Genomic DNA, 57,671 nt, shown 5'->3' with positions numbered 1-57,671 from the left:
AATACCGTTAAATGCACCTGCAAGCTGAGTTAAGTTTTCTTTGAATGAACCGTTCGGGTCAGTTGCACCATCAGAAAATAAACTGTTCAGTTTTGCATATCGAGCAGCTTCTTTAAAACTTTCAAGGTCGATTTTATCAATCTGAATTCCAAGACCGTATCTATCATTTGTTAGATAATCAACAATCTGACTCGGACCGTTGTTCGAGGAAACGCGTTCTCCTGTGTTCAGATCTGTAATCAAACGTCCTCTAACGTCAACAGATACTTGACTGTTAGGTTGCAGGATATCAGCTTGGTTTTGAAGGTCTGAGTTACGTTTGCGCATAACAACACAACAAGCAGCGATGTTATTACCAGTAGCAGAATCAGGCCAGCCAGCATCTGAATTTCCTAGATATTTCTGAGCAAGAGTAAAAACGTGACCGTATGGCTTACCAGTTGAGAATTCAACTTCAACATATTGCTGATATTCAGCAGCGATTGAACCTTTCGGAAGAACACCGTCTTTATAAACGCCATCAAGTAAGATTTTCTGATTATCCATATAAAGGTTTTTGAAGCTATCAACTTCACCTTCACAGATTGCAAAGATCTGAACCAAATATGTCGTATCAACGCCAACAGCTTTCCAAACGTTAATCGTACCTGTACGCTGTTCACCATAGATAATAGGAATAACACTTGATGGATCTGACGTTGTTCCTAATGTCGTTGCTGTGTCTGTGCTGTTAAATCGGGGAACGTTCTGCGCCATCTGAGTTGACATCAAAGCAGAAACAGCAGCAACAGCGACACCAATACCAATTGCCAAAGCAAGAGCAGCACCCGCAGCGTAAGCAGCAGCAGCCGCGGAAGCACCTGCGATAATTGCACCAATAGCTACAATAGCCATTATTTTCTCCTGTTAAAAATTAATTCAAAATTAAAATCGTTGACGTTTATCAGTTGATATTTATTTTCATGTTCAACTAATGCTCTATTATTAAAAACGATAGACGCAACGTAATAGATTCGGTTTTTATGCTTTTTCTTAATTAAGATAACCGAGCCTGTTTCTATAGTTTCTGATTTCTCAAGATGCGTTTCACACGCTTCGAGAACGTTATTAAATCCTGTTAGGTCTTTACAGATCTTCAGTCCTTCAGGAATACTCGTGTATTTGTCTTTTAATTTGTCTGTGTATTCAGTAGCACAAACAAGGTCGATATATTCAGCAACAAGGATATTACAGTCGTTTTGACCGAAAACGTGTTGCTGATTGATATAGCGATTAAGTAATTTTGATAAGTCAGCCTGAAATTTAAACATGTTTCACCTCTGACTTTATTTAGAGCCAAAAAAAGACCCCTTGCGGAGTCTTTTTAATTAATCACTTGATGTCAAATCAACAACACCAGAAACAACAGGACCACCATCAACACTCAGTGTCATTGTCAGACCTTGAACTTCTGATTCACCGCCATTATGAACAGCGCTTGACAAGAAGCCGTTATAAACTTTTGCAACACCCAGTTTTTTAGTAGCATCAATCCAATAAACGATTTTAAACTGACCACGTTTACCATCTTCCGCAAGCTTAATCAGAACATCATGAACGCTTTCTGGAATATAGTTAACGGTCAAGTCGATATCAGGAACAGAGCCACGACCAACCAGTTTACGGGAGTATTTGTGAGAGAAGTTAGGAGCTGTAATAACTTCGCGTTCAATACCCGTAGAAGGGAATGCACCAGTTTCAGGAATTTCAACAAACTTTTCTGAATTCAGATCGGTGTTTGCAATTTCTGAGTTATAGAACACACTGACGTAAGAGCCAGCAAAAATATCAAATTTGTCTGCCATTTTTAATTTCCTATTTGAGTTAATATAGTTTATTTAGCAAAGGGGATTTCTCCCCTTTTTGTTATTTAGCTTCAAGTTCTTTAACGCGAGCACTTAATTCCTTGATAGCATTAACCAGCAACGCGTTTACAGCAGCAGAGTTAACACCAAGAATTTCGTCAGGTCCGAAAGAACTAACAGCTTCTGGTAATACTTCTTTCAGTTCTTGAGCAATAATACCTGCTTCACGAACTTCGAATGAATATTCAGTTTCGACTAAATCAGATTTCTTATCGTATACGTAACCAGTAAGTTTCTCGACTTTATCAACCGCGTTTTCAATTTCTTCAAAATTTGATTTCAGACGTTTATCAGAAGTGCTAACCCAAGAAATGGCGTTTGCTGTTCCGTTACCGCTGAAATGATAGTTTGCACCACCAACGTGTAATTGGGTTTCAGGACCTGCACCGTCGGGATTATAAACGTCCATTGCAGCACTATATTCTGTGCCCCAGTGAACATGTTTCCAGATATTAATGCATTTCGAACGAGCAGAAGCTTCAACAATCATTCCCGCAGGACGTTCACGCCATGAACCCCAATCAGCCCATCCTTCGACTTGACCTTGAATCATCGAATTGCTGGCACCTTCTCGATTACCGTTGACATAAACACCACGACCGTGGTTAGGAGCAGAAATATTCAAATGTCTGTTTAACCAAACTTGAGCAGAATCGATAGACATCGAATGAAATCCATTAGCATGAAATTCAAGAATACCGTCAACCTGCTGACGAATACCAGTATCGTGATCACCGAAGGCAATTGAATTACCGCCTAGACCGTTATTCGTATTACCTACAGCAAAACTTGTAATTCTAGAAGTTTCTAGATAAGGAGTATTAATTTTGCCAGGAACTGCGAATCTTCCGTCAATACTGAACTCGTAATTCGCCATCGTTTTCGACGCACCTTCTTCATATGTTCCCACACGAAGAATACCTCTACCGAATTGATCAGCAGGAGCACGAATCATACCGAGTTCGAATCGAGTTGAATAACCAAAACCAACAGAGCTACTTTGTAATGCATATCCAGGATAATAATCACTTCCAGAAGGAACAGCACCAAATTCTATAGCAACAGGAGGAAGTTGATTCCATTGGTCTGCCCAAGCGTGACTATTGTCAGCAGCCCACTTTCTTCCGTCGATAATAATATTTTTTTCATGAAATCTTGCAATTCTATTCCCACCAACATTAACACCGAAGTATTTGCTTCCTGAATCCATCTCCAAGTCAACAGTAGAACTTCCGTCTTGGTCGATAGTAGAACGAGCAATTAACCTGTTATCACCGGGATTCAAACGACCAAATAACCATGAAGTTTTGTCACCGTCTGTGCCTCTAATATAAGCAGCTTCGCGATTTTTCGTTTTGATGTTAATCGCTTCATATTCAGCAGACGTATTAAAACGAGTTGCGTTAATTGTTCCGTCAATCTGCATCGATGCGATGAAGTTTTCAGGACCATTACCGTGATACCAGCTTATAGACTGACTAGCTCTAGAATCACCGTGTTCGGCAACAACAGCTTCATGAAAAATTGCTCCGCCGTTTTTAGCTCTTACTTTTCTTAAATGATTCGATTGATACGCAGCATCTGTCCAAGTTGGCAATGATTCACTATCGTAACTTCCGTATCCTTTGTTGTTAAAAATCGTCTGATAGAAACTTGCAGGACCAGCAACGCCGAGACCTTCATGAGTATCAATATACGTTCTGCCTTTACCTCTCAGATAATGATTGTATTTTCCACCATTAACTAATCCGAAATAAGTCGTGGAATCACCAACGTTATTCCCATCTGTTGTCGTATCGATTTGAATTAATGCCTGACCTTCAGGAGCCAACAGATTCGAATCGCCATCATCACTTCTGAAACGGAAATAAGTTTTTCTATTAAAGTAGTTTTCAGATCCTGCGATAGAAGCTGTTACAACGTTATTAGAATAGAAGTTTAACCAACCGTCTTGTCTCCATTTAAAACCAGTGTCGGAATCACCAATAGCGATAGAGTTTAAACCCAGTGAATTTCCAACGGCAAAGTTGCTTGCAACGGACATTAAAGGAGTTGTTACTGTATCAGTGATTCTAGCTTGACCTGAAATATCAATTGACATTCCTCTGCCTGTCTTTCCCCAAGCCATGGTCATTAGATCTAATGCGTCGGTTCCTTCGTTAGCATCACGACGAAATAACAGTCGATCATCCGTATCCGTTGCGTATGCAATTTGATGAATAGTCTTTGAAGTTCTGCCGTGGTTTTCAATACTCAGAACACCACCGTTATTACCAGCAGATGTAACTTTCAAAGTTCCAGCGTATACATCACCAGCAGCATGAACAGAAGGAACTGTCAAATTGCCTGTCATAGTATCACCAGACTTACTAACTTTTTCGTTAATCATATTAGTCAGAGTCTGATTATCAACAGTCAGACGGTCGTTAACAGCTTTAATCTTTTCGTCAGCATCAGCTTTATTCGCATCAACTTTCGTATTAATAGCAGCGTCGTTCTGATCAACTTTTGAATTCAGATTATCAACGCGAGTGTTAATAGCAGCGTCGTTAGCATCAACTTTCTGTTCGAGTTTCGTCAGGTCAGCACTTGAGCCTGTTTGGACTTTACTGATTTCAGAATCAACGTAATCTTTACGCGTAGCGCTTTCAGGAGCAACAGGAGCAGCAGGTAAAGATAACTGACCATTACCGTTAAGCACAAAGTCAGAACTCTCTCCTGTAGCTTTTCCTTTCGCTACCGTAACACGAAGTTCACCTTTAGCGTCTGCTTGAGCAGGAGAACTAATACGCGCTTTTGCTTTGTCGTGTTCATCAGCAAAAACAATATCGCTTTTATCAAGATTTTTTAAAGTCAGATTAGAATCGGATTCAATATCACTTGCTTTAATTTTACCAGTAAAGGTCTGACCGCCTTCAACAACAGCGTCAGCACCATTACCGATGTTAATAACAGCGTCACCGAATTTAGTGAAAATCTTTTTATCGGCTAAGTTAATAGCGATTTCACCATCAAGCATGTTTTTCGCTTCTGGCTTTCTTCCGGCGACGTCTGTTCTATAATGTTTAACTTTATTATTTGCCATTTTCTTTATCCGTTAAAATACTCCTGCGTCTAAGGTTTCTCCTAACGCTACACAATTAATCTCTAATGGCGTTGGTTTATTACTTGGAGAATAGACTTCTTTGCCTTTGACCTTGACAGAAGTTGAGTTAATTTCATTACTATTTAGAGCCAAGATTTCACCTTGTGGCGCAGAAATCTTTTTACGAACGTTCAGATATTCCTGAATAGTCAAAGATCCTTTGAGTTCTCCACCAGTAATAGGCAAAGCATTAATATCTTCAGGAGTTGGACGTTCAAGTTCTGTATAGACTTTGACCCACGGAGATTCAGTAACAGTTTCACCGCTTTGTTGTTTGTTTCTGATTCTGATGCTTGGATTACCGACTGACGAACCAATAAGCTCCCAACCTTGACCATCAGGATGCTGAATAGCCATAGCAGACGTGCCAGAGTTATAAGGGTTATCGCTGTTTGTTGCATCGACTGTTACACATCTGTTACCAGTTAATAATCCTAAGTCTTTAACACCTGCGATTTCTTCTGTACCAGCACCAATACCATAATCGCCAACGTTTAACGGAACCGAGAATTCAGCAAAACCTGTAAACAACTGACCATCAGGAGAAAGATTAAAAGTTGTTGTAACGACTGAGTTTTCGGAGCCTGTTGTTTCTTTCTTAGTTACATAAGCATTAAAAATATGATAAAGACCAGCATCATTATCTTTCTTTGTTTCTCCATCGATAACATAAAGACTTCTGAATCTAAGGAGTTTCTTTTCCATAAGAGCTTCATCAAGCAACTGATAAACTGGGTCAGAACTGTCTTCAAATAAGCTTATTGAAGTGTCATTAATTGTTACGTCACCTGAAAGTTTCGTTGTAAAATCGGTTCTGTAATCTTCTAGTGTCTGAACTTCTTTTCTAAATCCGATAACAGGGAATGCAGCCAGTTTATCAGTGCTTACATAACCTGGGTCGTTATATCCTGGGATTTCAACGATTAGCGGATTAACTGAAACTCTGACGTTATTTCCTACAAAAATATCGTTTGTCATTTTAGTCTCACATTAAGTATTCGAAAGTTAAAATTATTTGTGCGCTAACATGACCATTTGATGCTTCACTATCATAATCAGTGAAACTTGAACTTGGATAAATCTTATCGATTTTAAATGGGATAAGTTTTTCATGATTAGCATTAATAGAAATTAAGTCGTAAACGGCTTTGTGAACGCCGGTTTCGCTTTTCTCTGAGAAAATATCAATCGTGATACTAAGAACACTTGCAAGTTTCGATTGCAAACCGATTCGCGTATATTCTTCTGTCATTCCTGGAATCATTACTTGAACAGGTTCTTTAACACCAGTTGTGAAAGCGTTTTTGACGTATTTCAGATTAAGTTCTTTAACGATTATTTCTTCCAGAGCGCGTTTAATTCCTAAACGTGGCAGATTAGTCATAGAATGATGTCTCCTGTTCGCCTTTAAATGCCAGATAGCAATTAGCAAGTCCTGAACCATCATTAACAAGATACGCAATGGTATACAGAATCTCGTTTAATAGAACTTCATCTTCTTGCTTAACTTTATTGATATCAGCGGTTATATAGATTGTCTCGCTTACTTGTCCGTTATCGTTGTTAATCTCAATTTCAACAATACCGAGTTCATCAGAATCGTTAATTTTGATTTTCTGTCCGAAACGAGTTAAGAAAGACTGTTTTTGTTTTTCTGAATATGGAAAAATCATGTTGTCTCCTTTTTATTATATTTAGTCCAGAAACGAAAAAAGGACTCCCGAAGGAGTCCTCTGATTATTCAGCAGTTTCAGCTTTCGCTTTTGCTTTTCTTAGGCTTTTTTTTCGTGCAGGAACAGACGATCATCAGCACAAACTTTCCAATCGATATCAGCCCAAACGCGAGGAACGATAGCGCCTTTGTTACGGTAAGTTGTGTCGTCTAGGTCAAGAGCAAGACCTTCCCACTCAGCTACGGTTACAGCAGAGAAGTCACCAGAGATAACCTGACCTTCTTTAACAAGACCGGAACCGATAACATCATGTCCGCCCAGTTTGTTCAGGTCGTCGATGATATAACCAGCAACACCAGCGTCACGCAGAGTGGTTTTCAAATCACCTTCAAGAGCAGCAGCCATCAAATATTTGAACTTGTCCATTGCTACGCCGTCGCCTTTAGCTTTAGCAGCTTCAACAACGAATTCTTTGTAGGTCATTCCCATCTGTTTTGCTACTAACTGAGCAACGATAGACTGAGGAGCTTTTGCGTCGGTAATAGAACCGAACATCAGACCTTCCAGTTTAGCGCGTGAGAAATTCACGATATGGTCAGAAATGAACGCACCCAGATTAGGCAGAGTCAACAGAGCTTGACGAGAAATCGGGTTACCACCAGTAAATGTCTTAGGCATAAACTGAATGTTTTCGAATTTGCTTTCGCCTTCTGGAGATTCACCGTTTTCATCAACGAAACCGAATGCATCAACACTTGATTTTGTCTGCTTAGGAACAGAAATCGGAGTAGTCAGACCAGTCAGGAAGTTAACTCCCAGCTTATCAGCAACAGTGTCTTTCAACAGCATTTCAACGAATGAATCATAACGCTGAACAGTTTCTTGTACTGCGGAAACAGTTGATACAGTGTTAATAGCGCGTTTGCCTTGCAGAGCACTAACTGGCATATAGATACCTTGAGAAACGTTAGCACCGCGCATCAGACGCTTACGGGACATTTCTTGAGTATATTCAGCAGCAGCACCGCGAACAGCTTTACCATTCATCATAGAGCGAACAGCATCGCCAAGGTCGAATTTATTTTCCAGAGTTTGTTTAGTATCTTTAGTCATGTTGCGAATCACCGTTGCAGATTTATTAGGTTTAATAGAGCGTTTGAATTGACGTGCGGTCATGCCTTTAGCGATAGCGCTTGCAACGTCTTTCTGTGCTACTTTGTAGCGTTGTGCGATTTCAAGAATTTCTTCCGCTTCTTCTTCGCGTTCTTCTTCTGTCAGTTCGTCACCAGCAGGAACAGCAGCAGGAGCGTCATCAGTTTTTTCAACAGCAGAATCACCAGCGTTTTCATTTTCAACGACTACTTCTTCCAGAATTTCTTCACGCTTTGCACGATCTTCATCGGACAGCATTTCAATTTCATCGATAGTCATTTCTGCCAGTTCATCTTTAGTCATTTCATCAATACGTTTCATTCGAGTACCTTTGTTAAGTTTGTTTGTTGTATCTGTATTTAGTAGTCTTCCCAAACCGACTTTATCGTCAGCAGGAACAGTGACGAAAGAAATTTCATATGGTGCCCATTTCGTAACAATAAGATTGTCGCCTTCTAAGTGATATTCATTAATGTCATATCCGAAAGAGATTTTACTAATTGTTCCTTCTTGAACTTTTGCACCGATTTCTTTAGCTAATTCACCGTGTTGACTGAATTGGACTTTTGCTCGTCCTATTTTGTCTTCATCGATTCGAACAGAATCAGGAATAACGATTCCCAAGTGTTTATCAAAATCATGGTTAAACAGCAAAGCAGCACCGTTATTAATTCGGGTCAAGTCAGCGTTATGTGAGCCGTCATGAACGAGAATTTCATTAACAGTAATGTTTTGACCGTATTCATCCTGAATCTGTCTTTCAACAGGAGTTTCAGAACTGAACGCAATTTCAAAAACACCATCAACAGAATCAATACCCTGAACTGTGTAATCGCGCTTAAGTTTTAGCATTACCAGTCCTCTGTTGGAGCGTCTTTCGACGCTCTTTGTTTTTCTGAATGTATTTAGTGTTATTCCACCGAGTTATCCGAATTAATTTCAGCAACTTCCACTTGAGCATCAGCCGTTAATGCAGCAGGTGCAGCAGCAACTTTAATTTGATTATCGTATTTCGGAACATAACGAGTTCTTTCTTGTTCAACCTGAGCAAATACAATATCCGGGTCTTCACCGCGAGCAATAATAATATCAGAAGCAGATTTGAATCCGTTTTCAACATCAAAAATATCCTTCTGAGTATCTTTAATTGGGTCGATACTTTGCCATTGAGGATATGTCCAAACAGTCTGACGAAGAACTGAAGGAATAGTTGTCATTTTCAAATTAACGGTTTCTCTGATAATTGACCATTGTAACCAACGTTCAAAAATAACATCAAAAACCTGTTCTTTAATATTACGCTGAACTGATTTAAACATTACGCGTTGTGCAAGATCACCGAAGCGGGCAGCAGAATAGTTAATATTTGCTGTGTCACCTTTCCAACCTTGTTTGTAAAAACCGTAACCCATAGCAAGCAGGTCTTCCAGACGATTCGTGAAGTTCATAAAGTCGTCACCGCCCTGAGTAGAGCTAAACTGCTTTATATCGTAACCAGCAGGAAGTTTATGAATTGTCCCTGATTCAAAGTTTTGAATAACATCAGGAGATTCTTCAATGCCTTCGTTATCGCTATCAATTTCGATATTATCTTGACCGTCTTTGTCTTGAGTGATGAAACCCATAGAGCTTGCTGCGGCGCGTTTCTGAATCAACGTTGCTTTTGTGAAAGCATCATATTGGTTCATAACATCAATATTCGCTACACATTCAGGAATGCCTCTGCGTTGATCAGGGAACAATTCTCTGTAATAGTGAATAATATTTTCAGCGTCGATACCTTCAGATTTACCAGATGAAGTCTGTGTTGCTTTGCTTATTGTGTTAAACCAGTAACGAACTGGAACATCATCGTTATTATATTCGATACCATCAAGAACATAACCGTTGTCGGAGGTTTCTCTGTCGCCAAATTTACAGCGTGAAGCTTCGATAATTTCAAGCTTAAATTCAGTATCAGATTCGTGAATACGAATAAAAACCTCGCCGTCAACAAATCTTGAACGTTCAACGAGTTCTTGAAATCTGCGCCAGTTCATTCTTTCATTTTTACTGAAACGTTTTGCTGAACTTGACCAATAGCTGAACTGGTCCATAATCATAGAGTTCAGTTTCTTGCTTGGCTTTCCGTTTGTTCCCAGAATACGCAATTGTGGGTTAATACCTTCACCGATAACGTTATCAACTTGATATTGAACAGCACGTTTACCAACTGGTGTATTAATCGAAAGAGTTCGAGACATATTACGAATGCCATCGGCATAAGTTCGAATCTCGTTATTAATCGTTGCAGTCGTAATCAGGTTCTCTTGAAAGTCGCCATCTAAACGGTCAGTTCGAGGACCAAGAATACGCTGTAACTGTGAGCCATATGCTTGCTCGTTATCAATTACCAGTTTCTGTTTCTGTTTACGTGTTTTCGGTTCTGCTTTTTTAAATGTGAAAAAATCTCTAATACTCATGATGGATTCGTGAACCTCGCTTTAATAGTAACAATCGGAGATTTACCGTTTGCCATTTGTTCTGACTTAATCAGATTTGCTAAGTTAGCTAAAAGTCGTTTTCGAGCCATAAGCAGCGAATCAAGCGTTTCATAAACGAATGATTTACCGTTAATACTCATTTGTTGAATAGCTTCTTCGTTACTTGTCAGACGATACTGAATAACTGTATCGATATCGTTAATCATTTCTCTGAGTTGTTCTCTTTTCGTTTTTGAAACGAATGGTGATTTCACTTTGATAATGCTGTTACTGATAAGCGCACCTTCATAGAGAACAACAACAGAAAAAGTTCCTTCGATAAAATCTGATGTGTCCACCGAGATATTCGCTGGACAATCAGTTTGAGAAAACAATTTAGTTTCAGTTGAGCCTATGGAGACTGTTGCACCTTCAGGATTATAAACAGCGAGTTTTTCACCGATGTAAATTTCTGAATTTGATTTTTGCATTGAGTTCTCCTTTCTTATATTTATAATCCGAAACCACGAGGCTTATTAACTGGTCTGTTTCGTTTGATAATGTTTCGACGAGGTTCATGAGTTTGAATAACAGGAGAATTTGTTTCGTTTTGTTCTTCTGGCATTTCAATATCAGATTTAGCAGCGAGTTTCCTCCACTCGTGAAATTTGATTTTCTCTAGAACTTGCAGACGCGCGCAATAACCGTAGTTAAAGCAGTCAAGACCTTCGTTACGAACACCGCCTTGTTTAATAACCCATCTAACAGTATTACCAGAGCGTTTTAATTCTTCGGACATAAGCTGTTCGCAGTAATCATCTGGAACATCATCAGAGATTTCGACTCTGACTGGTGTATTTCCAGATTTCACGCTTCTGTTTAGCAGTTCACGAACTAAGTTTTTTCCTTGGTTTACACCAATCATATAAAGTTCATAACCACCGGTTTTCGTGATTTTCGTTGGAACATAAGGGGCATCAACAGAGCTGGCACCTTTAATTGCTTTCAGGTTTGTCCACTGAGAGCAGAAACGATAGATTGTTTTAGTTGCTCGACCGTTTGAGCTATCGACGTTCACCCACGCTAAAGGAACCTTTCTTCCCAAAGCTGTTCTGAACGGTGCTTTAACGTATGCAAGAAGTTCTTTATAAGCAGGGGAATCGATAACCTCAGCGTTCATTGTCATAAAGCTACGATGTGCAAGAATATAAACGGTTCGTTCGTTGTGACCCATCAAGGTTACTTCTAAACGGTCTTGCTGTTGGTCAACCCCAGCGGTTAAAAACAACGTGTCTTCTGGTATATTGCTGATGCCGATATTCGTCTTGAGTGTTTCTAATTTACTAACCTCAATGTCTTCGTTTAAATCATCAAACGGTAGACCAAGAACAGTGTTATAAAACGTTGACAAGCTGAACGTTTGCCATGCTTGCTTATAGTCTTCAACAACTGATTTGATAGAACTCATTGGGCTGTATAAACGACTTACGTGGAATCCAGCAATTCGACTTTCAGGTTGATGAATAATCCATTCACCTTGTTTAATTGCTCGTGCTCGGTCGCCTTCAGAGAAAGCGTGATGACATTCAGGACATTCAATTCTGGCAGAGTTAGGATCAGGTAATGATTTACCATCGATTTTTACCCAGTCGAATTTGATATTCTCCCACGTCAGTTCGTGCTTATGACCACATGTAGGACAGGGAACATGATACTTGCGCTTGTCGGATGCTTCATACTGCGTGTGGATAGCACCGTATTTACTTGTAGGCGTCGAGCTAATGAAAACACGAGCGTCTTCACCGAACGTCGTAGCACGTTGTTCCGCGATGATAATCGGGTTGCCTTCTTCTGTGTCTGTTTCAACTGCGTCAACTTCATCAAGCAACATCAGCGGAAGAGTTTTACCGCGTAAGTGAGAAGGGCTATTGAGCGACATGAAATACCAAAAGCCTCCAGCACGTAGCTGAATTTGACTGGTGTTATTCACTGCGTTTCTGTCGTTCTTGTCGGTGACGATTCGTTGCATTTCTTCCGATTCGTCAATCATTGGGCGAATCTTGCCTGATAGCCATTGAGTCGTCTCTTTACCGGTTGACTGCAAGACACCAGCGTTACCGGGATCAGTAGCAGACTTATAGAACAGAATTCCGTTCAAGATGGTTGTCTTGCCAATCTGGGCAGAAGTCTCGAAGACGATTTTCTTCTTACGTTCTTTAATGACGTCAATCATGCCTTTCTGAAACTCAAACAGTTTCATCGGCTGCCCTGTATAAGGACCATCAGGGAATTTCAGGTACTGTTCGACCCACTCGGACGGAGTGTAGTCAGGAGGTGGCATTAAAAAGCGCTTTGCATTCTGTAAGATACTTTTCAGTTTATTTGAGTTTTTCATAATCAGCCCTAAGTGGATGAACCCAAAATGGATTTCATTTCTCTGTCTGTATTTATGAAAACCTCCATAAAATTATTTCTAAGAGTTCTTGCACCTGGATATCCGCCTGTTAAAGTCTGTTCCAACAAAACACAGGAGAACGACAATGAAAACTGAACTGACTGTTGAAAACCGAATTGCTTCTGAATTAAACGCTGGTACTGATATGTCAGAGAGTAAGCTTGCTGAAAAATACGATGTTCCTCGTTCTGTTGTTCGTCGTGTTAAAGCTAACATCGAGGAATATACAGTTGTTGAAGAAGTTAAAGCTGAAAATACGGTTGAAGTTGTCGATGCTGTTGAAGCACAACGAATCGTGAATCAGGCTTTCGGATTCGATAACATCGAAAAACTTCTTGCTAGCAAATCGGCTAATAAAAAACCATCTGCGATTAGCATGATTATTTTTAAACGTACAGAGGGGGATTTTGAGTTATTCAAAAAACAGATGTCAGACAAAACTGCCGCGTATCAGAGGGATCAGTTTCTTCGCTGTGTGAATAGCACTAAAGGAGAAATGAGTGAAACTGAGAATGCCTAACGAATGGAGGCGATTTTTTAAATGTATAATAAATGCAAGTTTGTAGCTAAATTATTTACACTAGATTTAAAATTGCAATATTAAATAGGAAGCAAAGTGAGGAAGTTCAGAATTAAGGAACTATTTCATACCTGCTAGTTTAGAGAGCCGACTATTCATCGGATACTTATTTGATTGAAAGAAAAATTGAATAAGTGATATCATTCGGTTATTATTTTTTAGCAACAAAGGAGAAAGCATGATTGCTAATGTGGTTTATAAAAACGGTGATGTTAAGACCGAAGAGTTAACAGTTGACGATGCCGCTGTTCGCTTAAAAACAGACTCAGACGTTCAAGCGATTGAATTTTTCGAAAGTGGATTAAACACTCTGCTTGAGAAAAAACTTGAACAAGCATTAGTGCTTGGTCTGAAATGACAAAAGGGAGCTTAGTGCTCCCTTTTTTATTGAATTTCAAATGAGTAGATTGTAAACCACAGATACTGGAGGCATCTTTGGGGCGCAAGGAATCAAATAGTTGAGAACTTGATTACTCAGTTCTTTAGAACGATCTGCAAACAGCAGGGCGTACTTCCTGCGAAGCTGAAAGCGTAGAGTCAAAAGCAATAAGGTCGATAACGAAGCAGGAAGCATCAGGTGAACTTGATAACAGGGAATTGACTTGGAGTATCATTAGGTCAGTAGAAGCAGGGAGAAGCGAGGAGGGATGATGTAGCAGTCAATCATTACTATCATCAAAGATAGGGCTTGCCCGTTCGACGTAGCGATAGCGAAGGAGAACTCATTAACGTTATTTCAATTAATTATCGATCGTTATGTTTATTGATTGTCAGACGAACAGTATAATGCAGTTATCCAGTAATCATTATTATCCAGATCTGAAAAATAATATTGTGAGCGTAGCGAACGCGCGAAGCGCTAATAATCTTTATCTAGAAACATCTAATCAGTAGCTAGTAATCAAGTTCGATAGTGTTATCTGTCGCGCTTCGCGCTAATGTTTATCAATTAGGGCTTCGCCCGCGCTTCGCGCAATCTGCTCGCTTCGCTATGTTTTCCAGGTTTTGTACTGCTTCTATATCCTTCCAGTTCATCTTTATCCAATTGTTCTTATAGGGCGATTTTTTCTAGGGTCCATGCACTTCTCCGAGTCGCATCGATGCGTTATCGATGCGTTTTGATGTGCATCAATGCACCTGCTTTTCACTAAATTATTTTTCGGACTTTGTTTACACTTTCGGTGAACTATATAAATATTAGTATGAACACAGAGAGTTTCTTCTTCCTCGTTATTTTCTCTCGTTTGTTTACTACTGACTTTATCCGTCATAAAATAAGATATAAGCAATTAGCTTAGTTCATTTAAAAATTCCTTAAGTTTAAAGCACTCTTCGGAGTGCTTATTTTTCAATTCAATAAAAAAGGCAACCCCATGAAATTTATACCTAACAAATTCGAAATTGAATCTCGCTTAGACTCTGGTGAGACATTTCAGCAAATTGCAGAATCTAAACAAATGAATAAAGCAACGATGTATAATGCTTGCAAAAAACGTAATATCAGAACTCAACCAATCAATAAAGGCAAATAAATTGAATTTCAAATTTGCAGTCTTCGAAAATCTAGACAGAACAGTTAAAGCAAGCCTGAACAGAAATATTATCAAAGTTAATAGAATGACCAATAACAAAAACAGCCTGAAAGCTCTTGTTAAAGCTATAGATATTCATCGTAATGTTCGAGCTAAGATGTTACAGAAGATTGAAAATGCTGTGACTGTAAAAAATATGCATAGCTTCGAAATCGGTACGACCGAAGTTAATAATCTGCCTGCAATCGTTGCTTATACAACCGATAATGCTGTTATCGTTGCTTGTGAAATTAACGGTAAAAAGAACTCGTGGAAAGCTTTCTGTTCAGATCTAAGAATGCAGAAGATCAAAGACACCGAGCAGTTTGTTCAGATGTATACTGGTGAATTTATTGAAATCATCGAAAGTATTGAATTTCCGACTGAGCAGAGACTAGATGTTGTGAATTCCAAAATGGAAGATTTGATGAAAAGAGTCGCAGAGTTAGAAAGGAAAAACGCTGAACTCAGCAAAGAGAACAGCGTTTTACGTAAAGAAAGAAGGGGTGAAAAACTATCTTTTGATGACGAGATTGTAATTGTGAAAATTGATATTTCTGAGCCGACCAAAACAATGGACAAATCAACTATCGAAGATGAAGCAATTGAACTCGTCGAATCAACTTTATTTAGCTCAAATGCCCTCTGACAAATCATCAAGAGAACCTACAGATGTAATTACTAGTTATCAATCGACTTAATGGTAAGTTTTATGAACCATCTTAACGACGAAAAAGAAAAAGTGATACATGATAACATTGCATTCAACTTGCTCCATGACTGAATCTGACAGTCTGTTAAGTGCTCGTAAAGATCTCAAATTCTAACAATCTTCACGAGGAATGTTCGGCTTTGACCATGATTAGTTAATCAATAAGATACAGCCATTTTCAAAAGTGCTTGTTTTGATTGTTAACTATGATAAATTAGCAAGGCACATGCAGGTAGATTTGTTGGTTGTGGTATCGCAATCAGTGATTAAAAGGTCGGCAGTATTCGCCTCTGACGGACGTCGGATCTTCTTGGGCGTCACTTTGAAATGCGTAAGAGTGCCTGCATGTGCAATAACATAATTAATAATGGAATTTACTATTATGTTCACTCCCTCCTACTTAGAAAGACTCAAGTCATGCAAGACCAAATTTGAGTTTGCACGCTTACTTCAAATTAAAGTTTCTTTTCTTACTAATGTCCTGTACAGAATACGACCTGAGCATCAATATGAAAGATTTATTATAAAAAAGAAGTCTGGAGGTGACAGAGAGATATTTGCGCCTACTGAAAAACTAAAAGACATACAAAGGCGTTTATCAGATTTATTGTATGTTTGTCAGAGCGAAATATGGAAAACAAATAATATCACCCCTAGCTTATCTCATGGATTTGAGAAAAATAAAACAATAATAACAAATGCAGAAAGACATAGAAATAAAACCAATGTTTTAAATATTGATCTTGAGGATTTTTTCCCTACATTTAATTTCGGTAGGGTCCGTGGTTATTTTATCGCGAATCAATATTTTAATTTGCACCCATCAATAGCAACTATAATTGCGCAGATAGCTTGCTATGATGGAAAACTTCCGCAAGGAAGTCCTTGCTCTCCTGTAATAAGCAATCTTATATGTAATATTTTAGATATTAGATTGTCAAAGTTGGCACTTTCTAATGGATGCAGTTATAGTCGATATGCAGATGATATAACATTCTCAACTAACAAAAATCAGTTTCCTGACTCAATTGTTATAAATGAGAATTCTAACGAGTTAGGACCATTGTTAGTTAATGAAATTGAAAAAGCTGGATTTAAAATTAATAATAATAAGACCAGAATATTGCGGCATACATCAAGGCAGGAAGTAACAGGTTTAACCGTAAACAAAAAAATAAATGTCAATAAAGATTATATTAAAAAAACCAGAGCTATGGCGCATGCACTTTATAAAGAAGGGGATTTTACCCTTTTGGATATTAGTGGAAAACCGCGAAAAGGTACTCTAAATGAACTTGAAGGCCGCTTCGTTTATATTGATATGCTTGATAAGTATAATAACATTAACGCTAAAAAACATACACTCCCAGAAAAATATGTGCTAAAGAAAACTGGAATTAATTTTACTCTCAAATTGAATTCAAGAGAGACAGCATTCAGTAACTTTCTTCATTATAAGTATTTTTATGGGAATATAAAGCCTACAGTTTTGACAGAAGGTAAAACAGATCCAATTTATTTGAAATGTGCAATTGATTCTTTGTATTTAAGTTATCCTGCTCTGGTTAGAGTTGACGATAGAACAAAGAATAGAATTTTAAATATTACGTTATTCAAAACAAACGCAAAAAAGGAATATTTTTTAGACCTCTACGGTGGGGCTGCTGACTATGTAAGATTCTTTAGAAGGCATAGAGAACAATGCAAGAAATTTGAAAGACAACCGCCTAAAAATCCAGTAATAATTGTTTTGGATAATGACACTGGGCCATCTGATTTTATTAATAATATAATCAAAGAATATTCTCACCTGCCTAGAAAATCAGAGGACGTAAGAAAACATAAATTTTTACATTTAGAGAATAACCTCTACGTATTGTTAACTCCACTATTGGCTGGTGATAAACAATCGTGCATGGAAGACTTTTTCAAAGATGAAGTTCTGACAAAGACAATTAACGGTAAATCCTTTGATAAAAGTAATAATCATGATAGCACTACTACTTTTGGAAAAGACAGGTTTGCCAACAATATTATCAGAGAAAATAGACAGACTATAGATTTTTCATTGTTCAAACCAATTCTTGATGCTATGGTTGATATTAATAATCACTTTAAAAATTTGTACTATCCATGATGGTTAAAAATGGATAATAAATATATTTCCCGGTTACGGTTTATTTTAATCCCTATTCCGTAGTCGGGACAATATTCATTAATGTCACTTTGGAATATAATCATATTTGGACGACACCTCAAATTAAAAATATCATTCTTTTGTAATGTTATGGAGGCTATAAATATAGTTTTACAAAGGAGTATATATGACAGGCCATGATTACAAGTGTGTAATTTGCAAGCGCGATTATGTGAAAATTAGTTTTATGTTACAACGAAAAAATGTACATTGCGCTAGTCGCGAAAAATACCCTAAGCAACATCTAACAGAGTCAGTCGAAATTGAAGCAGGCTATTTCAAGCAGGAAAGAATGTTCATTAATCGTCAGAAACAAATCTTTAAAGGAGCAACACGATGAAAAACATTTTGGTCCCACCATCGCTTTAAATTCCTTCATTCGATTTTAAAAATGAAATACATAAACATGGTAACTGTTTGAAATTAAAAAGGGAGTGCAAACTCCCTTAAAGTTCAATTTCACTATCTTCTTTCTCTTCTGGTTTGTCAACGTGTTCGAAGTCTTGTTCGAACGACTCACCAAGTTCATTCAATGTTCTGTTGAAAATCTCTTTGAGTTTTTCTTTCAGCTCCTGGATATCATTAGCAGACTCCATGATTTCGATACCGTGTTTTGACGGAATCAGCCTGATGGAATCTTTCAGAGACTGACAGAACTGATTCAATTGAGCTTGCACCAACTCAACAGGGATTAATTCACCTGATTTTTCTTGCGCTGCATAAGTTGCTAAGTCAGCCTTCGCCACCTGTTCACGAAGTTTTTCTTTCTCGAATTCATCACGAACAGACATATTGCGCATCGGATTAATTTTGTTCTGAACGATCCATAAAGTGCCTTCGTTTTCTGGTATTCCTGCTGGATTATCTGAATAAGGAAGTCCTTCTGCTCTCCATGATTTAATAGCGTTAAGGGTATAACCATAACGTTTTGCCATATCAGTCATACTGACGTAAATTTTACGTGCCATTTTATTCTCCTTACACAAGTGGCCCAAGGGTTTATTACTGTATTTATCTTGAACGGAAAAATCATCCGGAATCAGTCCTGTCTATCGATGATGAACTGAATTGATTTGGAATTTTAACACAGCAGAAAAAAGCCGAGCGCTCGAAACATCTCGGTGTTTCAGAAGTCCCAGAGTAACTATTATTTTTTGTTAGAGGGGGGGCAGAAGATGAGTCGTTAAAACTTATTTAAGCAATATCATTAATGATTTATATTTGGCTGCGTTTTAGGCTAATCAGCAGCCAAATTTTTAATTGTCGATGAAACGCCAGTATCGCTAAAAATAGAGCTATATAAAATCAACTCCGCATTGCTTTATTCCAATCAATATTGTGACCAGCAGCTTCAAGTTCTCGTGCGAGTGCTTGCTTCCAGCCTCCACTGCTATCCATATTTTCCCAAACAACCCCAGCAAAATCACTTGGAATATCTAGTGAGCCGCGTTTTAGTGCACATACTTTCTCTCTGCCTAAACGCCCGATAAAATATCCTAATTCTAGCATTACATTCTGCCTTGCCCTTGGTTCTGGTATTCCTCCTTTAGCACAACCTTCATCATCTGGTGTTAGCAATACAACAGCAAATCCAACATCACTATTTGCTATAACTTTCTCAATGACAGTTCGTCCCTGATTAGCTTGCTCATGTAATATGATTGCTTCTAAACCTATACGTTCAAGAAACCTTGCGACTGTTTCACGGGCGCCATCATCATGACCATGAACAATGAAAACTTTGTTCGAAAACTGCGGCTTCAACATAGTTTCTGTGCTTCCCTTAGACTGAACATAATTTTTGTAATCTCTAACGAAAGGAATGATAAGTTGTCCTGTAATCGAATGAATGCCTGCTATAACTTTACTTCCGGAATAGAAAAAATGATGTCCAAAGTTGATTGCATAATTAGGATCTTCTGCTAACTTAAAAATCAAAAGTAATGTAAGGCCTAGTGTTTTTCTTGCATCATCTGGCCAGACAAGCTGGGCACTCCCAGCCATACTTCCTCCAGTCTTCTCACTTTCTGCGAGAAACTCTGTAAGATTGAGTCCTTCAGTCAGGTCTGCATTGTATGATTCAAGATCGGAATGTTTTAGAAGCTGAGCAAGCTTTTTGAGTGGACGTTCAAAGGTCTGGTATTGTGAAGCCTGTAAATCCAGAACAGCATTGTTCATTTCAGAAAAAATATCTTGAGCCATTACTCATCCTCACTTGAAGTCAATCTGGCTTCGGCAGCTTTTTTAAGAATGCCTTCTCTGTATGTTTCCTTCATCTGCTGCGCAAGCGAGCCGACTATGGAGTTGGTTGAACATCCGCCAATGCGTTCATCAATCATGTGATTAACTGTTTGAATTGCCGACTCGATGCTAGCAGGGTCGTTAGGGTTAAACTTTACGACTCCTAGCTCGCCATCCAGCTCACTCAGTATACGCTTTGCATCCTTGAGTTCTTTCTGAAGCTTATCAAGACCAGTAACTTTTAACATATGCACCTTCAATTATCAATTTAATCAGTACGTTACGGGGTTTAGCTGTTGCTTGCTTAGTCTGGCTATTGATCACGTATGAATGCTCTATTTTGAAGCCTCAACCAAATTTTCTCAATAGTGTAAAGCTATTATCATTTTCGAGTTTCCTTCGATATCACATTCTAAGATGAACATTGCTAATATTACTCACATCTAAAAAACGGATTTGTTTACATTATCCTAACAAGACTTCGTTGAGTCGTAAAATATTATAACAAAATATATGTAGACTAAGCTGATGGTGTTAATTACATATCTGCTTATTCCATTCATCAACTTGATGCTGTTCAAATTAGATAACTTAAATTTTTAATTATAACTTCTGAAATCTCCATAACGAATAACATCAGTTACACGTTTTGCTCTATTAGGAGTCTGACGTGCCCATCTTGAGTCTAAAGCTTCATCAGCCGCATTTTGATAATCTCCAACAGCCATGTATCCCAAGAATTTCTTGAACTGACATACGCCAGAAACGCCGAGTTGAAAACACATATTGATTAAAGCTGAACGCCTGACTGTATCGATTCTGATATAAACTGGATGCAGTTCTGTTTTACTAAGCTTACGTAACGTTGAATTAACGTCTGTATTCAATAACTGATCAGATTCTTTCGCTGTGATATATCCATAACAAGGATGACCAACTGCTTTATCAAGTTCTTTCAAAGCGTAGTCTCTTGATGGATTCTTAGTAATCAAATGTCCGACACCGATTGTGAAATATCCTTCTGTGTCTTTATACATCGTGAGTTTTTCGCCTTCGTCGTAACGAAGCATTGCGTTAAGTTCCATATTAGCCTCATAAATATAGTTAAAATCTTATTTATGAGAGGACTTATGAATCTATTAGACACAGACGTTAGGCTGACCGATGTTCAGCTTAAATCAAATGCTCCGTTTTTCTCTAACAGAGCAGTATCAGGACGTTTTCAGAAACGTTATACAGGCGTGCAATATTTCGAATTGAATTTCACTTTGAATTATATGTCGCAAGACACAAGACACGTTCAACGCTTTATCGCGATGCATCAACAAGGTCAGCCGTTTGACTTTCCGTTAAGCTACTTGACTGACTATAAAGGTTCGGCTCAGGGACTTATTCAAGCATCTGTTACAGCTAACAAAGGAGCGCGTAAGGTCACTCTGAACAGCTTCACCGATACTTTAGAAGCAGGAACATTAGTTCAGTTTCAGAATCACTCCAAGCTTTATACCGTCACGGAGGATGTCAAAGCAGGTGGAGAGATGAAACTCTTTCCGAATCTGTTGCAGAACGTTCAAGCTGGTGAGACTGTGAATTACAGAGGAACGAAAGGGCGATTCATCCTGACGAACGATACTATTCCGTTAGATCTTCAATCGATTTCAAATATTAAACTTACTGCAACAGAGGTGGTGTAATGTCAGTAAAAGACCAATTTAACAGACTAAGAAAAGACCCTGACTTCATCGAAGCGTATAACGATTTTAACGGCACTAATTATACAGAACTGACTACTGGTCAGTTGTTCAGTGTCGGCACGTTGTTTCATCTTGTTCAGATTAAGATGCATAACGGCACAGAACTGTTGTTAACTGATGCTTATTACGACTTGCAATATCAAGGTAAGAATTATATTGCCGCTGGTGACTTTACTGATATCAGTTCAATCAGCGAAGAAAAAGAAATTAATAACATCGGAATGACCGTTAAGCTGGCTAATATCCGAAAAGAATATATCAACTTGATTCGAACGAAAGCTTTAAACAGAGCAGACGTTAAAATTGATATTTGTTTTCTGAATCCTAATACTGGCAGTCCAACAGAGAGTTTTAATCTGTTCACAGGCTCTATGGATAAATTAACAGTTAACATCGAATACGATGATAATGAAGCGAAAAACGAAACCGAAGCTGTTATGAACTCAATCTGGGAAGTTCTTGAGAAATCTGCAAGAAATCACGCTTCCGATGGTGTTCATCGTAGTTATCCGGGTAATGAACAAGACACGTTCTTTTCTCGAATCGGAAAATGGAACTCAGAATCGAAATGGACGAGCGTAAAATAAGGGAGCTGTTGCTCCCTCATGAATTGTATTATGAAATGTCAACTTCTACTACATAGATTGGGATTTTTTTATCCTTATGTTCATATTTTCCAGCCGGATAGTCATCACGTATTAAATGAGTGGCTCGCCTAATCAGGGTCGCCCCTGATGCAAAAAGAATCTCTTTTTCATTTCCCATACTTGCATTCTTTCTAGGAAAAGCAAAAACATTAGTGATAGGATTCACTGTATGTAATACAAATAACTCTATTTTATTGTTATCATATGCTTTCCCTCTCCATTCAGCATTTCTTAATGCAACTTGAGGACAAAAACTTGTTGAAAGTGGTGCTGTTAATTTGAATTGATTTGATGCTCCATTTAGCCATGCACCACCATGAAAAAGATATTGACCTTCGCTTAGTGTATGACCGATGCTATTGATTTCTTTATCCACCTCGGTTACTGAGTAATTAGGATATTTTTGTTGATAGTCAAATAACACTTTTGGAGTTTTTGAAGGCATAGCGCGTCTTAGTTCTTTATAATTGACGCTATTGTCAAGATATCGGTCAATGAAATTCTCTAATCCATTATCCGAACCTCTTTTTGCCATGTGTTTTGCTGCATCTAAGTGATTTTTAATTTTTGCAATCAGTTTATCTTTGATATGAGTTTCAAATTTGCCAGTAGCCCTGTAGACAGCCATCATTTCTTCCTGACTGGCCTTTCTGCAGGTCCAGGATTCGTATGGGTTCTCAAATACATCAACAATTGGTAATTTCATTTCGATTCCTTTTGAAGTTAATGAGTAAGAAACTCAATAGATTAAAACACGAAGCTCTGATTTTGTCTTATGTTAGCTTGTCAAGGATGCTACGTAAAATATTAACGTGGTTAACATTTAGTTAAATGCAATACGTATTGTTACATTTATGGTTGTAGTTAGTTATCCAATTGCTCTTTCTCAGCGTTCATGTATTCCAGTAGTTTTTTGCTGTCAGAAACAAAACTCATACTATATCCATCCCATCGGAAACTCTGAGAATGACCATTCAGATACTGAACTTTTATTCGCCAAGATTTTTTAAGATTAAATACCGTGATTTCTTTTATAACTCGTTTAAGCATCATGTTTAATTCGATAGGATCTTTGATTTCCGACAGGAGGTTGAAATCGACTGATTGTTCAGCTAATACCATATCAGATTGTTGTTTAAACTGCTGGTCGAGTTCCTGTAGCTTTTCCTCAAGATTGCCGATTGTCTCAAGAACACTCATAGGAACTTTTTTCATTGTTAGAAGCATTCCGTTCAAGTTGTCGATTTGCTCTTTTAATTGAGCGCGTTCTTGTGCAATTGTCGTATCAACAGAGGTTTTCTTCTCCATCTTTAAGTGCTTTAAGATTTTATAAAGAGCAATCTCCATGTTTTTAAAATTCTGCGTAACGGTGCATTTACCATCGCGAGCATTAGCACAAACATGGTATTGATACGTTTTACCAGTAACAACATGGAATTTTCTGACTAACGCACCTCCGCAAGAGTGCTTTAACAGCCCTGTGAAAGCGTTTTTATCTGACTTATATCCCGGCTTGTTCTGCTTTGCATCAGACTGTAATAACATCCAGTCTTCTTTGCTAATTACTGCTGGATAATAATTATCGATAATATCCAACAGAATAACTTTTCTGTCTTTCGTCGTTTCTGATGTTTGATAAGCACCGTATAACGCAACTGAACTAAGAGTTTTACCAACAGTTGTGTGATTCCAACCAGCAGAACGTAATGGTCTGAATCCTTCATCGTTTAATGTCTTAGCTATTTTATTCGTGCCAAGTCCTTTTCGTTTGAGTTCGATAATTCTTTTTACTGCGTCGAGTCTGTCAGAGAAAACAAACTGGTCTTTTTCTCTTGCTAACCAGAAAGGCAGTATTTTGTTGATTACTTTACCCTCAAGAGCAGCTTTTCTTTGTTGCTGTTTTGTCTCTCTAAGACGCTGTGATTTCTTCTCCGATTCTTTATGCGCAAGGTCAGCAGCCAGAGCGATTCTAATCACGCTTACAAGGTCGTTAACTGATTCTCTGTTGAGTAATAGACCGTCTGTCAGGCTCGCTATAAAGACGTTGTGTTGTAAGATTGACTTGATTATCTGTTGAGTCACATCGATACCCCGACGACTCAAGCGGTCAAGACTCTCGATGATTATCGTGCTGCCTGATTCGATTGCTCCTTGCTCGATAGCAGAAAGCATGTCACCAAGCGACGGTCTGTTGCCTTCTTTAAACGCTGAAATTCCCAAGTCCTGAAAGTTTTTCTCAGATAGGGTAAGATTGTTAGCAATAGAGTATTTTTCGGCAAGTTCTGTCTGTCTGCGCACTGAGTCGCCTTGTTCTTGTTTCTTGCTCGAAAATCGTATGTAACTGTAAGCTAACCCGTTTTGCTTTTGCATATTCTAATCCTTTCAATCACTTAGTAGAGAGTATCAATTTTGCTCCTTAGCAACAACATCACCATGCAGTTTGGCAGTAAGCCGCTGTTTGAAAATATTTCCGTCAAATTTGGCGGCGGCAACCGTTACGGCCTGATTGGCGCGAACGGTAGCGGTAAATCCACTTTTATGAAAATTCTCGGCGGTGATCTCGAACCGACGCTGGGTAACGTTTCCCTCGATCCGAATGAGCGCATCGGTAAGCTGCGTCAGGATCAGTTCGCCTTTGAAGAGTTCACCGTGCTTGATACCGTGATCATGGGGCATGCTGAACTGTGGGCAGTGAAGCAGGAGCGCGATCGTATATACGCGCTGGCCGAAATGAGTGAAGAAGACGGCTATAAAGTGGCTGACCTCGAAGTTCAGTACGGTGAAATGGACGGTTATTCTGCTGAAGCGCGTGCGGGCGAACTGCTGCTGGGCGTGGGTATTCCGGTAGAACAACATTACGGGCCGATGAGCGAAGTCGCACCCGGCTGGAAGCTGCGTGTGCTTCTGGCGCAGGCGCTGTTCTCTAACCCGGACATTCTGCTGCTCGACGAACCAACGAACAACCTGGATATCGACACCATCCGCTGGCTGGAGCAGACGCTGAACGAACGTGACAGCACCATGATCATCATTTCGCACGACCGTCACTTCCTGAACATGGTCTGCACGCACATGGCGGATCTGGACTACGGCGAACTGCGTGTTTATCCGGGGAACTACGACGAATACATGACGGCGGCCACCCAGGCGCGTGAACGTCTGCTGGCCGATAATGCCAAGAAGAAAGCGCAGATTGCTGACCTGCAATCTTTCGTCAGCCGCTTTAGCGCCAACGCCTCAAAATCTCGTCAGGCGACTTCCCGCGCCCGTCAGATCGATAAAATTAAACTGGAAGAAGTTAAAGCTTCCAGCCGTCAGAACCCGTTCATTCGCTTCGAACAGGATAAGAAACTGTTCCGTAACGCGCTGGAAGTGGAAGCGCTTACTAAAGGTTTTGATGAAGGCCCGCTGTTTAAAAACTTCAATCTGCTGCTCGAAGTGGGTGAGAAGATTGCCATTCTGGGCGCCAACGGCGTGGGTAAATCCACTATGCTGAAAACGCTGGTCGGTGATTTGCAGCCGGATAACGGTACCGTGAAGTGGTCCGAAAACGCGCAAGTTGGTTACTATGCGCAGGATCATGAATATGAGTTCGAAAACGATCTGACCGTATTCGAGTGGATGAGCCAGTGGAAACAAGAAGGCGATGATGAACAGGTTGTGCGCAGCTTCCTCGGTCGTCTGCTGTTCAGCCAGGACGATATCAAGAAGCCTGCAAAAGTGCTCTCCGGTGGTGAAAAAGGGCGCATGCTGTTCGGTAAGCTGATGATGCAGAAACCGAATATTCTGGTAATGGATGAACCAACTAACCACCTGGATATGGAATCGATTGAGTCGCTGAACATGGCGCTGGAAATGTATCAGGGCACGTTGATTTTCGTTTCTCACGACCGTGAGTTCGTCAGTTCTCTGGCAACCCGTGTGATTGAAATTACGCCGGAGCGCGTGATCGACTTCACCGGTAACTACGAAGATTACCTGCGTAGTAAAGGTATCGACGGCTAATTTCCCGTCGTCTTTCACGCTGCAGATGTGTTGGCTTCACCTGTTCACCCCGGTCACTTACTAATGTAAGCTCCCGGGGATTCACAGGTTTGCCGCCTTCCTGCAGCGCGAAATACTTAGGGAAAGGCGTCGAGCCTTTATTCCCTCTCCCTGTGGGAGAGGGGTAGGGTGAGGGCATCAGGCAGCACTACACCAGCCACTCGCCCCCTTCAACCCCATTCACCAGCAGCTTACGTTTTTCCCCCGCCGGTAACGACACCTTCAGCGCCTTCCACGCCGGACGATAATCCCCACGCGCGTTGACCTTCAGATTGATCGCTGCGCCATCACACACCATCTCCCATTCCACCCACAGCGCATTGCCATTCTGGTAGCCCCAGCTTTCGCCGTCATCTTCAAACAGCAGGCCGGAGGTTGTGCCGACGCCTTTCACCGGGAACAACTTCAGCTCTCGGGTGTTGTCTTTTTCAGCGGACACGTGGGTAATGCGTTCGCTTAGCGGAAGAGCAGCACCTGCGCGTACCAGCAGCGGCAGTTTTTCCAGCGGCGCGTCGAGAACGATCGATTGCCCGCCAGCGAACCACTCGTTGGTGTAAAAATCGTACCAACCGGTTTCGTTATCCGGCAGCCAGACGCGACGCTCGCGCTGCCCGGCTTCGACGACGCTTGCCACCAGCAGGTCGCGGCCCAGCAGGAAGTCATCGCACTCTTCAAAGGTCTGTGCATCGTGCTCGTGATCGAGGAAGGTCGGGCGCAGCATCGGCTCGTCGTCGGCATGCGCCTGCCAGAGCAGGGTGTAAAGATACGGCAGCAGGCGATAGCGCAGTTCAATGGCACCACGAATGGCAGGTGTCACGCCCGGATACATCCACGGCTCGTTCACCGTGTGGTCATCATTCCATGAGTGAATGGTAAAGCGCGGATGCATCACGCCGTTTTGTACCCAGCGGACAAACAGCTCGGCGTCCGGTTTGTCGCCGGAGAAACCGCCGACGTCGTGACCGACGTTGAACAGCCCGGACAAGCTCATCCCCAGCCCCATGCGGGTATTGAAGCGCAGGGTGTCCCAACTGGTGCGGTTATCACCGCTCCAGGTCTGCACGTAGCGCTGCATCCCGGCGCAGCCGGAACGGGAGATGAGATACGGGCGCTTCTCCGGGGCGAAACGCTGCTGCGCTTCCAGCGAGGCGCGCATCATCAGCAGCGGCATTACCGGGCGAATGTGTTTGATAGCGATCTCCTGGCCGAAGCCATGGCAGCGCGCTTCGCCGTCCCACACTTCAAACTCGTTGTTGTCGTTCCAGGTGGCGTCGATCCCCATCTCCAGCAACTGCGTGGTCACGCCTTCCTGCCACCACTGGATAGTCTGCGGGTTGGTAAAGTCAAGGTTAGAGCCTTCGTCATCCCAGAAGCTGGAACGTTCTGGCGCATCGGTTTCTGAATCGCGAATAAACAGGCCGCGTTCTGCCACTTCGTTATAACGCGGGTGATCCTGCAACAGACACGGTTTGATATTGGCCGCCAGTTTCAGCCCCGCGTCGTGGAACGCCTGGCTCATCACCTTCGGCTGCGGCACTTTGTCGTAGTTCCAGTTAAAGACGTAGCGCTTGCCGTTGATCGAGGTGTAGCCGGACGAGAGCTGGAACGAGTCGCACGGAATAGCGTGGTCTGCGCACAGGCGGATGAAGTTCATGAGCTGGTTCTGCGCGTCCGGTGCGTCGGTGTAATGCATGGTCGAGCCGCTGTAGCCCAGGCTCCATTTGGGTCCGAAAAGCGTTTTGCCGGTCAGACGGACAAAGGCTTTGGTGACGTCCAGCACGCGCTTGCCGGTAAAGATGTAGTAATCAATATCACCGGCTTCCGCCTGCCAGCGGCGATAGGCGGTGTGGTAGTTATCGATTTCGTTACCCAAATCCAGCCAGCAACTGCTCAGGTTGTCGTAGAACAGGCCGTAGCTCACATCATGGCGGCGGGCGATAGTGAACGGGATGTGCTTGTACAGCGGGTCAGTGCTGAATGCGTTATAGCCCATCGCATCGAGGTTGCGCATTTCATAGCGTTTACCGTTGCGCTGCAGATTGCCCGCTTTCTCGCCCAGGCCGTAGAAACGCTCATCCTTAGAGCGGCTCAGATAGTGCGCCACGCCGTCGCCGTGGGCATTCAGCAGGTAGGCGCTGGTTGGTCGGTCATTGACCAGCGGCTGCCACTCGCCCGCCTCATTGCGGTAGTGCCACTCCAGCCACAGCGGCTGGTGGACGGTCACGCGTAGCTGTTCGGTTGCCACGGTTAGCGCACCACCCTGCTGCGTCAGGTTCCAGGCCGGGCAGGAGAAACCGCTTATGTCGTCACGATGGCGGCCTTCCCACGGCACGTCTTTTTCCGGTGCGATGCTCCAGGTGCGGTCCAGCGCCAGCTCGCCTTTGCGCTTAACCAGCACGCGAAAAAGATTCTCTTCCAGCACATACAGACACAGACGGTGCTGGTTATCGACCAGCAGTTCAAGATGGTTTGCTGACTGCTTATCTACGATCCAGTTTTTCAGGGTTTTCATATGCAATACATCCACTATCAGGCGCGTTTAGCGCGACGTTCAGCAATAAATGCTACCAGGAAGACAGCGCCAATCAGGTCAAAGAAGCCCATGGCAATAAACAGCGGGTTAAAGCCGATTTTGTCGGCGGTTACGCCGATTAACAGCGAGAACAGGAAGCTGGCGATCCACGCAGCAGAGCCGCGCATGCCGTTGACAGTCGCCATCTGGCCTTTGTCGAACGACTCCACGACCAGGGCGCTCAGCATGCAGGAGATGATCTGGTGCCCGAAGCCGCCGATGGAGATCAGCACGATGGTGATATACGGGTCGCGGGTGATGGCTACGATGCCCAGAGAGATCATCAGGAACGCGCCCGTCACGGAGCTTGCTACCACAGAGTTAACGCGGGAGCAGCCGAACAGACGGGTATACAGACGCGTCAGGTAACCGCTCACCACGCTACCGAGGTCGGCGGCGAGGAACGGCAGCCAGGCAAACATCGCAATCTGCTTCAAATCCATACCGTGCTCTTTGGCAAGGTACAGCGGCACCCAGAAGCTCAGCACTGCCCATGCGGGCTCCGCCATAAAGGCCGGGATGGCGATGCCGTAGAAGCGTTTGTTTTTTGAGACGGTCTTTAGCGCAGTCAGGAAGGGCAGTTTGACCGCTGGCGGTTCGTTATCCTGCTTAATAAACGCCAGCTCGTCCTTACTCAGATTCGGGTGCTGTTCCGGATTGTGGTAGAACGCCCACCACAGGATCACCCATAGCAGCGCCAGCACGCCGGTAAACATAAACGCGCCCTGCCAGCCGAACGAGGCGTGAGCAAAGTAGATGATAGGCGGCGCCAGCATCGCGCCGATGGAGAAACCCACACCCGCCCAACCGGCAGCAACAGGGCGTTCTGATTTCGGGAACCATTCGCCAATGGTTTTGGCGTTCGCCGGGGTCGCAGCCGCTTCGGTCGCTCCCATAAAGAAGCGAAGAATGGCCAGGTGTAGCCAACTTCCGGCGCCCGCGTGGAAAATACACATCAGCGCCCAGATCGCGGCGCAGATCATAAAGCCAATCTTCAGGCCGATAACGTCGATCAGCCAGCCGCACAGGGGCTGGAAAATGGTGTAGGCAATCTGAAACGCGCCGACGATCCAGGAGTATTGTTCGGTGGTGATCCCGAGGCTCTCTTTCAACTCCGGAGCGAGAATACCTAACGAGTTTCGGGTGATGTAGTTAACGGTGACGCCAAGTAAGAACAGCACCAGGATGTACCAGCGCAAGTTCTTAATGACGCGACGGGTTTTGCTTATCGCAACGGTGTTATTGATGTCCTGACTCATTTTACTCTCCACAAGACGGACGGTAAGGGGACGGAGGTTCAGGTGTCACACAAATTTTTATAGCTTTGATTTCTATACGTTTTAAATACGAAAGTTGATATACAACTAGTATGGAAGTGGTGTGACAAGTTCACCTTAAGGGAGAACATGAGCGGGAAATAGTCGTTTTTGTGCAAAATTTCTCATAAATAACTTAAGTCATTTGGCATGATGGCTCCCATGCCAGTTATTTACTGATAAATGCGCCATGAAAATTTTTTCATTTTGCAAATGGAGCCAGATCACAAAATGGACAAAAGGCTAAAAATTACCGAAATCGCAGCCCGTACTCAGCTCTCTATCAGCACGGTTTCCCGCGTGCTGGCGGGGAAGGCCAACACCAGTGAGAAAGCACGGGCAAAGGTGTTGGCATGCGCGCGGGAGTTGGGGGTGATTGACGGCATGGCGGCCGGGCGTTTGCTGCTTAACACTCTGGTGGTTTTTGCGCCGCAGCGGGCGTTTGACGAGCGGTCCGACATCTTTTACTACCGCGTGATCCAGAGCGTGAGTAAAGGCCTGGCATCCCACGAGGTTCGCCTGCGCTACTGCGCGCTGGAAGAGAATGATAGCGATGCGCAGTTGTTTCTGACGCGAATGAACGAGCCGGACACCCAGGCCGCCATTCTTCTCGGTATCGACGATCCTCATATCCACGATCTGGCGGTGGATGTCGCTAAACCCTGCATATTAATTAACTGCCGGGACCGGCACATGCGCCTGCCCGCCGTCACGCCCGATCACCGCGCCATTGGCGAACGGGCGGCGGAATATCTGTTCGAAATGGGGCACCGGGAGGTGCTGAATGTAATGTGTCTGCGCCGCTACACTATGGAGCTGCGCCTGTCGGGGATCCGCGACGCGTGGCAGTCACACAACCTGAAATTTAATGACCTGCGCGATCTGCTGGTGGTGCCGAGCTTTAGCGCTCGTGAAACGGAGGAGCTGGTAAATGCCTGGCTTATTGAGCGGCAGGGTAAGGATCTGCCGACTGCATTTTTAGTTGGCGGCGATTTTATGGCGGCGGGTACCATCAGTGCCCTGCAAAAACACGGCCTGCGCGTACCTCAGGACGTCTCTGTCATGAGCATCGACGGCTTTAATCTGGCGGCGATTCAGGATGTACCCTTAACCGCAGTGCATGTTCCCCGCGATGAACTTGGAACGGAAGCGGTATATATGCTCCAGCAGCGGCTGATGCGCCCGGATGCGCCGGTGGGGACGTTGTTGCTTAACGGCACGCTGGCCGTACGGGAATCAGTACGGCGGATACGTCAGGGGAAACGACGCACCGCCGTTGATCGGGAAGGACTGTACGACAGCTAAGCTATACCCAGCGCGCGTTTACCGTGGATATTCAAATCCTCCAGCGTGAAGCGTCCTTCCCAGTCAGTTTCATAATCCTCGCGCGGGAAATCCCCCGGCGACGCGCCTTTTTCCAGCGCGGCCTTCACTTTGTGGGCGTAGGCCAGATTCTTTTCGCACATCGGCGCGGCAGGGATATACATCACATTGCCCCAGCCCTGCTGATTTTCCACCGGCGCGACGGAGTGGATCACATCGCAATGCCACCAGACGGAGTCTCCGGCGTCCAGTTGCGGAATACTGGTTAACGCCTCTATCAGCAGCGGATGCCATTGCGTGGAAATCGGCAGAACTCTGCCGGGCGCGACGCCGCAAAGCTCATCTTCCGGCACATCGTCAAGCAATGGACGTAATAGCACATAGGCTATCGCTTCAGGAATCGGGACTACGTGCAATAATCCCTGACCAGTCAACATATCGGAGAGTGCCGTCCAGCCCTGGAAGGTACGAAATACTGAACATTTAGTGGTGTTATCTACCGTGTACTCTTCAACTTCTGTGCGATGCGCCGCCTGCCATGGATCGTAATCTTCCAGCTTGCCATTGAAAACATTAGCAAAGACCTGCTGATATGCCGGCAGAAGCCAGCGCTCCAGCGCGCCGGAATCCGTATGCGCGCCCAGCCCTTTGGACGTTGTTCCCGGCGGACGACGACGTATGCGGTCAGGATAGATGACGCTGACGTCCGGGTTAAACCATTGTTTCCCTTCGCTTGTAAACGTCCACAGGCGATTAAGGAATGACTGCGCATTGGCCATTTCTTCGCTCTGGCGCGCCTGCATTTGCGCCTGGGACCAGTAGATGGGATAGATCTCCGGGCGGGATGCGCTGAGGGTGCCAAAGAAGTTATCACCGGGGCCTTTGTAGACCTCATCGAAATGGTTGCGATCCAGGTAATCGAGCATCGACTGATCCCATGCCAGCGCCTGTTCGCGGGGGAAATGTCCCTTGATGACCACGCATCCGCGACGCTTAATCTCTTCACGCTGCTCTGCGTTTACGCGTCCCGCCTTGATATCCGCATAGGACAACGTTGGCCAAACCGGGGAACCTTGCGCTTTGAGGGCGTTGATTTCCGCCACGCGAGTGGCAATGGCATCGCTCAGCTGATTGAAAATCAACTGAACATCCCCAAGCTGTGCCCGCAGTTGCTGTTTCATCTGACGGATTGCCGCTTTGTGATCGACGGGCAATGTGTCGCTGGTAAACGTAAAAGCCATAACCACCTCGCATTAACTTTCATTCGAAACTAATTTATCTTACACATGCAATATAAGTTAAAAATAGGTTAATGCAAGTTTAAAAAATTGATGGTGTGCACGGAATGCATTAAGCATGAGAACCGGAGCACGCCCCGGTTAGCAGGATTAGACGTTAGTTAAAAGGAGAGGTGTTATCCAGCACCGCCTGAATCACATTCAGCGCGCCCTGATGGTTATTGTCATCGGTCTGATAGCGGGCAATCGCTTTGATGCTCTCTGCCGCATTGGCCATGGCGAAAGAGTAATGCGCCATTTTCAACATTTCTGCATCGTTGCCGCTATCGCCAATGGCGACGACGTTTTGTGGAGACAGGTTCCAGCGTTTCAGCAGGCGGCTGATACCGTTGGCTTTATGTAAGCCCGGAATAATCAAATCGATAAACCCAAAGCCGCTGGTGACGGGCTTCATTATGCCATCCAGAGCGGTATGCAGGTGATCTATAACCAACGGGATTTGTTGGTCGGGTAAGTTCAGCGAAAACTTAAACAGCACATCATCAATGTCCTGATAATCCTTCACCGGTTTCAGGCGATGGTAGTGTTTCGACATCAATGCCACGAAAGACTCAGGAGCATTCTCACTGACGTAGGCGCTTTGCAGACCACAGGCAACAAAATTGAGCTGCTTGTCTTTGAGGAGTTCGCCAATAACAATACGTGATTCGTGACGGGTAAGCTCGCCGTGAAACAGCTGTTTGCCATGCTCATAAACCAGCGCGCCATTCTCAGCGACAAACGATATTTCGTCTTTAAGCTCCGGGAAAAAGGAGATCAGCTGGAAATACTGGTTGCCGCTGGCCACGACAAATTCAATATCTCGTTTTTTCAGTTCCTGATACTGCGCCATAAAACGTGCACGATCGTATTTCTTGGCGTCGTCGAGAAAAGTTCCGTCCATATCGGTGACGATAACTTTGATGGTCATACTTGCTCCTGGCTCATAACTGCGACCAGAAACATTCTAATAACAATGTGACCTGAAGCACAAATTTAATTTCGAATGAAAGTAAAAGGCCGGGTGGCAGCTTCGCCTTACCCGGCTAAGGGGAGAGCAGTTGTAGGCCGGATAAGCGTCAGCGCATCCGGCAATGGGGAGGGTAGCGTGCCGGATGGCGGCGTGAACGCCTTATCCGGCCTACAATATTGCTTACAGCATATGCTCAGTACGCGCGATGATATCGTCCTGCGCATCCGGAGACAGGGCAGTGAAGAAGGCGGAATAGCCTGCGACACGCACCACCAGGTCACGGTATTGATCCGGGTGTTTTTTTGCTTCCAGCAGCGTTTCACGGGACACAATGTTGTACTGAATATGCCAGCCTTTGTGCTCTTCAAAGAAGGTGCGCAGCAGGATCATCAGCTTTTGTTTATCTGATTCATTCTCCAGCGTGGCCGGATTCAGCTTCTGATTTAACAACACACCGCCGAGAATGGAGCCGGTAGGCAGTTTACCCACTGAGCCAATTACCGCCGTCGGGCCGAGATGGTCCGTCCCGGAAGCCGGACTTGCGCCTTCAGCCAGCGGGGTGTGTGCTTTACGGCCATCCGGCGTTGCCATGGTTGCCGCGCCAAACGGCACGTTGGCGGAGATAGAAGAGGTCCCGGCGTAGTAATTGCCGCCAACCGGACCGCGACCATAACGTGGATTATGGTACTGTTTCAGTTCATCAATATAGGTCTGATAAGCGCGGGCCAGCAGCGTATCAACGGAATCGTCATCGTTGCCGTACTTCGGCGCGCCGTTGATCAGTCGTTGGCGTAATTGCTCGTGAGTCAGACCGTCAAAATCATCAGCCAGTGCCGCAGCTAATTGCTGCTGGCCGATAGCGCCTTGATCGAAGACCAGTTTCTTCACAGCCGCCAGGCTGTTGCCGAGGTTGGCAATACCCACCTGCAAACCTGATACCCAGTCATACTTCGCGCCGCCTTGCTTAATGCTTTTCGCGCGTTCGATACAGTCGTCTACCAGCGCCGAACAGAGAATATCGTGTACGTTCTCTTCCAGCATGGTGTCGACGACATACTCGATTTCGATGGATTTACGCGTGTAGTAGCGAATCTGTGTATCCCAGGCGTCCAGCACTTCATCGAAATTGTTGAAATTGCCGGCCGAGAGCGCTTTTTCCTGCGGCAGGAAGACCTTGCCGCTGGTGGCATCGCGTCCGCCTTCCAGCGCCGCCAGCATCACACGGGCAAAGTTAATAAAGCTCATACCGGTACAACGATAGCCCCATTTGCCGCCAACGGCGGTTTCGATGCAACCAATGGCCGCATAGTCGTAGGCATCCTGCGGTTCAATGCCAAGCTTGATAAATTCAGGTATGACGATTTCATCGTTGTTAAAGGCTGGCATCCCGAAGCCGCAGCGAATGACCTGCACACAGGCATCAAGGAAATCGTTACTCATCCCCGCATGATAGCGCACGCTCAGGTTAGGCTGAGTAGAGCGCAGGCGGCCGCAGGATTCGAGAATGGCGTAGGAGAGCGGGTTGACGGCATCCACCGCCTGACCGTTAACCAGATTCTGTCCGCCAATGGTCACGTTCTGATACAGCGGGCTACCTGCCGATGCTTTGGAGTGGGAGCCGGAGCGGATTTTGTTCACTTCCAGCAGCTTCAGCCAGCAGCTGTGCAGCAGCTCAATGGCGTGTTCGCGATCCAGCGATTGATTCAGCTCCACATCACGACGGTAGAAAGGATAGAGATACTGGTCCATGCGACCAAACGACACTGAATGGCCGTTCGACTCAATTTGCAGGATCAACTGGATGAAGTAGCACAACTGCAGCGCCTGCCAGAACGTTTTAGGCGGCTCATGGGCAATCACATCACAGTTTTCCGCCATGGTCAGGAGTTCCTCGCGACGGCTGGCGCGGGTTTCCGTGGACGCCATTTTTCGTGCCAGAGCGGCAAAGCGCTCAATATGCAGACTGACGGCCTCCAGCACGATATCAATCGCTTTCAGGAACTGATCGCCATGGAGGTCTTCCAGACAAGTCAGATTGATGCGGGAGCGACGTTCATCGACTTTGTGGCGCAGGCCGTCGAGACCTTTTTCCAGCAGCAGCGGGAAGTTCACTGCCAGGTGTGCGTCGCCGGAGGTCATATTGCCTTCGGCTTTGATAATGCCGGTTTCCAGCAGACCTTTCTGCTCATCGGTAAACATCCCGTAGCAGCGATCCTGTACAGTCTGGCCGCGCCACCACGGGCACACCTCGTGCAATACGCGTTTGTTCTCTTCACTTACCGAAAAGCCAGCGCCCGGCCTGTCGGCGAGGTCATCGATCTCTTTTTCAATCCAGGAGACGGTGTATTCCGGGAAGATTGGTGCAGCGCGCACTTCGCTCGCCTGGTTACCGATAATCAGTTCGTCATGCTTGATCCAGATAGTACGTTCCGCCAGATGATGGGCCAGTGCCAGCGCACGGCGTACCGGGATCGGCTTATCCAGATGTTGTTGATACATCTCGGTATAGTGCTGGGCGCGCTCGGTGCAAACCGGCGGCTTCACGATGTGGATCAGGGCTGTTTTATGCGCTTTGATACGGTCGCTGAGTGTGTCCAGTTTCAGAGTGGTCATGGCGATTATCCTCGTAGGGTCGCGGTTAAACCTTTAAGGCGGGCATACTGCTGAGCAAATTCGAGCAGGGCAGGCGCCTCAAGCGGTTTATCCGGTGCGTTGTAGGGTTGACTGAGTAAGTGGTATTTATTGATGCCCAGGGTGTGATAGGGCAAAAAATGGATCTCACCGACGTGAAGCTCGTCGGCAGCAAAATCGGTAATAGCCTGGATGGCGGCTTCGTCAGCGTTGAAACCCTGAATCAGCGGTACGCGGATAATCATTTTTTTACCCGCAGCGGCCAATTTTTTCAGATTGTCTAATACACGAGAGGCACTGCCATCGGTCCACTGCTTAAACGGCGCGTCGGCGACATGTTTTAAATCAGCCAGGAACAGATCAACGTAAGGTAATGACGGCTCGATATACTTCCACGGTACATGCAGACAGGTTTCGACCGCCGTATGAATACCCGCATCGTGGCTGGCCTTGAATAATTCTGCCGCCAGTTCTGGCTGCATAAACGGTTCGCCACCGGAGAGGGTGAGACCCCCACCGCTACGATCGTAAAACGGTTTATCACGAAATACGGTCGCCATGATGTCGTCCACGCTTTTTACCTCTCCGCAGACGGTCAGCGCCTGGGTTGGACAGCAGTCAGTCAGCGCGGCGAAAGCGTCATCGGTCAGTTTTTCGCGATGAATAAGCAGACCGCTTAGCGCTCGCTCAATCACCGCAGGTGCCGCCTGAGCACAGAGATCGCAACCGTCGAGACACAACCGTGCGTCGTAGAGCAGGTCCTGTGTGCGGGCGCGGCTTTCCGGATTCTGACACCAACGACAGCCCAGGGAGCATCCCTTAAGGAACACCACGGTACGGATACCGGGACCATCATGCGTGGAATAGCGCTGGATATTGAAAATCATAAGCGGCCTCTTTTCTTTCGTATAAAGATTAAATTACTTTCGAGTGAAAGCTATATTGACGTGCGTCAACTAACCGTGAGGTTTCGCCGTGCTACCTTTTATTCATGCTAATTATTCGTTTGAGGAAAGGTTATGGAACTCTATTTAGATACGTCTGATGTTGCCGCTGTCAAAGCTCTGGCGCGTGTTTTGCCGTTGGCTGGGGTGACCACTAACCCGAGCATTGTGGCGGCTGGTAAAGAGAGGCTGGAAGTGTTGCTGCCGCAACTGCAGGAAGCGATGGGGGGACAAGGCCGTCTGTTTGCGCAGGTGATGGCGACGACCGCCGAAGGCATGGTCAAAGATGCACGTAAACTGCGGGCAATTATCGCGGATATCGTGGTCAAAGTGCCGGTGACGGCAGAAGGTCTGGCGGCAATTAAGCTACTGAAAGAAGAAGGGATCCCGACGCTGGGTACCGCGGTATACGGTGCTGCTCAAGGGCTGTTAGCGGCGCTGGCAGGAGCGGAATATGTTGCGCCATACGTAAACCGCGTGGATGCGCAGGGGGGAGATGGTATTCAGACGGTGACCGATCTGCAAACCTTACTGAACATGCATGCGCCGCACGCCAAAGTACTGGCAGCCAGCTTCAAAACGCCGCGTCAGGCGCTGGATTGCCTGCTGGCAGGCTGCGAGTCCATCACGCTGCCGCTGGACGTGGCGCAGCAGTTTATGACCTCTCCGGCTGTGGATGCGGCGATTGTGAAGTTTGAGCAGGACTGGCAGGGGGCGTTTGGACGGACGTCGATCTAGTTTTAGGTCGGATTACTCCGGCATATTTGCGTAGGTGATTCCGTCAAAATGAATCTGTTGCAGTTAAGAGCAATAAACTGCGAATCCCCCTCGTAAAACCGGTAAAGCCTGCATGCTACCCGTCATCGCGACGGGTACATTCACGTCATCATGTTTATCAGGTGACGGACCGCCATGAAAAAAACACCTACAGCCACACCGCACGATGCGCTGTTTAAAACATTTTTAAAATACCCTGCCACAGCCCGTGATTTTATTGAAATTCATCTTCCTCCCACGCTACGGGCGCTTTGTGATCTGGCGACGTTAGAACTGCAACCCACCAGTTTTATTGAAGAAAACTTACGCGCATATTATTCAGATGTGCTTTGGTCGATGAAAACCAGTGAAGGGGAGGGTTATATCTATGTTGTGATTGAACATCAAAGTCGTCCTGATGTGCATATGTCGTTTCGCCTGATGCGTTATGCGATAGCGGCAATGCAAAGCCACCTTGACGCCGGGCATACCCGCTTACCGTTAGTCGTGCCGATGTTGTTTTATCATGGCGTCGATACGCCTTATCCCTTCTCTTTATGCTGGCTGGATGAGTTTGATAATCCGCTCCTGGCGCGCCAGCTTTATCTGTCGGCATTTCCATTGGTGGATATTACCGTTATCCCGGATGAAGAAATTATGCAGCACCGGCGTATCGCACTGCTGGAACTGATTCAAAAGCATATTCGCCAGCGCGATTTATTAGGACTGGTGGACAATCTGGCTACGCTGCTGGTTACAGGAAGTGCTAATGACAGCCAGCTAAAAGCGCTGTTTAATTATCTGCTAATCCAGCATGGTCACAAACCGCGCTTTGGGCGATTTATGCGTAAGCTGGCGCAGCAGGTACCCGAACACAAGGAGCGTACAATGAATATTGTTGAAAAAATACGTAGGGCAGGGCAACGAAAGGGGCTACGGGAAGGCATGCGTCAAGGCCGGGTTGAAGGTCGTCGCGAGGAAGCGCAGCGCATTGCCCACTCAATGCTGGCCGATGGTCTCCCACGGGAGCTTATCGTGAGAATCACTGGGCTATCTGAGGAAGATATTAACTCTTTGACGCATTGAATGTATGTTAATACAGCCCCGGAAAATAAATGCCGCCGGGGCTTACCGTTACTGCCCGCACACCTCACATCCCGGGTTACGCATCAGCTTCATTTCGCGAAACTGGCAGGTCATGGCGTCGTACATGACGATTTTTCCAGATGCGGGTTTACCGTAGTTTGCCAATAATTTAATGGCTTCCATGGCCTGTAATGAGCCGATCACGCCGATTAGCGGAGCCATTACGCCAGCTTCCACGCAGGTGAGGGCATTTTCACCGAACAGGCGGCTCAGGCAACGGTAGCAAGGTTCGCCTTCCTGATAGGTAAAGACGGTAATTTGTCCTTCCATGCGAATTGCCGCCCCGGAAACCAGCGGAACCTTTGCGCTAAAGCAGCCGGCATTAAGCTGATTGCGGATGCTGACGTTATCCGTACAGTCCAGCACCAAATCGTGTTTGGCGATCAGCGCGTGAATTTCGCTATCATCCAGTAGTGCGTTCACTGGCGTAATGGCGATATAAGGGTTAATCCGCGCCAGCGCGTCGCGGGCGGATAGCACTTTCGGTTGCCCTACGGTTGCATCGCTGTGCAGCGTCTGGCGCTGGAGGTTCGACACGGAAACGGTGTCAAAGTCGAGCAGCGTTAAATGCCCGACACCAGCGCCTGCCAGGTATTGGGTCGCGGCGCAGCCAAGTCCCCCCAGACCAACGACCAGTACCCGCGCCTCCTTCAGCGCTTCCTGACCTTCAAAATCGAAGCCGCGCAGAATGATTTGCCGGTTATAGCGCATCATCTCCTGGTCGCTGAGTTCCGCCATTACAGACCTCCAAACAGCGCGTTAAACGGCTCGACTTCAACCCACTCTCCGGCTTCAACGTTACCACGATCGCGTTCCAGCACGATAAAACAGTTGCCGAGGCTAAAGGAGCTAAAAATATGCGAACCCTGGTGTCCGGTGGTGGTGACTTCCAGTTCGCCTTCTGCGGTGCGCTGCAATACGCCACGTTGAAAATCCAGACGGCCTGGCGTTTTCTTCAGACGTGACGCGGTGCGTACGCGTTGACGAGGAGGCAACCCACAGCCCGTGTTGCCGCTAAGCTTCGCCAGCATTGGTTGCACCAGTTGATAAAAGGTGAGGGCTGCTGACACCGGGTTACCCGGCAGGCCGCAAAACCAACTGTTGCTTAGTTTGCCAAAGGCGAACGGTTTGCCCGGTTTGATGGCCAGCTTCCAGAAGGCAATTTCTCCCAGTTCCTCCAGAATGGTTTTGGTGTAATCCGCTTCACCGACAGAAACGCCGCCGGAGCTGATAACGACATCGGCCTGGCTGTCGGCTTCAATAAACGCCGCGCGTAGCGCGTTGGGATCGTCGCGAATAATTCCAAGGTTGATTACCTCGCAGCCCAACTGTTGCAGCATCAGGTGAACGGCCAGACGGTTGGTGTCATAAATCTGTCCGTCGCTCAGCGGTTGACCCGGCAGTTGCAGTTCATCACCGGTGGAGAACAACGCCACGCGGACTTTGCGCACAACAGGCACATCAGCAATACCGAGCGAAGCCAGAACCGGGAGCTCGGCGGTTGTCAGGCGAGTCCCGGCGGGGAAGACGACTGCACCGTTTGCAATATCTTCACCGCGCAGACGAATATTTTGTCCGCCGCGGACTTCGGCGGTAAAACGTACACCGTCATCGGTTTGTTCCGTTTGTTCCTGCATGACTACCGCTTCACAACCGGCAGGCACCGGGGCGCCGGTCATGATGCGGATACAGGTCCCCGCGGGCCATTCGCCGTGAAAAGGCTGTCCGGCAAAGGCTTTGCCTGCTACCGCAAGCGGCAGACCCGAGCGTAAATCGTCTAATCGTACCGCATAGCCATCCATTGCCGAATTATCGAATCCTGGTACATCAATGGGGGAAACGACGTCGGCGGCCAGAATGCGGCCAAAGCATTGAACCAGCGGCAGCGTTTCGACGGCGGTGAGCGGGGTAATACGCGACAGCATCTGAGAGAGAGCCGTTTCAAGCGGCATCAGTCCGGCGGTAAATTCCATGAGAAGACTCCTGCGGGCAAAATCGAATCCGGCCATTATGTCAGAAAATGGCCGCGGACAGTATGCTACCTCAGGCTTAGAATCAGATCTGGTCAAGGTTTCATGCCAGAGGATAGCGCCACAGGAAAAATGCAGTATAGACTCAATATTTCCGCTCTTTTCCCCAGGGGGCTAAATGGCTACTCCTATTCCGGACGCAATTCGACGACAGGTGAATGCCGCCAGTGCGCTCATCCGCCAGCTTTTCGAGGAGAATCTCGTGGCTATTCATCTGTATGGTTCTGCTGTCGACAGCGGCTCAAAACCTCTCAGCGACATTGATTTGTTGGTCACCATACGGGAACCAATGGATGCCCGGTTAAGAGAAACCGTAATGCGGGAATTGCTGACCATTTCAGCGCCGCCCGGGACTTCAGAGCGTTATCGCGCGCTGGAAGTCACTGTTGTTGTGTACTCGCTGATCGTACCGTGGCAATTCCCACCCGTAAGAGAAATGCAGTTTGGCGAGTGGTTGCGTGAGGAGATCGACGCCGGCGTGTTTGAACCGGCGCTGGCGGATGCTGATCTTGCCATTTTGCTGACCCAGGCCCGGCGCGCCAGCGTACCGTTGTTCGGTGAACCCGCTGATATATTATTCAACGCCATTCCTGCCAATGATGTCTTGAAAACGTTTCGACATATTCTTGAACAGTGGCAAGAACCCGCAGATTTAGAGGGTGATGAGCGCAATATCATTCTGGCTCTGGCGCGCATCTGGTACAGCGTCGTGACCGGCGATATTGTCGCTAAGGATGAGGCCGCGTCGTGGCTCATGCCTAAATTGCCCGTTGAGCATGCTGACACGCTGCAAGCTGCATGTGCGGAATATCTGGGGGTGGCCAAAACGAACTGGGCTGAATCCATGCCGTCAGTACAACGGTTTGTATGGTATGCAAAAAAACAGATTACCGATCTGCTTGAATAGGTTATTCAACGTCGTCGGGGATTCATTCCTGTTAACTCCATCTGAATGACCTGACAGCATCGATTATGAGAGGCAGGCCTTTACCTTTACATGACGTCTGCATCTTTCTATATTCAAAAATCGAATCAATAAGTCACCGAAATTCTGATATTTATAACCCCGGAACCGGTCACCTTAATGGACGAAAAAATGGGTAAAGCAGTTATTGCAATTCACGGCGGCGCCGGGGCTATTACCCGTGCACAGCTGAGCCAGGAGCAGGAGTTGCGTTATATACAGGCGCTGTCAGATGTTGTCGAAACCGGTCAGCGGATGCTCGAAGAGGGGCGTAGCGCACTGGATGTGGTGACCGAGGCCGTGCGTCTGCTGGAAGAGTGCCCGCTGTTTAATGCTGGAATTGGCGCAGTATATACCCGTGATGAAACCCATGAGCTGGACGCCTGCGTGATGGACGGTAATACCCTGAAAGCGGGAGCCGTCGCGGGAGTCAGTCATCTGCGAAATCCAGTTCTCGCGGCACGTCTGGTGATGGAACACAGCCCACACGTCATGATGATAGGTGAGGGGGCAGAGAATTTTGCCATTGCGCAGGGTATGGAGCGCGTTTCGGCGGATATTTTCTCGACGCCAGAACGCTACGCTCAACTGCTGGCGGCGCGAACGGCGGGTGAAATGGTGCTGGATCATAACGCTACCCCACTGGATGAGAATAACAAAATGGGTACCGTGGGGGCGGTTGCGCTGGATATGTCTGGTAATCTGGCGGCGGCGACATCGACCGGCGGGATGACCAACAAATTGCCGGGCCGGGTGGGTGACAGTCCACTGGTTGGCGCAGGCTGTTATGCCAATAACGCAAACGTGGCGGTTTCCTGCACCGGAACCGGAGAAGTCTTTATTCGTGCGCTGGCGGCTTATGACATTGCGGCATTGATGGATTATGGCGGCCTGAGTTTATCTGAGGCGTGCGAGCGTGTGGTGATGGAAAAATTACCGGCGTTGGGCGGCAGTGGCGGCTTAATTGCTATCGATCATGAGGGCAATGTCGCCTTACCGTTTAACAGTGAAGGCATGTACCGTGCCTGGGGATACGCGGGCGATACGCCAACCACCGGTATTTATCGGGAAAAAGGAGATACCATTGCCACACAGTGATGAGCTTGACGTCAGTGACGTGCTGGCAGTGAGTAACCTGAACATTGCCTTTGAACAGGAACAGCAGCGCGTGAGTGCGGTGCGTAATCTGTCATTTCGCCTGAAGCGTGGAGAAACGCTGGCGATAGTTGGCGAGTCCGGTTCAGGAAAGTCGGTCACGGCTTTGTCGCTGATGCGTCTGATAGAACAGGCTGGCGGCGAGGTGAGCTGTGATGAAATGCTCCTCCGACGCCGCAACCGCCAGGTTATTGAGCTGGGTGAACAGAGCGCATCACAGATGCGCCACGTGCGCGGCGCGGATATCGCGATGATCTTTCAGGAGCCGATGACATCGCTAAATCCGGTGTTTACCGTGGGTGAGCAGATTGCCGAGTCTATCCGTTTACACCAGGGGGCCAGTCATGAAGAGGCGATGCTGGAAGCTAAACGGATGCTCGATCAGGTCCGTATTCCTGAGGCGAAGGCGATTTTATCGCGTTATCCGCACCAGCTTTCCGGCGGCATGCGCCAGCGCGTGATGATCGCCATGGCGCTGTCGTGCCGCCCTGCGGTGCTGATTGCCGATGAGCCGACCACCGCGCTGGATGTCACTATTCAGGCGCAGATCCTGCAACTCATAAAAGTGTTGCAGCAGGATATGTCGATGGGGGTGATCTTTATTACCCACGATATGGGTGTGGTGGCGGATATTGCCGACCGTGTGCTGGTAATGTATCAGGGTGAGGCGGTTGAAACCGGCAGCGTTGAGCAGATCTTTCATGCTCCCCAGCATCCCTATACTAAAGCGTTGCTGGCAGCCGTACCGCAGCTTGGCGCCATGAGCGGACAAGCGTATCCGCGCCGTTTCCCACTTATTTCTTTACACGATCCCAGTCATGTTGAACCGCAAACCGAGCAGGACACCGTGGTTGAAGGCGAGCCTATCCTACGGGTACGCAATCTGGTGACGCGTTTTCCTCTGCGCAGCGGCATTCTTAACCGGGTAACCCGTGAGGTGCATGCGGTGGAAAACGTCAGCTTTGACCTGTGGCCGGGAGAAACGCTCTCGCTGGTGGGCGAGTCGGGCTGCGGCAAATCCACCACCGGGCGGGCGTTGCTGCGCCTGGTTGAGTCTCAGCGTGGAGAGATCATCTTCAACGGACAGCGGATTGATACCCTCGCCGCCAGCAAACTGCAGCCGCTGCGCCGGGACATTCAGTTCATCTTCCAGGACCCTTATGCATCGCTCGATCCTCGCCAGACGGTGGGATATTCCATTTTAGAGCCGTTACGGGTGCATGGATTACTGCAAGGTGATGCGGCGGCAAAACGGGTTGCCTGGCTGCTGGAGCGCGTAGGATTGCTCCCTGAGCATGCCTGGCGCTATCCGCACGAGTTTTCCGGCGGTCAGCGTCAGCGTATCTGCATTGCCCGGGCGCTGGCGCTCAATCCCAAGGTAATCATTGCCGATGAGTCGGTCTCGGCGCTGGATGTCTCGATTCGTGGGCAAATTATCAACTTGTTGCTCGACCTGCAGCGCGAAATGGGGATCGCATATCTGTTTATTTCCCACGATATGGCGGTAGTGGAGCGGATCAGTCACCGTGTGGCGGTGATGTATCTGGGGCAGATTGTCGAGATCGGTACCCGGCGGGCGGTATTTGAAAATCCACAGCATCCGTATACGCGCAAACTGATGGCGGCAGTACCGGTGGCCGATCCATCACATCATCGGCCCCAGCGCGTGCTGTTATCGGATGATATCCCCAGCAATATCCGCAAGCGCGGCGAAGAGATTTCCCCCGTGTCACTACAGTTAGTTGGCCCGGGGCATTATGTCGCGCGTCCACAACCAGAAAATGTGCTTTCGCGTTTATAACAGGCAGACAGGGTTTAAGGAGAATAACATGACAAAAATTGTTGCTCGAAAATGGCTGGTTGCTGTGGGAGTGGCCTCGGCGCTGGCCGCCGCACCGGGCTGGGCCGCCAAAGACGTGGTGGTGGCAGTGGGATCTAACTTCACCACGCTCGACCCCTATGACGCGAACGACACGTTGTCGCAGGCGGTAGCAAAGTCGTTTTATCAAGGGCTGTTTGGCCTTGATAAAGAGATGAAGCTGAAAAATGTGCTGGCGGAGAGTTATACGGTTTCTGATGATGGCCTGACTTACACCCTTAAGCTGCGTCAGGGCGTGAAGTTTCAGGATGGCACTGACTTCAACGCCGATGCGGTCAAAGCTAACCTCGATCGGGCCAGTAATCCGGAAAACCATCTGAAACGCTACAACCTGTATAAGAATATTGATAAAACCGAGGTTGTCGACCCGTCGACGGTGAAGATTACGCTGAAGCAACCGTTCTCGGCATTCATCAATATTCTGGCGCACCCGGCAACGGCGATGATTTCGCCTGCCGCGCTGGAGAAATACGGTAAGGAGATCGGCTTTCATCCTGTCGGCACCGGACCGTATCAGCTTGAAACCTGGAATCAGACGGATTTTGTGAAGGTTAAGAAGTTCGCGGGCTACTGGCAGCAAGGGTTGCCAAAGCTTGACACGATTACCTGGCGTCCGGTGACCGACAACAACACGCGTGCGGCCATGCTGCAGACCGGGGAGGCGCAGTTTGCCTTCCCGATCCCTTACGAGCAGGCGGCGCTACTGGCGAAGAACAAAAACCTGGAACTGGTGGCCAGTCCGTCTATCATGCAGCGCTATATCAGCATGAACGTCACGCAAAAACCGTTCGATAACCCGAAGGTGCGTGAGGCGCTGAATTATGCCATCAACCGTCAGGCGCTGGTGAAAGTCGCTTTTGCCGGGTACGCGACGCCTGCCACCGGTGTTCTCCCGCCATCGATTGCCTATGCGCAAAGCTATACGCCGTGGCCTTACGATCCGGCGAAAGCGCGCGAGTTGCTGAAAGAAGCGGGTTACCCTAATGGTTTTACCACCACGCTATGGTCTTCGCATAACCACAGTACCGCGCAGAAAGTACTGCAATTTACTCAGCAGCAGTTGGCACAGGTGGGCATTAAGGCGCAGGTAACAGCGATGGACGCTGGTCAGCGAGCGGCGGAAGTTGAAGGTAAAGCGCAGAAAGAGAGCGGAGTGCGGATGTTCTACACCGGCTGGTCTGCTTCTACAGGTGAAGCGGACTGGGCGCTGTCGCCGCTATTTGCATCACAAAACTGGCCGCCGACGCTGTTTAACACGGCGTTTTACAGTAATAAGCAGGTGGACAGTGATTTAGCCGCGGCTCTGCAAACCAACGATCCGGCGCAGAAAGCGAAGCTGTACAAAGATGCGCAGGATATCATCTGGAAAGAGTCGCCGTGGATCCCGCTGGTAGTGGAAAAACTGATTTCGGCGCACAGCACCAGGTTGACGGGATTCTGGATCATGCCGGATACCGGATTTAGCTTTGATGATGCGGATTTAAAATAAGCGATGCATTCGGCCCCGTAATGCAGGGGCCGGCGAAGGGAGCGTGATGCTTAACTATGTTTTCAAGCGCCTGCTGGGGTTGATCCCAACGCTGTTGATTGTGGCGGTGCTGGTGTTTTTATTTGTTCACCTGCTACCCGGCGATCCGGCCCGGCTGATTGCCGGACCGGAGGCCGATGCTGAGGTAATTGAACTGGTGCGTAAGCAACTGGGTCTGGACCAACCGCTGCATATTCAGTTCTGGCATTACATGACCAACGTGTTGCAAGGCGATTTTGGAACCTCGATGGTTTCTCGCCGCCCGGTTGCGGAAGAGATTGCCAGCCGTTTTATGCCATCGCTATGGCTGACAATTGCCAGTATGGCGTGGGCAGTGTTATTTGGCATGACGGCGGGGATTATCGCCGCCGTGTGGCGTAATCGCTGGCCGGACAGGTTAAGTATGACGCTGGCGGTCACCGGGATCTCTTTTCCGGCTTTTGCGCTCGGCATGCTGCTTATGCAGATATTTTCCGTTGAACTCGGCTGGTTGCCCACCGTGGGCGCTGACACCTGGCTGCACTATATCCTCCCGTCAATTACGCTGGGGGCGGCGGTGGCTGCGGTGCTGGCCCGCTTTACCCGTGCTTCGTTTGTCGATGTGCTCAGTGAAGATTATATGCGCACTGCGCGAGCTAAAGGGGTGAGTGAAACCTGGGTGGTGTTGAAACATGGTCTGCGTAACGCGATGATCCTGGTGGTTACCATGATGGGGCTACAGTTTGGTTTTTTACTCGGCGGCTCAATCGTGGTTGAGAAGGTGTTTAACTGGCCAGGGCTTGGACGACTGTTAGTGGACTCAGTCGAAATGCGCGACTACCCGGTGATACAGGCCGAGGTGCTGTTATTCTCTCTGGAGTTTATTCTTATTAATTTAGTGGTGGATGTACTCTACGCCGCCATTAATCCGGCTATCAGGTACAAGTAAGGATGCGATTTTTTAACTGGCGCCGACAGGCGATTTTAAATGCGATGCCCCTTGTTAAGCCAGAGCAGATTCGCACGCCGTGGCATGAGTTCTGGCGTCGTTTCCGCCGCCAGCACATGGCGATGATCGCGGGATTGTTTGTCCTTATCCTGATTATGGTGGCGATTTTTGCCCGCTGGCTGACGCCATTTGATGCCGAAAACTACTTCGATTATGACCGTCTGAATGACGGGCCGTCGATGCTGCACTGGTTCGGCGTTGACTCCCTGGGACGGGATATCTTTAGCCGTGTGCTGGTTGGGGCGCAAATCTCGTTGGCGGCAGGGGTCTTTGCCGTATTTATTGGCGCGACGATTGGCACCGTGCTGGGGTTACTGGCGGGATACTACGAAGGCTGGTGGGATCGACTGATTATGCGCATCTGCGATGTACTGTTCGCCTTTCCGGGTATTTTGCTGGCGATCGCTGTGGTGGCAGTGCTGGGCAGCGGTATTGCCAACGTGATTATTGCCGTGGCTATTTTTTCTATTCCGGCCTTCGCGCGTCTGGTGCGTGGGAATACGCTAGTGCTGAAGCAGCAGACCTTTATTGAATCTGCGCGCAGTATTGGCGCCAGCGATGCAACCATCATCTTTAACCATATTCTGCCGGGAACGGTCTCATCGATTGTGGTCTTTTTTACCATGCGAATTGGCACGTCGATTATCTCTGCCGCGAGCTTGTCATTTCTGGGATTGGGCGCGCAGCCGCCGACCCCGGAGTGGGGGGCAATGCTCAATGAGGCGCGGGCCGATATGGTGATTGCGCCGCATGTGGCGATTTTCCCGGCGGTGGCGATATTTCTGACGGTGCTGGCGTTTAACTTACTGGGCGATGGCCTGCGCGACGCGCTGGACCCGAAGATAAAAGGATAAACCACAGGCCGGATAAGACGTAACGCTTATCCGGCCTACGTTGGGTTACGCTATTTAAACGCGGGTGCCCCACAGATCGTATTCATCTGCGTTTTCGACCTTCACGCGGATGATATCGCCAGGTTTCACCCTGGTTTCGCCATTCAGGTATACCGCGCCATCGATTTCCGGGGCGTCAGCCATACTGCGACCAATCGCGCCTTCTTCGTCAACTTCATCAACGATAACCAGAATTTCGCGGCCCACTTTCTCCTGCAAGCGTTCAGCAGAGATCTGCTGTTGCAACTGCATAAAGCGGTTCCAGCGTTCTTCTTTCACCTCTTCCGGGATTTGATCCGGCAGGTCATTGGCGCCAGCGCCTTCTACCGGGCTGTACTTAAAGCAGCCGACGCGATCCAGGCGTGCTTCCTTCAGGAAGTCGAGCAACATCTGGAAGTCTTCTTCTGTTTCACCCGGGAAACCGACAATGAAGGTGGAGCGCAGCGTCAGTTCAGGACAGATTTCACGCCACTGCTTGATGCGCGCCAGCTGTCTGTCCACGGAGCCTGGGCGTTTCATCAGCTTGAGAATACGCGGGCTGGCATGCTGCAGCGGGATGTCCAGATACGGCAGGATTTTGCCTTCCGCCATCAACGGGATCACGTCATCAACGTGCGGGTAGGGATAGACGTAATGCAGACGCGTCCAGATCCCCAGTTTTGATAACTGTTCGCACAGATCAACCATGCTGGTTTTGACCGGCTCGCCGTTATGGAAACCGGTGCGATGCTTCACATCCACGCCGTACGCGGACGTATCCTGAGAAATGACCAGTATCTCTTTCACGCCCGCATCTACCAGACGCTTGGCTTCGCTGAGAACGTCGCCGATCGGACGACTCACCAGATCGCCACGCATCGACGGAATAATGCAGAACGTGCAGCGGTGGTTGCAGCCTTCAGAAATTTTCAGATAGGCATAATGGCGCGGAGTCAGCTTGACGCCCTGCTCAGGAACCAGACTCTGGAACGGGTTATGCTTTGGTTTTGGCACATAGTGGTGAACGTGCTCCAGAACCTGTTCATAGCTGTGCGGACCGGTGATTTCCAGCACTTTCGGGTGGACTTCACGGATCTGATCAACTTTCGCGCCCAGACAGCCGGTAACGATCACCTTGCCGTTTTCGTTTAACGCTTCGCCGATTGCTTCCAGGGACTCCTGAACCGCGCTGTCGATAAAGCCGCAGGTGTTAACGATAACCATATCCGCATCGTCGTAGCTTGGCACAACATCATAGCCTTCGGTACGAAGTTCGGTCAGGATGCGCTCAGAATCGACGAGGTTTTTCGGACAACCTAGTGATATAAAACCAATTTTTGCCATTTTCTTATACTGTACATTGCTCGTAATCGGGGGATTATACAGATGCCGTCACGGTACATCTATATCTGATCGGTATAAGGCGCAGGGAAGACTGGCTTCTCATTTTGCATATTGTCGCAGCCAGATTTGCTTGTCTTAGCGGCAGAGTAACTTGCCGAGGGTTGTAACATTGTAAATTATGTTAATCAATTGAGCTTTGTTGATGTAGGACATCTATTTGTTCAAAAATCAACCATACTATTAAGTTGCACCATGGTTGGAAAGAGGAGGAACAAAGTATGGTTGTTGACAGACTGAGAACCGATCTTCTCAACAAATTGATAAACGCCCGTATCGAACTTGCCGCTTATCTGCTGTTGAGAAAAGCGAAAGGCTACATGTCAGTCAGCGAGAGCGATCGTCTGCGTGATAATTTTTTTGTGCTGAATCGCGAATTGCACGAGCAATCACAGCTTCACGGTATGCATCTTGATCAGGAAGAGTGGAATGCCCTTCATCGTGCTGAAGGGGCGTTAGCCGCCGCCGCTGTTTGTCTTATGAGTGGACATCACGATTGTCCAACTTTTATTGCCGTTAACGCAGATAAACTGGAAAACTGCCTGACAACGCTGACGCTGAGCATCCAGTGTTTGCAATCTTATCCAACGCTGGAACACGTCTGAATCAGGGGGAGGGCGCTCCCCCTTTTTGTTAAGATTATGTAAATGTGACGGGGTAATTCCCCCTGCTGGCTACGCTTTATGCAGAGCCATTAAGGAGGTGTTATGCGTCGACTCTTTCTCTGTGCTATCCCACTTGCGCTATTTTCCTCTTATGCCGCCGCGGTAAAGGTGGAGGTGCTGCAAACCAAACTCGATCACCCGTGGTCGCTGGCTTTTTTACCCGATAATCGCGGTATATTAATTACCCTTAAAGGCGGCCAGCTTAGACTTTGGCAACCTGATAAGGGGCTTTCCGACCCGCTGACCGGCGTACCTAAAGTCTGGGCGAATGGTCAGGGAGGATTGTTGGATGTGGCGTTAGCGCCTGATTTTGCACAATCCCGGCGAGTGTGGCTCAGCTTTGCTGAAGTTGATAGTGAAGGTAAAGCCGGCACGGCGGTAGGTTACGGACGCCTGAGCGACGATCTCAAACACCTGCAAGCGTTCCAGACCGTTTTTCGCCAACAGCCGAAGCTCTCAACCGGAAACCATTTTGGCGGGCGCATGGTGTTTGATGGCCATGGCTATCTGTTTATTGGCCTGGGTGAAAATAACCAACGTGCAACCGCGCAGGAGCTGGATAAATTGCAGGGCAAGGTGGTACGTCTGACCGACGAGGGCAAAACGCCGCCGGATAATCCGTTTGTGAATCAGTCGGGAGCGCGGGCAGAAATTTGGTCGTATGGCATCCGTAATCCACAAGGTATGGCGATGAATCCATGGAGCGATGCGCTGTGGCTCAATGAGCATGGTCCGCGCGGAGGCGATGAAATCAATATCCCCGCAAGAGGCAAAAACTACGGTTGGCCGATCGCGACCTGGGGGATTAACTATAGTGGTCTCAAAATTCCCGAAGCCAGGGGCCAAATTGTTGCGGGTACAGAACAACCTATTTTTTACTGGGAAAAGTCACCGGCGGTCAGCGGGATGGCTTTTTATCATAGCGATACCTTCCCGCAGTGGCGGCAGAAGTTATTCATTGGCGCATTGAAAGATAAAGAGGTGATCGTGCTGAGCGTTAAAGGGAATGCGGTCACGGAGGATGGCCGCATTTTACAGGATAGAGGGCAGCGGATCCGCGATGTGCGCGTCGGACCAGACGGCTATTTGTACGTGTTAACCGACGAGTCCGACGGGGAATTATTGAAAGTGAGTCCCTGAGCTGATTAGCTGACCGGGATCATTACCACTTTTTGAAATGCCGGGCGTTCCGTCAGTTGCTGATACCAGCGTTCCAGGTGTGGACGCGGGGTCCAGGTGAGACCAACGTTGAACAGGTTATAGACGAATGGCGCAATGGCGATATCCGCCGTGCCGAATTCCGCCCCGGAGAACCACGGCTGGTCCGCCAGCGCGTTATCCAGAATAGCAAACAGGTTATCGCAAACCTGAGTACTTGCCTCAATGGCTGCCATGTCGCGCTGATCGGCCGGCGTTCTGACCAGACCAAATAAGATAACCCGGTGCGTAGGACTCAGCGTCTGGTTCGCCCAGTCCATCCATTTTTCGCCGACGGCACGCGCGGCCGGGGCGTCAATCCATAAGCGATTTTGTCCGTACTGAGCCGCCAGATAACGGACAATAGTATTGGATTCCCACAGGACAACGTCCGTTTCATCATCGCGTAGCAGTGGGACCAACCCGTTCGGGTTCATCGCCAGATAGTCGGCGTCGCGGTTACCGCCATGCTGCCCGCCCGCCAGAATTTGGTTATACGGCAGTTCCAGTTCTTCAAGCGTCCACAATACTTTTTTTACGTTGGTCGAGTTATTGCGACCCCATAGTGTAATCATAGTAACCCCGCAAATTAATTGAGCAGCTTCATGGCTGCAGATACCCTCTGACTCGCTCACATGGTGGGGTAAACCTAATATTTACGCAACAACGTCTAAAAAAATCGTGCCAGGGGCAGCGCTGCGCGGCGTTATTGCATAAACTTTAAAAACTTTACCAACTTACGGTTTCTTTAAGCTCGTTAGTGCGTTATTACTCACCGCACTTATTTTACACGTCATCCATCAGGTTTTTTCTGCAATGGGTTGGCCGAGGTTGTCTGGCCAGTTTTGTGTAAACACGGTGTGGTATGACGTGGTTTTTTAGAATGGATACTCGGGTGGCATTTATGACGCAATACTTCTCTTCACTTCGCAGCTTTGCTGCAGGTTCTGCACTCTTAATCCTTTTGGCGCCGACCGTACAGGCGGCGGAGCAACCCACGGCTCCGCCGAGCGTGGACGCGCGTGCATGGATCCTGATGGATTACGCCAGCGGCAAGGTGCTGGCGGAAGGTAATGCTGATGAGAAACTGGATCCTGCCAGTCTGACCAAGATTATGACCAGCTATGTGGTCGGTCAGGCGCTGAAGGCCGGAAAAATTAACCTCAACGACATGGTCACCGTGGGCAAAGATGCCTGGGCGACCGGTAATCCGGCCCTGCGCGGTTCGTCGGTTATGTTCCTCAAACCTGGCGATCAGGTTGCGGTATCCGATCTGAACAAAGGCGTTATCATTCAGTCTGGTAATGATGCCTGTATCGCACTCGCTGATTACGTTGCCGGGAGCCAGGAGTCCTTCATCGGTCTGATGAACGGTTACGCGAAAAAGCTGGGACTGACCAATACCACGTTCCAGACGGTGCATGGCCTGGATGCGGCAGGGCAGTTCAGTACCGCGCGTGATATGGCGTTGCTCGGCAAGGCGTTAATCCACGATGTGCCCGAAGAGTACGCTATTCACAAAGAGAAAGAGTTTACCTTTAATAAAATTCGCCAGCCGAACCGCAACCGTCTGTTGTGGAGCACCAACCTGAACGTGGACGGAATGAAAACCGGTACCACAGCTGGCGCAGGTTATAACCTCGTCGCTTCCGCGACCCAGGGGGATATGCGCCTGATCTCCGTCGTGCTGGGAGCAAAAACCGACCGTATCCGTTTTAATGAGTCCGAAAAGCTGCTGACCTGGGGCTTCCGCTTCTTTGAAACCGTTACGCCGATCAAGCCGGATGCCACCTTCGTGACTCAGCGCGTCTGGTTTGGCGATAAGAGCGAAGTCAATTTGGGTGCCGGGGAAGCGGGTTCGGTTACCATCCCGCGCGGTCAGCTTAAGAACCTGAAAGCCAGCTTTACGCTGACTGAGCCACAGTTAACCGCGCCGCTGAAAAAGGGGCAGGTTGTGGGGACTATCGACTTCCAGTTGAACGGTAAATCTATCGAGCAGCGTCCGTTGATGGTGATGGAAGCGGTGGAAGAGGGTGGTTTCTTTAGCCGGATGTGGGATTTTGTGATGATGAAGTTCCACCAGTGGTTTGGCGGTTGGTTCTCTTAATCTAACCGATTGCCGGATGGCGCTACTATCGCTGTCCGGCAGTATCACCTAATACAACAGCTTTATGCGTTGCGCCTTAGCGTATTCCACAAACTCATCGTCGGGGCGGCTATCACTGATGATGGTATCAAAACGTTTTAATTCCCCCATCCTCGCAGGACGTACCTTCCCAAACTTGCTGTGGTCGACCACCAGAACGTGATGCTGCGCCATCGACATTGCCCAGTGTTTTACTGCTAACTCTTCCAGATTAAAACAGGTCACGCCTTTCTCAATGTGCACGCCTGCCGCGGAATAAAAGGCGATATCCGGGCACAGATTATTCAGTGTTTCCTGAAAATCGAGCGGTTTGAAGATGGCGTTACTGGCATGAAATTCCCCGCCACACAGAATGACGCGACACTGTGGTTTTTCCTGCAATACCAGAAATGTATTTAGCGAGTAGCAGATTGCGGTGAAAGGCAGTTCATTGTCGATAGCCTCAATAATCCACGGCGTGGTCGTGCCGCAGTCGAAAAAGATGGTCTGATGCGCCTGTACGAGGCTTGCCGCCTGCTGGGCGGCACGGCGCTTTTCATCAACCAGACGGGATTTTTGATCGCTGATTAAATAGTGGTTGGCGCTGCGGGGCTCAAGAACAATATAGCCCCCGAGCAAGACGACAGGCGCATTGTTATTATTCAGGTCGCGACGAATGGTCATCTCAGATACGCCCAGCAGCGTCGCGGCTTCTTTGAGGTGTAATTTATCGCTGCGTTTCAGCGCCTGTAGCAACTGACCAATACGCTCGTCGCGTCGAGTTTCCATAGTTCCCCTGGAGAGTAGTATAAGTGCTCGTATTGCGCCTAATACTACTCTTTTTACCGTGGGTTAGTCACGCACCCAGCCTTTACGGATGGGCAGAGCGAAACAGGTGCGATAGCAGGTCTGCAAGCCGAAATATAGGGTGGCGCCGAACCGTTGCCAGATCATCTGGGCGCTCAGGCAGCCGATCAGCCCAGCCAGGAATCCGCCCAGCATATCCAGCGGCCAGTGCACGCCAAGGTAAACGCGCGACCATGCAATCGCCACGGCGACAACCATCAGCAGCGCGCCAGTCCACAGACGATGCCAGAACAGGAAAGCCAGAGCAAAAGTAAAGATAACCGTGCCGTGATCGCTCGGGAAAGAGTCATCCGCCGCATGGTGGAGGAAGTTGTACCCAATGTGGTTAACGAACGGACGATCGTGGGGGAACAGATGCCCCATCAGCCATGAAATAGTCAGGCCGACTGCCAGCGCTATCGCCATTTTTATGACCAACTGGCGTTGGAGAGTAACCTGAGCGCGCGGTCCCCAAAGCCAGAGAATAACGGCTAACAGCGGGACAATGCTGATTAAATCTTTGGCAATAAATATGGCGAGCGAGATAGCCCATTGCGCTGAGTCCGGCGTGGCATTGATGAGATAAAAAAGCGAGTTGTTCAGATTTTCCAGCATAACGTCCAGACTCAGTGTAATTGTTAAAAGGCCCATAGGGGGAGAGCATAAAATTGCTGTTACAGGATAAAAAGCGGTCTTGTCTTATTTGTCTGCTAAATGACTATTTTTAAGACAATTAATGGGACTTATTGAGCATGATAGCGGCCTCAACTTAAATTAACCTTAAAGCAAAATGTTCTTGAGCAAATGAATGTAAAAATGTGCGCATTTTGCTTTCAAATCACATAATTCACTATCACCGGTACGGCGCATTTATTACACTTTGCGCGTTTTTTCCTTTGCTAAGAGACTGCATGCAAAACCGTTTATCTTCAGGCGCCCGGTTGGGGCGTCAGGCATTACTTTTTCCTCTCTGTCTGGTGCTTTACGAATTCTCTACTTATATCGGTAACGATATGATCCAACCTGGAATGTTGGCGGTGGTGGAGCAATATCAGGCCGGATTAGACTGGGTACCCACTTCCATGACTGCCTATCTGGCGGGTGGCATGTTTTTACAGTGGCTGTTAGGACCGCTGTCGGATCGTATTGGTCGTCGCCCGGTGATGTTAACCGGCGTGCTGTGGTTCATTGTGACCTGCCTTGCGACTCTGCTGGCACAGAATATTGAGCAGTTTACCTTTCTGCGTTTCTTGCAGGGGATAAGCCTGTGCTTTATTGGCGCGGTGGGTTACGCCGCAATTCAGGAATCTTTTGAGGAAGCGGTATGCATTAAAATTACCGCGCTGATGGCAAACGTGGCGCTGATTGCGCCGCTGCTGGGACCGTTAGTTGGCGCGGCCTGGGTGCATGTTCTGCCGTGGGAAGGGATGTTTATCCTGTTTGCCGCCCTCGCAGCTATCTCCTTTTTTGGCCTGCAACGCGCGATGCCGGAAACGGCGACCCGGCTTGGTGAAAAACTGTCCATTAAAGATCTGGGTAAAGATTATAAGCTGGTGCTAAAAAATGGGCGTTTTGTTGCCGGCGCGCTGGCGTTGGGTTTTGTCAGCCTGCCGTTACTGGCGTGGATTGCCCAGTCGCCGATTATTATCATCAGCGGAGAACACCTCAGCAGTTACGAATATGGCCTGTTGCAGGTGCCGATTTTTGGGGCGCTGATTGCTGGTAATCTGGTGCTGGCGCGTCTGACTTCGCGCAAGACCGTGCGTTCGCTGATTATCATGGGCGGCTGGCCTATCGCCGTCGGGCTGGTGATTGCCGCGGCGGCCACGGTGGTGTCATCCCATGCGTATTTGTGGATGACGGCGGGTTTGAGTATCTATGCGTTTGGCATTGGCGTGGCGAATGCGGGGCTGGTCCGCCTGACGTTGTTTGCCAGTGAAATGAGTAAGGGTACGGTTTCTGCCGCCATGGGCATGTTGCAGATGCTGATTTTTACCGTCGGTATTGAGTTGAGCAAACATGCTTATCTGCTGGGAGGAAACGGCTTGTTCAGCCTGTTTAATCTGGCAAGCGGCGTACTGTGGCTGATATTGATGGTTATCTTTCTGAAAGATAAACGGGTAGGGAATTCCCGGGAAGGCTGAAGCCCGGTTGCCCGGGCTTCGCAAAACTTAGTGGTGATCGTCAATCTGATGTTCGATGATCATCCCTTCACCTACGCTGGCAACATGTCGCGCATAAGGATGCGCGCGATAGACAGGGGCCGGGGCAGGTGCCGGGGCAACATACACCGTTTGCGGCGCGGTCGTCACGCTGACCGCCTGCGGAACGCTGACGGAAGAGGGCACGACCACCACTTTATAACCGCTTGGTACATCCACGGTAACGCTTTGCGCAAATGCTGTTCCGGTAAAGCCCAGCAACAATGTTGCCATCAGTACACTTTTCTTCATGATCCGCTCGCCTGAAGTAATCACCGGAGGTAATAATCCAGTGGAGTTAATTTGAGGCGGATTATGAATAGATCATATCATCATTTTGTTGCC

Annotated in this window: 50 protein-coding genes (1 of these 50 cut by a window edge); 20 read left to right on the top strand and 30 right to left on the bottom strand. The window is 47.2% G+C overall.

The annotated features are described in order from the left end of the window. The 11 genes from ICA20_RS16355 to ICA20_RS16305 all read right to left on the bottom strand — a co-directional run. Positions 1-894, bottom strand: partial view of a DUF1983 domain-containing protein gene (locus ICA20_RS16355; RefSeq protein ID WP_149282230.1) — the start only. Its footprint begins 2,796 nt before the window's first position; 894 of the gene's 3,690 nt are visible here — the first part of the coding sequence; the start codon lies at positions 892-894; its stop codon lies beyond the left edge, outside the window. After that, positions 894-1,310: a hypothetical protein gene (locus tag ICA20_RS16350; RefSeq protein ID WP_125316727.1), complete on the bottom strand. Its 417-nt coding sequence runs from the start codon at positions 1,308-1,310 to the stop codon at positions 894-896. Before ICA20_RS16350 ends, ICA20_RS16355 begins: the two co-directional genes overlap by 1 nt. Before the next feature lie 57 nt (positions 1,311-1,367). Continuing rightward, a complete protein-coding gene (locus tag ICA20_RS16345) occupies positions 1,368-1,844 on the bottom strand; it encodes a hypothetical protein (protein WP_000763877.1) in 477 nt (158 codons plus the stop codon). A gap of 61 nt (positions 1,845-1,905) precedes the next feature. After that, positions 1,906-4,989, bottom strand: coding sequence for a tail fiber domain-containing protein (locus ICA20_RS16340; RefSeq protein WP_223145684.1), 3,084 nt, complete (start codon positions 4,987-4,989; stop codon positions 1,906-1,908). Positions 4,990-5,001: 12 nt separating this feature from the next. Beyond that, on the bottom strand, positions 5,002-6,027 hold the full coding sequence (locus ICA20_RS16335) for a hypothetical protein (RefSeq protein WP_149282229.1): 1,026 nt from the start codon (positions 6,025-6,027) through the stop codon (positions 5,002-5,004). A 7-nt stretch (positions 6,028-6,034) separates the two neighbouring features. After that, a complete protein-coding gene (locus ICA20_RS16330; protein ID WP_149282228.1) occupies positions 6,035-6,433 on the bottom strand; it encodes a hypothetical protein in 399 nt (132 codons plus the stop codon). Continuing rightward, positions 6,426-6,722 (bottom strand): hypothetical protein, encoded by a 297-nt coding sequence (locus ICA20_RS16325; RefSeq protein WP_000577166.1) that lies wholly within the window; start codon positions 6,720-6,722, stop codon positions 6,426-6,428. Before ICA20_RS16325 ends, ICA20_RS16330 begins: the two co-directional genes overlap by 8 nt. Before the next feature lie 99 nt (positions 6,723-6,821). Next, on the bottom strand, positions 6,822-8,726 hold the full coding sequence (locus tag ICA20_RS16320; protein ID WP_149282227.1) for an HK97 family phage prohead protease: 1,905 nt from the start codon (positions 8,724-8,726) through the stop codon (positions 6,822-6,824). A 59-nt stretch (positions 8,727-8,785) separates the two neighbouring features. Continuing rightward, positions 8,786-10,336 (bottom strand): phage portal protein, encoded by a 1,551-nt coding sequence (locus ICA20_RS16315; protein WP_000027534.1) that lies wholly within the window; start codon positions 10,334-10,336, stop codon positions 8,786-8,788. Continuing rightward, entirely contained in the window at positions 10,333-10,827 is a 495-nt protein-coding gene (locus ICA20_RS16310) for a hypothetical protein (RefSeq protein ID WP_001172750.1), read from the bottom strand. Before ICA20_RS16310 ends, ICA20_RS16315 begins: the two co-directional genes overlap by 4 nt. Before the next feature lie 20 nt (positions 10,828-10,847). After that, on the bottom strand, positions 10,848-12,731 hold the full coding sequence (locus ICA20_RS16305) for a terminase gpA endonuclease subunit (RefSeq protein ID WP_128542716.1): 1,884 nt from the start codon (positions 12,729-12,731) through the stop codon (positions 10,848-10,850). 145 nt (positions 12,732-12,876) lie between these two features. Between ICA20_RS16305 and ICA20_RS16300 the strand changes: the two genes are divergently transcribed. The 4 genes from ICA20_RS16300 to ICA20_RS16285 all read left to right on the top strand — a co-directional run bounded on the left by ICA20_RS16300 (position 12,877) and on the right by ICA20_RS16285 (position 17,791). Next, positions 12,877-13,311 carry a GntR family transcriptional regulator gene (locus tag ICA20_RS16300; protein ID WP_149282226.1) on the top strand — a complete coding sequence of 145 codons (435 nt, stop codon included), beginning with the start codon at positions 12,877-12,879 and terminating at the stop codon, positions 13,309-13,311. Between the two features lie 238 nt (positions 13,312-13,549). Then, entirely contained in the window at positions 13,550-13,729 is a 180-nt protein-coding gene (locus tag ICA20_RS16295; protein ID WP_000561393.1) for a hypothetical protein, read from the top strand. A gap of 1,121 nt (positions 13,730-14,850) precedes the next feature. After that, positions 14,851-15,591, top strand: a complete 741-nt coding sequence (locus ICA20_RS16290; protein WP_001324719.1) for a hypothetical protein — start codon at positions 14,851-14,853, stop codon at positions 15,589-15,591. A gap of 445 nt (positions 15,592-16,036) precedes the next feature. Beyond that, the gene (locus ICA20_RS16285) at positions 16,037-17,791 is read left to right on the top strand and encodes a retron Ec67 family RNA-directed DNA polymerase/endonuclease (protein ID WP_000494974.1); all 1,755 of its coding nucleotides are present in this window, start codon (positions 16,037-16,039) and stop codon (positions 17,789-17,791) included. A gap of 506 nt (positions 17,792-18,297) precedes the next feature. Here the strand turns inward: ICA20_RS16285 and ICA20_RS16280 are convergent. The 4 genes from ICA20_RS16280 to ICA20_RS16265 form a co-directional block, all read right to left on the bottom strand. Beyond that, complete coding sequence (locus tag ICA20_RS16280) at positions 18,298-18,819, bottom strand: hypothetical protein (RefSeq protein ID WP_000101429.1); 522 nt, start codon at positions 18,817-18,819, stop codon at positions 18,298-18,300. A 337-nt stretch (positions 18,820-19,156) separates the two neighbouring features. After that, entirely contained in the window at positions 19,157-20,053 is an 897-nt protein-coding gene (locus tag ICA20_RS16275) for a nucleotide-binding protein (RefSeq protein ID WP_000046021.1), read from the bottom strand. Then, the gene (locus ICA20_RS16270) at positions 20,053-20,340 is read right to left on the bottom strand and encodes a hypothetical protein (protein WP_000922096.1); all 288 of its coding nucleotides are present in this window, start codon (positions 20,338-20,340) and stop codon (positions 20,053-20,055) included. The genes ICA20_RS16275 and ICA20_RS16270 overlap by 1 nt, the downstream gene beginning before the upstream one ends. A gap of 351 nt (positions 20,341-20,691) precedes the next feature. Continuing rightward, a complete protein-coding gene (locus ICA20_RS16265) occupies positions 20,692-21,177 on the bottom strand; it encodes a glycoside hydrolase family protein (RefSeq protein ID WP_000422351.1) in 486 nt (161 codons plus the stop codon). Positions 21,178-21,222: 45 nt separating this feature from the next. Here ICA20_RS16265 and ICA20_RS16260 point away from each other — a divergent pair, with 45 nt between their 5' ends. Both ICA20_RS16260 and ICA20_RS16255 read left to right on the top strand, forming a co-directional pair. Further along, a complete protein-coding gene (locus ICA20_RS16260; RefSeq protein ID WP_232067059.1) occupies positions 21,223-21,786 on the top strand; it encodes a hypothetical protein in 564 nt (187 codons plus the stop codon). Further along, the gene (locus tag ICA20_RS16255) at positions 21,786-22,433 is read left to right on the top strand and encodes a DUF2163 domain-containing protein (protein WP_000111578.1); all 648 of its coding nucleotides are present in this window, start codon (positions 21,786-21,788) and stop codon (positions 22,431-22,433) included. The genes ICA20_RS16260 and ICA20_RS16255 overlap by 1 nt, the downstream gene beginning before the upstream one ends. Before the next feature lie 28 nt (positions 22,434-22,461). Here ICA20_RS16255 and ICA20_RS16250 read toward each other — a convergent pair whose 3' ends face one another. After that, positions 22,462-23,199, bottom strand: a complete 738-nt coding sequence (locus ICA20_RS16250) for a hypothetical protein (protein ID WP_000775244.1) — start codon at positions 23,197-23,199, stop codon at positions 22,462-22,464. A 158-nt stretch (positions 23,200-23,357) separates the two neighbouring features. Then, entirely contained in the window at positions 23,358-24,863 is a 1,506-nt protein-coding gene (locus ICA20_RS16245; protein WP_125316708.1) for a recombinase family protein, read from the bottom strand. Between the two features lie 39 nt (positions 24,864-24,902). On the opposite strand from ICA20_RS16245, the gene ICA20_RS16240 reads away from it, so the two are divergent. Beyond that, positions 24,903-26,498: an ABC-F family ATPase gene (locus ICA20_RS16240; protein WP_149282224.1), complete on the top strand. Its 1,596-nt coding sequence runs from the start codon at positions 24,903-24,905 to the stop codon at positions 26,496-26,498. Positions 26,499-26,685: 187 nt separating this feature from the next. Here the strand turns inward: ICA20_RS16240 and ICA20_RS16235 are convergent, their stop codons facing one another. Next, positions 26,686-29,049, bottom strand: coding sequence for a glycoside hydrolase family 31 protein (locus ICA20_RS16235; RefSeq protein ID WP_038639139.1), 2,364 nt, complete (start codon positions 29,047-29,049; stop codon positions 26,686-26,688). 17 nt (positions 29,050-29,066) lie between these two features. Beyond that, positions 29,067-30,368: an MFS transporter gene (locus tag ICA20_RS16230; RefSeq protein WP_038639142.1), complete on the bottom strand. Its 1,302-nt coding sequence runs from the start codon at positions 30,366-30,368 to the stop codon at positions 29,067-29,069. Between the two features lie 288 nt (positions 30,369-30,656). Between ICA20_RS16230 and ICA20_RS16225 the strand changes: the two genes are divergently transcribed. Beyond that, positions 30,657-31,730, top strand: a complete 1,074-nt coding sequence (locus ICA20_RS16225; protein WP_038643091.1) for a LacI family DNA-binding transcriptional regulator — start codon at positions 30,657-30,659, stop codon at positions 31,728-31,730. Here the strand turns inward: ICA20_RS16225 and ICA20_RS16220 are convergent. The 4 genes from ICA20_RS16220 to ICA20_RS16205 form a co-directional block, all read right to left on the bottom strand. Then, on the bottom strand, positions 31,727-32,989 hold the full coding sequence (locus ICA20_RS16220; RefSeq protein ID WP_038639145.1) for a DUF1479 domain-containing protein: 1,263 nt from the start codon (positions 32,987-32,989) through the stop codon (positions 31,727-31,729). The two genes, ICA20_RS16225 and ICA20_RS16220, sit on opposite strands and share 4 nt — an antisense overlap. A 154-nt stretch (positions 32,990-33,143) precedes the next feature. Continuing rightward, on the bottom strand, positions 33,144-33,956 hold the full coding sequence (locus ICA20_RS16215) for a Cof-type HAD-IIB family hydrolase (protein ID WP_038639148.1): 813 nt from the start codon (positions 33,954-33,956) through the stop codon (positions 33,144-33,146). Positions 33,957-34,178: 222 nt separating this feature from the next. After that, entirely contained in the window at positions 34,179-36,611 is a 2,433-nt protein-coding gene (locus ICA20_RS16210; protein WP_038639151.1) for a glycyl radical protein, read from the bottom strand. A gap of 5 nt (positions 36,612-36,616) precedes the next feature. Continuing rightward, complete coding sequence (locus ICA20_RS16205; RefSeq protein ID WP_038639154.1) at positions 36,617-37,516, bottom strand: glycyl-radical enzyme activating protein; 900 nt, start codon at positions 37,514-37,516, stop codon at positions 36,617-36,619. A 132-nt stretch (positions 37,517-37,648) separates the two neighbouring features. Here ICA20_RS16205 and fsa point away from each other — a divergent pair, with 132 nt between their 5' ends. Further along, positions 37,649-38,311 (top strand): fructose-6-phosphate aldolase, encoded by a 663-nt coding sequence (gene fsa / locus ICA20_RS16200; RefSeq protein WP_038639157.1) that lies wholly within the window; start codon positions 37,649-37,651, stop codon positions 38,309-38,311. A 174-nt stretch (positions 38,312-38,485) separates the two neighbouring features. Next, positions 38,486-39,415, top strand: a complete 930-nt coding sequence (locus ICA20_RS16195; protein WP_038639160.1) for an Rpn family recombination-promoting nuclease/putative transposase — start codon at positions 38,486-38,488, stop codon at positions 39,413-39,415. Between the two features lie 48 nt (positions 39,416-39,463). Here ICA20_RS16195 and moeB read toward each other — a convergent pair whose 3' ends face one another. Further along, on the bottom strand, positions 39,464-40,213 hold the full coding sequence (moeB, locus tag ICA20_RS16190; RefSeq protein ID WP_038639163.1) for a molybdopterin-synthase adenylyltransferase MoeB: 750 nt from the start codon (positions 40,211-40,213) through the stop codon (positions 39,464-39,466). Beyond that, positions 40,213-41,448, bottom strand: a complete 1,236-nt coding sequence (moeA, locus tag ICA20_RS16185) for a molybdopterin molybdotransferase MoeA (protein WP_038639168.1) — start codon at positions 41,446-41,448, stop codon at positions 40,213-40,215. Before moeA ends, moeB begins: the two co-directional genes overlap by 1 nt. A 175-nt stretch (positions 41,449-41,623) precedes the next feature. Here moeA and ICA20_RS16180 point away from each other — a divergent pair, with 175 nt between their 5' ends. The 6 genes from ICA20_RS16180 to gsiD all read left to right on the top strand — a co-directional run bounded on the left by ICA20_RS16180 (position 41,624) and on the right by gsiD (position 48,873). After that, the gene (locus ICA20_RS16180) at positions 41,624-42,412 is read left to right on the top strand and encodes an aminoglycoside nucleotidyltransferase ANT9 (RefSeq protein WP_038639171.1); all 789 of its coding nucleotides are present in this window, start codon (positions 41,624-41,626) and stop codon (positions 42,410-42,412) included. Positions 42,413-42,601: 189 nt separating this feature from the next. Then, entirely contained in the window at positions 42,602-43,567 is a 966-nt protein-coding gene (gene iaaA / locus ICA20_RS16175) for a beta-aspartyl-peptidase (protein WP_038643092.1), read from the top strand. Then, positions 43,554-45,425 (top strand): glutathione ABC transporter ATP-binding protein GsiA, encoded by a 1,872-nt coding sequence (gene gsiA, locus ICA20_RS16170; protein WP_038639174.1) that lies wholly within the window; start codon positions 43,554-43,556, stop codon positions 45,423-45,425. The genes iaaA and gsiA overlap by 14 nt, the downstream gene beginning before the upstream one ends. A 28-nt stretch (positions 45,426-45,453) precedes the next feature. Then, positions 45,454-46,992 (top strand): glutathione ABC transporter substrate-binding protein GsiB, encoded by a 1,539-nt coding sequence (gene gsiB, locus ICA20_RS16165; RefSeq protein ID WP_038639178.1) that lies wholly within the window; start codon positions 45,454-45,456, stop codon positions 46,990-46,992. Positions 46,993-47,038: 46 nt separating this feature from the next. Then, positions 47,039-47,959: a glutathione ABC transporter permease GsiC gene (gene gsiC / locus ICA20_RS16160; protein ID WP_038639181.1), complete on the top strand. Its 921-nt coding sequence runs from the start codon at positions 47,039-47,041 to the stop codon at positions 47,957-47,959. A gap of 2 nt (positions 47,960-47,961) precedes the next feature. Next, positions 47,962-48,873: a glutathione ABC transporter permease GsiD gene (gene gsiD, locus ICA20_RS16155; protein ID WP_038639184.1), complete on the top strand. Its 912-nt coding sequence runs from the start codon at positions 47,962-47,964 to the stop codon at positions 48,871-48,873. A gap of 54 nt (positions 48,874-48,927) precedes the next feature. Here the strand turns inward: gsiD and rimO are convergent, their stop codons facing one another. Further along, positions 48,928-50,235: a 30S ribosomal protein S12 methylthiotransferase RimO gene (gene rimO / locus ICA20_RS16150; RefSeq protein WP_038639187.1), complete on the bottom strand. Its 1,308-nt coding sequence runs from the start codon at positions 50,233-50,235 to the stop codon at positions 48,928-48,930. Positions 50,236-50,513: 278 nt separating this feature from the next. On the opposite strand from rimO, the gene bssR reads away from it, so the two are divergent. Together bssR and ICA20_RS16140 are read left to right on the top strand one after the other, a co-directional pair. Further along, on the top strand, positions 50,514-50,897 hold the full coding sequence (gene bssR / locus ICA20_RS16145; protein WP_038639191.1) for a biofilm formation regulator BssR: 384 nt from the start codon (positions 50,514-50,516) through the stop codon (positions 50,895-50,897). Between the two features lie 102 nt (positions 50,898-50,999). Continuing rightward, complete coding sequence (locus ICA20_RS16140; protein WP_038639194.1) at positions 51,000-52,097, top strand: PQQ-dependent sugar dehydrogenase; 1,098 nt, start codon at positions 51,000-51,002, stop codon at positions 52,095-52,097. Positions 52,098-52,102: 5 nt separating this feature from the next. Here the strand turns inward: ICA20_RS16140 and ICA20_RS16135 are convergent, their stop codons facing one another. Next, positions 52,103-52,729 carry a glutathione S-transferase family protein gene (locus tag ICA20_RS16135; protein ID WP_038639196.1) on the bottom strand — a complete coding sequence of 209 codons (627 nt, stop codon included), beginning with the start codon at positions 52,727-52,729 and terminating at the stop codon, positions 52,103-52,105. A 329-nt stretch (positions 52,730-53,058) separates the two neighbouring features. Here ICA20_RS16135 and dacC point away from each other — a divergent pair, with 329 nt between their 5' ends. After that, positions 53,059-54,261, top strand: coding sequence for a serine-type D-Ala-D-Ala carboxypeptidase (gene dacC, locus ICA20_RS16130; RefSeq protein ID WP_032940149.1), 1,203 nt, complete (start codon positions 53,059-53,061; stop codon positions 54,259-54,261). Positions 54,262-54,309: 48 nt separating this feature from the next. On the opposite strand, the gene deoR is transcribed toward dacC, so the two are convergent. Together deoR and ybjG are read right to left on the bottom strand one after the other, a co-directional pair. Further along, a complete protein-coding gene (gene deoR, locus ICA20_RS16125; protein ID WP_038639198.1) occupies positions 54,310-55,068 on the bottom strand; it encodes a DNA-binding transcriptional repressor DeoR in 759 nt (252 codons plus the stop codon). Between the two features lie 63 nt (positions 55,069-55,131). Then, positions 55,132-55,740, bottom strand: coding sequence for an undecaprenyl-diphosphate phosphatase (gene ybjG, locus ICA20_RS16120; protein WP_038639201.1), 609 nt, complete (start codon positions 55,738-55,740; stop codon positions 55,132-55,134). 296 nt (positions 55,741-56,036) lie between these two features. Between ybjG and ICA20_RS16115 the strand changes: the two genes are divergently transcribed. Further along, positions 56,037-57,269 (top strand): MFS transporter, encoded by a 1,233-nt coding sequence (locus ICA20_RS16115; protein WP_038639204.1) that lies wholly within the window; start codon positions 56,037-56,039, stop codon positions 57,267-57,269. A gap of 27 nt (positions 57,270-57,296) precedes the next feature. Here the strand turns inward: ICA20_RS16115 and ICA20_RS16110 are convergent, their stop codons facing one another. Next, a complete protein-coding gene (locus ICA20_RS16110) occupies positions 57,297-57,578 on the bottom strand; it encodes a hypothetical protein (RefSeq protein WP_038639207.1) in 282 nt (93 codons plus the stop codon). Positions 57,579-57,671: the final 93 nt, after the last annotated feature.

Origin of the sequence: Citrobacter sp. C5_2 (assembly GCF_014596845.2) — a bacterium.
In the GTDB taxonomy this organism is placed as follows: Bacteria; Pseudomonadota; Gammaproteobacteria; order Enterobacterales; family Enterobacteriaceae; genus Citrobacter; species Citrobacter werkmanii.
This window is presented reverse-complemented; position numbering and strand designations above follow the sequence as displayed.

Excerpts from the sequence above, each read along its gene's own strand:
- ICA20_RS16350 (WP_125316727.1), bottom strand. The coding sequence starts at position 1,310 with ATGTTTAAATTTCAGGCTGACTTATCAAAATTACTTAATCGCTATATC.
- ICA20_RS16345 (WP_000763877.1), bottom strand. The coding sequence starts at position 1,844 with ATGGCAGACAAATTTGATATTTTTGCTGGCTCTTACGTCAGTGTGTTC.
- ICA20_RS16340 (WP_223145684.1), bottom strand. The coding sequence starts at position 4,989 with ATGGCAAATAATAAAGTTAAACATTATAGAACAGACGTCGCCGGAAGA.
- ICA20_RS16335 (WP_149282229.1), bottom strand. The coding sequence starts at position 6,027 with ATGACAAACGATATTTTTGTAGGAAATAACGTCAGAGTTTCAGTTAAT.
- ICA20_RS16330 (WP_149282228.1), bottom strand. The coding sequence starts at position 6,433 with ATGACTAATCTGCCACGTTTAGGAATTAAACGCGCTCTGGAAGAAATA.
- ICA20_RS16325 (WP_000577166.1), bottom strand. The coding sequence starts at position 6,722 with ATGATTTTTCCATATTCAGAAAAACAAAAACAGTCTTTCTTAACTCGT.
- ICA20_RS16320 (WP_149282227.1), bottom strand. The coding sequence starts at position 8,726 with ATGCTAAAACTTAAGCGCGATTACACAGTTCAGGGTATTGATTCTGTT.
- ICA20_RS16315 (WP_000027534.1), bottom strand. The coding sequence starts at position 10,336 with ATGAGTATTAGAGATTTTTTCACATTTAAAAAAGCAGAACCGAAAACA.
- ICA20_RS16310 (WP_001172750.1), bottom strand. The coding sequence starts at position 10,827 with ATGCAAAAATCAAATTCAGAAATTTACATCGGTGAAAAACTCGCTGTT.
- ICA20_RS16305 (WP_128542716.1), bottom strand. The coding sequence starts at position 12,731 with ATGAAAAACTCAAATAAACTGAAAAGTATCTTACAGAATGCAAAGCGC.
- ICA20_RS16300 (WP_149282226.1), top strand. The coding sequence starts at position 12,877 with ATGAAAACTGAACTGACTGTTGAAAACCGAATTGCTTCTGAATTAAAC.
- ICA20_RS16295 (WP_000561393.1), top strand. The coding sequence starts at position 13,550 with ATGATTGCTAATGTGGTTTATAAAAACGGTGATGTTAAGACCGAAGAG.
- ICA20_RS16290 (WP_001324719.1), top strand. The coding sequence starts at position 14,851 with ATGCTTGCAAAAAACGTAATATCAGAACTCAACCAATCAATAAAGGCA.
- ICA20_RS16285 (WP_000494974.1), top strand. The coding sequence starts at position 16,037 with ATGTTCACTCCCTCCTACTTAGAAAGACTCAAGTCATGCAAGACCAAA.
- ICA20_RS16280 (WP_000101429.1), bottom strand. The coding sequence starts at position 18,819 with ATGGCACGTAAAATTTACGTCAGTATGACTGATATGGCAAAACGTTAT.
- ICA20_RS16275 (WP_000046021.1), bottom strand. The coding sequence starts at position 20,053 with ATGGCTCAAGATATTTTTTCTGAAATGAACAATGCTGTTCTGGATTTA.
- ICA20_RS16270 (WP_000922096.1), bottom strand. The coding sequence starts at position 20,340 with ATGTTAAAAGTTACTGGTCTTGATAAGCTTCAGAAAGAACTCAAGGAT.
- ICA20_RS16265 (WP_000422351.1), bottom strand. The coding sequence starts at position 21,177 with ATGGAACTTAACGCAATGCTTCGTTACGACGAAGGCGAAAAACTCACG.
- ICA20_RS16260 (WP_232067059.1), top strand. The coding sequence starts at position 21,223 with ATGAATCTATTAGACACAGACGTTAGGCTGACCGATGTTCAGCTTAAA.
- ICA20_RS16255 (WP_000111578.1), top strand. The coding sequence starts at position 21,786 with ATGTCAGTAAAAGACCAATTTAACAGACTAAGAAAAGACCCTGACTTC.
- ICA20_RS16250 (WP_000775244.1), bottom strand. The coding sequence starts at position 23,199 with ATGAAATTACCAATTGTTGATGTATTTGAGAACCCATACGAATCCTGG.
- ICA20_RS16245 (WP_125316708.1), bottom strand. The coding sequence starts at position 24,863 with ATGCAAAAGCAAAACGGGTTAGCTTACAGTTACATACGATTTTCGAGC.
- ICA20_RS16235 (WP_038639139.1), bottom strand. The coding sequence starts at position 29,049 with ATGAAAACCCTGAAAAACTGGATCGTAGATAAGCAGTCAGCAAACCAT.
- ICA20_RS16230 (WP_038639142.1), bottom strand. The coding sequence starts at position 30,368 with ATGAGTCAGGACATCAATAACACCGTTGCGATAAGCAAAACCCGTCGC.
- ICA20_RS16225 (WP_038643091.1), top strand. The coding sequence starts at position 30,657 with ATGGACAAAAGGCTAAAAATTACCGAAATCGCAGCCCGTACTCAGCTC.
- ICA20_RS16220 (WP_038639145.1), bottom strand. The coding sequence starts at position 32,989 with ATGGCTTTTACGTTTACCAGCGACACATTGCCCGTCGATCACAAAGCG.
- ICA20_RS16215 (WP_038639148.1), bottom strand. The coding sequence starts at position 33,956 with ATGACCATCAAAGTTATCGTCACCGATATGGACGGAACTTTTCTCGAC.
- ICA20_RS16210 (WP_038639151.1), bottom strand. The coding sequence starts at position 36,611 with ATGACCACTCTGAAACTGGACACACTCAGCGACCGTATCAAAGCGCAT.
- ICA20_RS16205 (WP_038639154.1), bottom strand. The coding sequence starts at position 37,516 with ATGATTTTCAATATCCAGCGCTATTCCACGCATGATGGTCCCGGTATC.
- fsa (WP_038639157.1), top strand. The coding sequence starts at position 37,649 with ATGGAACTCTATTTAGATACGTCTGATGTTGCCGCTGTCAAAGCTCTG.
- ICA20_RS16195 (WP_038639160.1), top strand. The coding sequence starts at position 38,486 with ATGAAAAAAACACCTACAGCCACACCGCACGATGCGCTGTTTAAAACA.
- moeB (WP_038639163.1), bottom strand. The coding sequence starts at position 40,213 with ATGGCGGAACTCAGCGACCAGGAGATGATGCGCTATAACCGGCAAATC.
- moeA (WP_038639168.1), bottom strand. The coding sequence starts at position 41,448 with ATGGAATTTACCGCCGGACTGATGCCGCTTGAAACGGCTCTCTCTCAG.
- ICA20_RS16180 (WP_038639171.1), top strand. The coding sequence starts at position 41,624 with ATGGCTACTCCTATTCCGGACGCAATTCGACGACAGGTGAATGCCGCC.
- iaaA (WP_038643092.1), top strand. The coding sequence starts at position 42,602 with ATGGGTAAAGCAGTTATTGCAATTCACGGCGGCGCCGGGGCTATTACC.
- gsiB (WP_038639178.1), top strand. The coding sequence starts at position 45,454 with ATGACAAAAATTGTTGCTCGAAAATGGCTGGTTGCTGTGGGAGTGGCC.
- gsiC (WP_038639181.1), top strand. The coding sequence starts at position 47,039 with ATGCTTAACTATGTTTTCAAGCGCCTGCTGGGGTTGATCCCAACGCTG.
- gsiD (WP_038639184.1), top strand. The coding sequence starts at position 47,962 with ATGCGATTTTTTAACTGGCGCCGACAGGCGATTTTAAATGCGATGCCC.
- rimO (WP_038639187.1), bottom strand. The coding sequence starts at position 50,235 with ATGGCAAAAATTGGTTTTATATCACTAGGTTGTCCGAAAAACCTCGTC.
- bssR (WP_038639191.1), top strand. The coding sequence starts at position 50,514 with ATGGTTGTTGACAGACTGAGAACCGATCTTCTCAACAAATTGATAAAC.
- ICA20_RS16140 (WP_038639194.1), top strand. The coding sequence starts at position 51,000 with ATGCGTCGACTCTTTCTCTGTGCTATCCCACTTGCGCTATTTTCCTCT.
- ICA20_RS16135 (WP_038639196.1), bottom strand. The coding sequence starts at position 52,729 with ATGATTACACTATGGGGTCGCAATAACTCGACCAACGTAAAAAAAGTA.
- dacC (WP_032940149.1), top strand. The coding sequence starts at position 53,059 with ATGACGCAATACTTCTCTTCACTTCGCAGCTTTGCTGCAGGTTCTGCA.
- deoR (WP_038639198.1), bottom strand. The coding sequence starts at position 55,068 with ATGGAAACTCGACGCGACGAGCGTATTGGTCAGTTGCTACAGGCGCTG.
- ybjG (WP_038639201.1), bottom strand. The coding sequence starts at position 55,740 with ATGCTGGAAAATCTGAACAACTCGCTTTTTTATCTCATCAATGCCACG.
- ICA20_RS16115 (WP_038639204.1), top strand. The coding sequence starts at position 56,037 with ATGCAAAACCGTTTATCTTCAGGCGCCCGGTTGGGGCGTCAGGCATTA.
- ICA20_RS16110 (WP_038639207.1), bottom strand. The coding sequence starts at position 57,578 with ATGAAGAAAAGTGTACTGATGGCAACATTGTTGCTGGGCTTTACCGGA.